General features: G+C 42.7%; 59 protein-coding genes, 2 pseudogenes and 2 riboswitches (1 of these 63 only partly in view). Of the genes and pseudogenes, 41 read left to right on the top strand and 20 right to left on the bottom strand.

The features are described 5' to 3' along the window. Positions 1-176: 176 nt before the first annotated feature. Positions 177-398 carry a hypothetical protein gene (locus M1K46_RS19295; RefSeq protein WP_062236130.1) on the bottom strand — a complete coding sequence of 74 codons (222 nt, stop codon included), beginning with the start codon at positions 396-398 and terminating at the stop codon, positions 177-179. A gap of 237 nt (positions 399-635) precedes the next feature. On the opposite strand from M1K46_RS19295, the gene M1K46_RS19290 reads away from it, so the two are divergent. The 4 genes from M1K46_RS19290 to M1K46_RS19275 all read left to right on the top strand — a co-directional run bounded on the left by M1K46_RS19290 (position 636) and on the right by M1K46_RS19275 (position 2,806). Continuing rightward, positions 636-1,268: an SDR family oxidoreductase gene (locus M1K46_RS19290; protein ID WP_256227298.1), complete on the top strand. Its 633-nt coding sequence runs from the start codon at positions 636-638 to the stop codon at positions 1,266-1,268. A gap of 64 nt (positions 1,269-1,332) precedes the next feature. Beyond that, a complete protein-coding gene (locus M1K46_RS19285) occupies positions 1,333-1,485 on the top strand; it encodes a hypothetical protein (RefSeq protein WP_256227297.1) in 153 nt (50 codons plus the stop codon). A 146-nt stretch (positions 1,486-1,631) separates the two neighbouring features. Further along, positions 1,632-2,249: a sterol desaturase family protein gene (locus M1K46_RS19280; RefSeq protein ID WP_256227308.1), complete on the top strand. Its 618-nt coding sequence runs from the start codon at positions 1,632-1,634 to the stop codon at positions 2,247-2,249. Between the two features lie 86 nt (positions 2,250-2,335). Continuing rightward, entirely contained in the window at positions 2,336-2,806 is a 471-nt protein-coding gene (locus M1K46_RS19275; RefSeq protein ID WP_256227296.1) for a DinB family protein, read from the top strand. Between the two features lie 114 nt (positions 2,807-2,920). On the opposite strand, the gene M1K46_RS19270 is transcribed toward M1K46_RS19275, so the two are convergent. Further along, positions 2,921-3,061 (bottom strand): hypothetical protein, encoded by a 141-nt coding sequence (locus M1K46_RS19270; RefSeq protein ID WP_156418955.1) that lies wholly within the window; start codon positions 3,059-3,061, stop codon positions 2,921-2,923. Positions 3,062-3,210: 149 nt separating this feature from the next. Beyond that, on the bottom strand, positions 3,211-4,425 hold the full coding sequence (locus M1K46_RS19265) for a glycosyltransferase family 2 protein (protein ID WP_256227307.1): 1,215 nt from the start codon (positions 4,423-4,425) through the stop codon (positions 3,211-3,213). A gap of 252 nt (positions 4,426-4,677) precedes the next feature. Next, positions 4,678-4,789: riboswitch (TPP riboswitch) on the top strand. 121 nt (positions 4,790-4,910) lie between these two features. On the opposite strand from M1K46_RS19265, the gene thiC reads away from it, so the two are divergent. The 12 genes and pseudogenes from thiC to M1K46_RS19205 all read left to right on the top strand — a co-directional run bounded on the left by thiC (position 4,911) and on the right by M1K46_RS19205 (position 14,050). Beyond that, entirely contained in the window at positions 4,911-6,680 is a 1,770-nt protein-coding gene (thiC, locus tag M1K46_RS19260; RefSeq protein WP_256227295.1) for a phosphomethylpyrimidine synthase ThiC, read from the top strand. After that, positions 6,677-6,901: a hypothetical protein gene (locus M1K46_RS19255; RefSeq protein WP_256227294.1), complete on the top strand. Its 225-nt coding sequence runs from the start codon at positions 6,677-6,679 to the stop codon at positions 6,899-6,901. The genes thiC and M1K46_RS19255 overlap by 4 nt, the downstream gene beginning before the upstream one ends. Positions 6,902-6,965: 64 nt before the next feature. After that, the gene (locus tag M1K46_RS19250; protein WP_256227293.1) at positions 6,966-7,343 is read left to right on the top strand and encodes a hypothetical protein; all 378 of its coding nucleotides are present in this window, start codon (positions 6,966-6,968) and stop codon (positions 7,341-7,343) included. A gap of 157 nt (positions 7,344-7,500) precedes the next feature. Continuing rightward, positions 7,501-8,256 carry a sugar phosphate isomerase/epimerase family protein gene (locus M1K46_RS19245; protein WP_256227292.1) on the top strand — a complete coding sequence of 252 codons (756 nt, stop codon included), beginning with the start codon at positions 7,501-7,503 and terminating at the stop codon, positions 8,254-8,256. A gap of 361 nt (positions 8,257-8,617) precedes the next feature. After that, on the top strand, positions 8,618-9,406 hold the full coding sequence (locus tag M1K46_RS19240; RefSeq protein WP_091007155.1) for an SDR family oxidoreductase: 789 nt from the start codon (positions 8,618-8,620) through the stop codon (positions 9,404-9,406). Positions 9,407-9,590: 184 nt separating this feature from the next. After that, positions 9,591-9,983, top strand: a pseudogene (locus tag M1K46_RS19235) (class I SAM-dependent methyltransferase); the annotation flags it as partial. 125 nt (positions 9,984-10,108) lie between these two features. Next, positions 10,109-10,552 (top strand): hypothetical protein, encoded by a 444-nt coding sequence (locus M1K46_RS19230; RefSeq protein ID WP_053355321.1) that lies wholly within the window; start codon positions 10,109-10,111, stop codon positions 10,550-10,552. 88 nt (positions 10,553-10,640) lie between these two features. Further along, positions 10,641-11,102, top strand: a complete 462-nt coding sequence (locus M1K46_RS19225; protein ID WP_256227291.1) for a GNAT family N-acetyltransferase — start codon at positions 10,641-10,643, stop codon at positions 11,100-11,102. Positions 11,103-11,153: 51 nt separating this feature from the next. Next, complete coding sequence (locus tag M1K46_RS19220; RefSeq protein ID WP_375162222.1) at positions 11,154-11,819, top strand: GntR family transcriptional regulator; 666 nt, start codon at positions 11,154-11,156, stop codon at positions 11,817-11,819. 17 nt (positions 11,820-11,836) lie between these two features. After that, positions 11,837-12,808, top strand: coding sequence for a DMT family transporter (locus M1K46_RS19215; protein WP_256227290.1), 972 nt, complete (start codon positions 11,837-11,839; stop codon positions 12,806-12,808). 78 nt (positions 12,809-12,886) lie between these two features. Continuing rightward, a complete protein-coding gene (locus tag M1K46_RS19210; RefSeq protein WP_256227289.1) occupies positions 12,887-13,306 on the top strand; it encodes a hypothetical protein in 420 nt (139 codons plus the stop codon). A 126-nt stretch (positions 13,307-13,432) separates the two neighbouring features. Next, on the top strand, positions 13,433-14,050 hold the full coding sequence (locus M1K46_RS19205; protein WP_256227288.1) for a hypothetical protein: 618 nt from the start codon (positions 13,433-13,435) through the stop codon (positions 14,048-14,050). Positions 14,051-14,084: 34 nt separating this feature from the next. Here M1K46_RS19205 and M1K46_RS25770 read toward each other — a convergent pair whose 3' ends face one another. Then, positions 14,085-14,297, bottom strand: a complete 213-nt coding sequence (locus M1K46_RS25770) for a hypothetical protein (protein WP_309144597.1) — start codon at positions 14,295-14,297, stop codon at positions 14,085-14,087. A gap of 30 nt (positions 14,298-14,327) precedes the next feature. After that, positions 14,328-14,591, bottom strand: a complete 264-nt coding sequence (locus tag M1K46_RS25765) for a hypothetical protein (RefSeq protein WP_309144596.1) — start codon at positions 14,589-14,591, stop codon at positions 14,328-14,330. Positions 14,592-14,770: 179 nt separating this feature from the next. Here M1K46_RS25765 and M1K46_RS19195 point away from each other — a divergent pair, with 179 nt between their 5' ends. Then, positions 14,771-15,370, top strand: a complete 600-nt coding sequence (locus tag M1K46_RS19195; RefSeq protein ID WP_256227287.1) for a nitroreductase family protein — start codon at positions 14,771-14,773, stop codon at positions 15,368-15,370. Between the two features lie 274 nt (positions 15,371-15,644). On the opposite strand, the gene M1K46_RS19190 is transcribed toward M1K46_RS19195, so the two are convergent. From M1K46_RS19190 to M1K46_RS19180, 3 genes are all read right to left on the bottom strand, one after another. After that, positions 15,645-16,640, bottom strand: a complete 996-nt coding sequence (locus tag M1K46_RS19190; protein ID WP_256227286.1) for an LLM class flavin-dependent oxidoreductase — start codon at positions 16,638-16,640, stop codon at positions 15,645-15,647. Between the two features lie 113 nt (positions 16,641-16,753). Beyond that, complete coding sequence (locus M1K46_RS19185; RefSeq protein WP_256227285.1) at positions 16,754-17,044, bottom strand: putative quinol monooxygenase; 291 nt, start codon at positions 17,042-17,044, stop codon at positions 16,754-16,756. A 122-nt stretch (positions 17,045-17,166) separates the two neighbouring features. Next, positions 17,167-17,589: an organic hydroperoxide resistance protein gene (locus tag M1K46_RS19180; RefSeq protein ID WP_053355311.1), complete on the bottom strand. Its 423-nt coding sequence runs from the start codon at positions 17,587-17,589 to the stop codon at positions 17,167-17,169. Between the two features lie 172 nt (positions 17,590-17,761). Here M1K46_RS19180 and M1K46_RS19175 point away from each other — a divergent pair, with 172 nt between their 5' ends. From M1K46_RS19175 to M1K46_RS19165, 3 genes are all read left to right on the top strand, one after another. Then, entirely contained in the window at positions 17,762-18,199 is a 438-nt protein-coding gene (locus tag M1K46_RS19175) for a MarR family winged helix-turn-helix transcriptional regulator (protein ID WP_062236030.1), read from the top strand. A gap of 573 nt (positions 18,200-18,772) precedes the next feature. Then, on the top strand, positions 18,773-20,218 hold the full coding sequence (locus M1K46_RS19170; protein ID WP_256227284.1) for an FAD-binding oxidoreductase: 1,446 nt from the start codon (positions 18,773-18,775) through the stop codon (positions 20,216-20,218). Then, complete coding sequence (locus M1K46_RS19165; RefSeq protein WP_256227283.1) at positions 20,208-20,780, top strand: MFS transporter; 573 nt, start codon at positions 20,208-20,210, stop codon at positions 20,778-20,780. Before M1K46_RS19170 ends, M1K46_RS19165 begins: the two co-directional genes overlap by 11 nt. 57 nt (positions 20,781-20,837) lie before the next feature. Here the strand turns inward: M1K46_RS19165 and metG are convergent. Then, positions 20,838-22,468: pseudogene (gene metG / locus M1K46_RS19160) on the bottom strand (methionine--tRNA ligase). Between the two features lie 579 nt (positions 22,469-23,047). Here metG and M1K46_RS19155 point away from each other — a divergent pair. Further along, a complete protein-coding gene (locus M1K46_RS19155) occupies positions 23,048-24,511 on the top strand; it encodes a M36 family metallopeptidase (protein ID WP_256227305.1) in 1,464 nt (487 codons plus the stop codon). A gap of 241 nt (positions 24,512-24,752) precedes the next feature. Here the strand turns inward: M1K46_RS19155 and M1K46_RS19150 are convergent, their stop codons facing one another. The 3 genes from M1K46_RS19150 to M1K46_RS19140 all read right to left on the bottom strand — a co-directional run bounded on the left by M1K46_RS19150 (position 24,753) and on the right by M1K46_RS19140 (position 26,239). Next, the gene (locus M1K46_RS19150) at positions 24,753-24,941 is read right to left on the bottom strand and encodes a hypothetical protein (RefSeq protein WP_256227282.1); all 189 of its coding nucleotides are present in this window, start codon (positions 24,939-24,941) and stop codon (positions 24,753-24,755) included. Between the two features lie 81 nt (positions 24,942-25,022). After that, on the bottom strand, positions 25,023-25,148 hold the full coding sequence (locus M1K46_RS19145) for a hypothetical protein (RefSeq protein ID WP_255357573.1): 126 nt from the start codon (positions 25,146-25,148) through the stop codon (positions 25,023-25,025). Next, positions 25,145-26,239, bottom strand: a complete 1,095-nt coding sequence (locus tag M1K46_RS19140) for a tetratricopeptide repeat protein (RefSeq protein ID WP_053355305.1) — start codon at positions 26,237-26,239, stop codon at positions 25,145-25,147. Before M1K46_RS19140 ends, M1K46_RS19145 begins: the two co-directional genes overlap by 4 nt. A 210-nt stretch (positions 26,240-26,449) precedes the next feature. Between M1K46_RS19140 and M1K46_RS19135 the strand changes: the two genes are divergently transcribed. The 4 genes from M1K46_RS19135 to M1K46_RS19120 all read left to right on the top strand — a co-directional run bounded on the left by M1K46_RS19135 (position 26,450) and on the right by M1K46_RS19120 (position 31,519). Beyond that, positions 26,450-27,109 carry a hypothetical protein gene (locus M1K46_RS19135; protein ID WP_256227281.1) on the top strand — a complete coding sequence of 220 codons (660 nt, stop codon included), beginning with the start codon at positions 26,450-26,452 and terminating at the stop codon, positions 27,107-27,109. A gap of 217 nt (positions 27,110-27,326) precedes the next feature. Next, on the top strand, positions 27,327-28,763 hold the full coding sequence (locus M1K46_RS19130; RefSeq protein WP_256227280.1) for an NAD(P)H-hydrate dehydratase: 1,437 nt from the start codon (positions 27,327-27,329) through the stop codon (positions 28,761-28,763). 341 nt (positions 28,764-29,104) lie between these two features. Next, complete coding sequence (locus M1K46_RS19125) at positions 29,105-30,718, top strand: APC family permease (RefSeq protein WP_256227279.1); 1,614 nt, start codon at positions 29,105-29,107, stop codon at positions 30,716-30,718. Between the two features lie 177 nt (positions 30,719-30,895). Next, positions 30,896-31,519 carry a nitroreductase family protein gene (locus M1K46_RS19120; RefSeq protein WP_062236003.1) on the top strand — a complete coding sequence of 208 codons (624 nt, stop codon included), beginning with the start codon at positions 30,896-30,898 and terminating at the stop codon, positions 31,517-31,519. Positions 31,520-31,566: 47 nt separating this feature from the next. On the opposite strand, the gene M1K46_RS19115 is transcribed toward M1K46_RS19120, so the two are convergent. Together M1K46_RS19115 and M1K46_RS19110 are read right to left on the bottom strand one after the other, a co-directional pair. After that, complete coding sequence (locus M1K46_RS19115; RefSeq protein WP_248251855.1) at positions 31,567-31,878, bottom strand: winged helix-turn-helix transcriptional regulator; 312 nt, start codon at positions 31,876-31,878, stop codon at positions 31,567-31,569. A gap of 120 nt (positions 31,879-31,998) precedes the next feature. Continuing rightward, positions 31,999-32,940: a M15 family metallopeptidase gene (locus M1K46_RS19110; protein WP_256227278.1), complete on the bottom strand. Its 942-nt coding sequence runs from the start codon at positions 32,938-32,940 to the stop codon at positions 31,999-32,001. Positions 32,941-33,168: 228 nt separating this feature from the next. Here M1K46_RS19110 and M1K46_RS19105 point away from each other — a divergent pair, with 228 nt between their 5' ends. From M1K46_RS19105 to M1K46_RS25880, 3 genes are all read left to right on the top strand, one after another. Next, the gene (locus tag M1K46_RS19105) at positions 33,169-33,318 is read left to right on the top strand and encodes a hypothetical protein (RefSeq protein WP_156316246.1); all 150 of its coding nucleotides are present in this window, start codon (positions 33,169-33,171) and stop codon (positions 33,316-33,318) included. Positions 33,319-33,659: 341 nt separating this feature from the next. Then, positions 33,660-34,868 carry a threonine synthase gene (locus tag M1K46_RS19100; RefSeq protein ID WP_256227277.1) on the top strand — a complete coding sequence of 403 codons (1,209 nt, stop codon included), beginning with the start codon at positions 33,660-33,662 and terminating at the stop codon, positions 34,866-34,868. Between the two features lie 72 nt (positions 34,869-34,940). Further along, positions 34,941-35,046: riboswitch (SAM riboswitch) on the top strand. A gap of 412 nt (positions 35,047-35,458) precedes the next feature. Further along, positions 35,459-35,728: a Fur-regulated basic protein FbpA gene (locus M1K46_RS25880; protein ID WP_375162221.1), complete on the top strand. Its 270-nt coding sequence runs from the start codon at positions 35,459-35,461 to the stop codon at positions 35,726-35,728. Here the strand turns inward: M1K46_RS25880 and M1K46_RS19090 are convergent. Further along, positions 35,640-37,673, bottom strand: a complete 2,034-nt coding sequence (locus M1K46_RS19090; RefSeq protein ID WP_256227276.1) for a YhgE/Pip domain-containing protein — start codon at positions 37,671-37,673, stop codon at positions 35,640-35,642. The two genes, M1K46_RS25880 and M1K46_RS19090, sit on opposite strands and share 89 nt — an antisense overlap. A 170-nt stretch (positions 37,674-37,843) precedes the next feature. Here M1K46_RS19090 and M1K46_RS19085 point away from each other — a divergent pair, with 170 nt between their 5' ends. Further along, positions 37,844-38,044, top strand: coding sequence for a hypothetical protein (locus M1K46_RS19085; RefSeq protein ID WP_091007106.1), 201 nt, complete (start codon positions 37,844-37,846; stop codon positions 38,042-38,044). Between the two features lie 86 nt (positions 38,045-38,130). Here M1K46_RS19085 and M1K46_RS19080 read toward each other — a convergent pair whose 3' ends face one another. Then, the gene (locus M1K46_RS19080; protein ID WP_256227275.1) at positions 38,131-38,550 is read right to left on the bottom strand and encodes a universal stress protein; all 420 of its coding nucleotides are present in this window, start codon (positions 38,548-38,550) and stop codon (positions 38,131-38,133) included. Positions 38,551-38,570: 20 nt separating this feature from the next. After that, positions 38,571-39,761 carry an MFS transporter gene (locus M1K46_RS19075; RefSeq protein WP_091007103.1) on the bottom strand — a complete coding sequence of 397 codons (1,191 nt, stop codon included), beginning with the start codon at positions 39,759-39,761 and terminating at the stop codon, positions 38,571-38,573. Positions 39,762-39,954: 193 nt separating this feature from the next. Here M1K46_RS19075 and M1K46_RS19070 point away from each other — a divergent pair, with 193 nt between their 5' ends. Beyond that, entirely contained in the window at positions 39,955-40,386 is a 432-nt protein-coding gene (locus M1K46_RS19070; protein WP_256227274.1) for a MerR family transcriptional regulator, read from the top strand. Positions 40,387-40,443: 57 nt separating this feature from the next. Here M1K46_RS19070 and M1K46_RS19065 read toward each other — a convergent pair whose 3' ends face one another. Together M1K46_RS19065 and M1K46_RS19060 are read right to left on the bottom strand one after the other, a co-directional pair. After that, on the bottom strand, positions 40,444-41,079 hold the full coding sequence (locus M1K46_RS19065; protein ID WP_062235982.1) for a flavodoxin family protein: 636 nt from the start codon (positions 41,077-41,079) through the stop codon (positions 40,444-40,446). Between the two features lie 126 nt (positions 41,080-41,205). Continuing rightward, positions 41,206-42,849 carry a M4 family metallopeptidase gene (locus M1K46_RS19060; protein ID WP_256227273.1) on the bottom strand — a complete coding sequence of 548 codons (1,644 nt, stop codon included), beginning with the start codon at positions 42,847-42,849 and terminating at the stop codon, positions 41,206-41,208. Between the two features lie 347 nt (positions 42,850-43,196). Here M1K46_RS19060 and M1K46_RS19055 point away from each other — a divergent pair, with 347 nt between their 5' ends. From M1K46_RS19055 to M1K46_RS19035, 5 genes are all read left to right on the top strand, one after another. Continuing rightward, the gene (locus M1K46_RS19055) at positions 43,197-43,430 is read left to right on the top strand and encodes a hypothetical protein (RefSeq protein WP_053355290.1); all 234 of its coding nucleotides are present in this window, start codon (positions 43,197-43,199) and stop codon (positions 43,428-43,430) included. A 123-nt stretch (positions 43,431-43,553) separates the two neighbouring features. Continuing rightward, entirely contained in the window at positions 43,554-44,036 is a 483-nt protein-coding gene (locus tag M1K46_RS19050; protein ID WP_256227272.1) for a hypothetical protein, read from the top strand. Between the two features lie 46 nt (positions 44,037-44,082). Beyond that, a complete protein-coding gene (locus tag M1K46_RS19045) occupies positions 44,083-44,937 on the top strand; it encodes an STAS domain-containing protein (RefSeq protein WP_256227271.1) in 855 nt (284 codons plus the stop codon). A 119-nt stretch (positions 44,938-45,056) separates the two neighbouring features. After that, the gene (locus tag M1K46_RS19040; protein WP_256227270.1) at positions 45,057-46,031 is read left to right on the top strand and encodes a ring-cleaving dioxygenase; all 975 of its coding nucleotides are present in this window, start codon (positions 45,057-45,059) and stop codon (positions 46,029-46,031) included. 80 nt (positions 46,032-46,111) lie between these two features. Beyond that, on the top strand, positions 46,112-46,747 hold the full coding sequence (locus M1K46_RS19035) for an FMN-dependent NADH-azoreductase (RefSeq protein ID WP_256227269.1): 636 nt from the start codon (positions 46,112-46,114) through the stop codon (positions 46,745-46,747). 225 nt (positions 46,748-46,972) lie between these two features. Here the strand turns inward: M1K46_RS19035 and M1K46_RS19030 are convergent, their stop codons facing one another. Further along, a complete protein-coding gene (locus M1K46_RS19030) occupies positions 46,973-47,794 on the bottom strand; it encodes an MBL fold metallo-hydrolase (RefSeq protein WP_256227268.1) in 822 nt (273 codons plus the stop codon). Positions 47,795-47,885: 91 nt separating this feature from the next. Here M1K46_RS19030 and M1K46_RS19025 point away from each other — a divergent pair, with 91 nt between their 5' ends. The 6 genes from M1K46_RS19025 to M1K46_RS19000 form a co-directional block, all read left to right on the top strand. Continuing rightward, a complete protein-coding gene (locus M1K46_RS19025; protein WP_375162220.1) occupies positions 47,886-48,500 on the top strand; it encodes a class I SAM-dependent methyltransferase in 615 nt (204 codons plus the stop codon). Between the two features lie 69 nt (positions 48,501-48,569). Continuing rightward, positions 48,570-49,922 carry an amino acid permease gene (locus tag M1K46_RS19020; RefSeq protein ID WP_256227266.1) on the top strand — a complete coding sequence of 451 codons (1,353 nt, stop codon included), beginning with the start codon at positions 48,570-48,572 and terminating at the stop codon, positions 49,920-49,922. Between the two features lie 178 nt (positions 49,923-50,100). Further along, a complete protein-coding gene (locus M1K46_RS19015; protein ID WP_256227265.1) occupies positions 50,101-50,646 on the top strand; it encodes an RNA polymerase sigma factor in 546 nt (181 codons plus the stop codon). Continuing rightward, positions 50,639-51,142, top strand: coding sequence for an anti-sigma factor family protein (locus M1K46_RS19010; RefSeq protein ID WP_256227264.1), 504 nt, complete (start codon positions 50,639-50,641; stop codon positions 51,140-51,142). The genes M1K46_RS19015 and M1K46_RS19010 overlap by 8 nt, the downstream gene beginning before the upstream one ends. Positions 51,143-51,152: 10 nt before the next feature. Further along, positions 51,153-51,986, top strand: a complete 834-nt coding sequence (locus M1K46_RS19005; RefSeq protein WP_053355279.1) for a hypothetical protein — start codon at positions 51,153-51,155, stop codon at positions 51,984-51,986. A 136-nt stretch (positions 51,987-52,122) separates the two neighbouring features. Then, positions 52,123-52,533: the 5' portion of an MGDG synthase family glycosyltransferase gene (locus M1K46_RS19000; protein ID WP_256227263.1), read on the top strand. It continues 726 nt past the right edge of the window; 411 of the gene's 1,137 nt are visible here — the first part of the coding sequence; the start codon lies at positions 52,123-52,125; its stop codon lies off the right edge, out of view.

The raw sequence follows: 52,533 nt of genomic DNA, 5'->3' as shown, positions 1-52,533 counted from the left end.
GCGGGACTAGCGTGACAGGTGAGACTCCCGCCGGTGCTTGCACCAAGAGGCTCACCGCACGCCCCGCGGAAAGCGAGCAGCCTGGAACGGAAATCAACAGCTTACAGACTTCTTGGACAGCCCCTTTTTGCTTGGATGCCAAGCTTAAACAAAAAAACACACCCTGTTCGGGTGTGTTAATTGGTAGCTACGACCTTATAGCCAATTTCCTCAAGCTCGTGAATATTGTCGATATTTGTAACGCAGACGGAATCGTCATCGACTCTGCATACGACTGCTTCATTTTCATGGCAGTTCTGCAAAGCCCCTACTACAGATTCAAACTCTTTACCTAAAATCTCTTTCTGTCCAACTGACCAGGAACGCTGCCGGCAAACGTGATTGACTAACGAAACCATGACGGGACCACCTCCGTATGGATATATATGTTTATACCACAATTCTAGCATTTTACTCTTATAGAGGCAAAAAGAAATTTATTTGTAATAATTTATCTTTTTATATCGAAAATTCTGCAAAAACAGGAGAGGGAATGGAGCATTAAAATCCCCGTTTGAAAATGAGAAAAATACAGACTAAGTTAGGTTTGAAGAGGGTAAGTATCGTTAATAGTAAGCGGGAAGGGAGCTGTAAAAATGAAAGTATTAGTCGCAGGAGCAAACGGAACTACAGGAAGATTAATTCTGCAGGAACTAAAAAAAGCAGGACATGAAGCCAAGGCGATGATCAGGAAGAAGGAACAGGCCCATGATCTGGAAAGTTTAGGAGCCGAAATCGTGCTCGCTGATCTCGAAGGAGATGTCTCTGAAGCAGTAAAAGGCTGTGATGCGGTTATTTTTGCGGCTGGTTCCGGTTCGAAAACGGGTCCGGATAAAACGGAAGCAGTTGATCGGGATGGTGCGATCAACATAATGGAAGAAGCTGAAAAACAAAAGGTGAGAAGGTTTATTATGCTGAGCAGTATGGGAGCAGGAACTCCTGAGAAAGGACCGGAAGAGCTGCAGCATTATTTAGAGATGAAAGGGGAAGCGGATGACCGGCTTGAATCCAGCAGGCTCCATTATACGATCGTCAGGCCAGGTGCGCTCACCGATGAACAAGGAACAGGTAAAATTAATATTGGTCGGAACTTGGGGAGTGGGAGTATTGCCCGCGCCGATGTGGCCAAAGTGATAGTAGCATCCCTGGATCTTGAAAATGCAAATCATAAAATCTTTGAAATTCTTGAGGGTGATCAGCAAGTAGCTGATGCTTTAAAATCACTGTAAAATGCATTTATGAATGTGCGAAAGCCGGCCGGCATGGCTGGCTTTTTTAGTTGTAAAATAAAATATGGATGAGCTGAAGGACAATGCCCAGGAATATGCTGCTTTTGACTGGAACCTTCAGCAGAAGCTTGCGGGCTTATCACACAATCCGATCTATCACCTGATCATTAATAGTTTTAAAGAGGTTTATCTGCGTCTGGCAAAATCCTTTTTTTGAAAATCCGCTCCATCGTTCCGCTTCAAGAAAATTTTATAATGAACTATTGAATACATTTTTAAAAAGAGATGCAGCTGCCGCAGGGAGCCTTACGAAGCAAATGATGGAGGACAGTTTGCGATTGTGGAAAACAGGAGGGTGAAATGATGAAGAGTAAGGGATTGTATCAGGACTTTTTCCTGCATTTAGACATTTTGGTCATGTCATTGATTATGTTAGGAATGGCTGTCTTTGTAGTGGCGTCCGGTATTAGTTGGCTGGCGGTTCTCTGCTTTCTTCTGGGGCTTGTTGCCTTTATGTTCAGTGAATATTTCACTCATCGCTTTTTATTTCATTTAAAAGCACCTAAAAATCCTCTGTTTCTTAAATTTTTAAAGCGGTTACATTATGATCATCATAAGTTTCCAGATGACCTGAAACTCCTTTTTCTGCCAATCTGGTACAGCATTCCCAGTCTGTTTGTGCTTTCGGCCCTATTTTATTTTATAACGGGCTCCATTTTAATCAGCTTGCCATTTGCGGTCGGACTCGTCTGTATGCTCCTCGTTTATGAATGGAAGCACTATGTCGCGCACCGGCCGATCAAACCTAACTCCAGATTCGGCAAGTGGCTGAAAAAGACACATACGCTTCATCATTATAAAAATGAAAACTACTGGTATGGAGTGTCCACTCCATTTGTGGATGCACTATTTGGTACGTTGAAGGATGAGAAAAGGGTAGAAATGAGTCAAACAGCAAGGGATCATGAAAAAAGAGCGTAATTGAGCCAGACCTTTTACTCTGCTTTTTTAGTGGATTTTTTGTTACAGTAGAAAAGAAGATAAAGATATTTGAGGAGATGATCATTATGAATCAGTACCTTTACAAGCAGTTTGAAATGACAAGAGGATTTTTTCTGAAAAATGCCAGCGCAGTTCCCGCTGAAATGGCTGATGTTCAGCCGGAAGGATTCAACAATACCATCCACTGGCACATCGGACATGTCTTAACCGTAACTGAGCAGTTTCTTTTCGGTTTTCCGAAAAAGTCAGCTCATCTGCCCGGAAACTATGTAGAATGGTTTGGCAAAGGAACAAAGCCGGCAGACTGGAAGGGAAATGTTCCATCCGTTGAAGAACTGGTCACTCAGCTGCAGGATCAGCTCGTGCGAATTAAAGACATCCCGGAAGAAGCACTGGATGAAAAATTGAAAAAGCCGTTCCTTGGTCTGGAAACATTCCGTGAACTAGCAAACATGGCTGTTTTTCATGAATCCAATCATTTGGGACAGCTGCACGCGATCAAACTTCTTATTGAACGCACGGTCGTTAAAAACTAAGAAAACCCAGAGAGCAAAAAAACGGCTCTCTGGGTTTTTTTATGGGTGGAATTTCAAACACAGAAACAAGTGAAAAGTAAAGAACAAAACAGTGTTCATCATGAACAAATGAAATTATGAATGAATCACTGAATGCAGAAAATCGATATCATTTTTTATCTGTTCTTTCAGAAATCGGTCTCTGCAACGTAAATATTCATCCGTAAGCATGGCGATTTCCTTCATGAACAGCATTACCTCTGTTTTTTTTAGCATAAGTTAACCCTGCCCTGCACGTTTAGAATATGGAACAATTCTTCCTGATACTTTATTCCTCTTTATCAGTCAAAATAAACTAATATGTGCTAATTTTTTTGCCTCGTTCACAAATCTTTCAAGAAAACCACATTTGGGATAAAGCGTATTTATGCGGCAGGGCGGGAGTCTGCCTGGTATTCACGGCCTGTTCTAGATACTTTATTCCAGTCCCGATTGAAGAAATAGGCGATGCTTCCATAAGCAACACATACCATTGTCACTATCCTGAAAATAAAGATATCAAAAAGAATAGTTGCTAAAAGGGGGTATGTGTCTTTTTCCTGAAAAGCGTAGCCATGATATTCTCCCATTCCGATGGCCACCATATCGTATACAAGGCCGAAAATAAAGATGTACAAAACATAGATGAGTACATATTCAAGAACGGACGAGTGCAGGGCGAATCCGTCAACGACAAAGATACTGGTCATAAAATAAACCGCGAGTGTACCGGAAATAAAAGCTTCAAAAATATAGAAAAAGGAAACAGAGCTCGTAAACAGATTTTTTCCAAGGAATGATCTGAAATGAATGACACAGTCAATGAATGCTTTTTGCCAGCGGACCCGCTGTTTGAACAGATCCCATAGGTTTTCAGGAAGCTCGGTATAGCATACGGCATCAGGTATGAAAGTAACCTTTTTGTTCTTATCACCAGAAATGTGGCGCTGAATCTTTAGAGTGATATCGATGTCTTCTCCAATCGTCGTCCGATAGCCGCCGACGTTGAGCAGCACCTGCTTTCTAAAAATGCCGAAAGCACCAGAGCTGATGGAGAGCGCCCCGAATCTAGCATGGGAAACTTTAGTGATGTAAAAGGCACGGAGGAAATCAAGGGCCTGGACGCGGATCAGCAGGTTCGTCCCATGTAATGTCAGCCCTGAGAATGGATTCTTCGTTTTTGTCTGAAGCACATGAACCATGCCGCCAGCAGCGACCACATTTTGCTCTTCGAAAGTTTCATTGATGGCCGGCAGGGAATGGTCTGTCATGATGGTGTCTGCATCAAGAGTTACAACAAGTTCATTGCTAGAATACTCAATGCCTGCATTGAGCGCATCGGCCTTTCCGCCGTTCACTTTATCAAGCACATAAATATTCGGATAGAGCTCGGACTTGTAAAATTCGATCACTTTCTTATGTTTTAGCTGGTTGAGCGGGAGTTTTGAGCTTTCTTTTAGTTGTAATAGCTCATTAAGCTTTCCAAGTGTAGCGTCAGTTGAACCGTCATTAATATAAATGATATCTAACGAAGAATAGGTTAATGTTTTCATGTTTTCAACGGATGTTGCAATGATTTTCTCCTCATTGTAACAAGGAATGAGTATACTGACACTTTTTTCAAAAATCGGTTTTGGCCGATACCGTTTTTTTCTTTTTTGAAATAAGGGAAGGCAGTTAAAGGAATGAATGATTGGAAAAGCGATAGAAAGACAGAAGAAAAAAAGTACTGCATAATTGAAAGCCTATACATATTTTGGCGGCTAAACGACTTCGGTGAATATATACCTGTGCCAAAAGACGGATTGTGCATGAAGAGCAGAGAAGCTATGCTTACGTTGAAAAAAGAATACGTTTTCTGCTAGGGGAGCCCGTCAGCCGGGCTGAGAGAAGAGAGAATAAGCTCTTTGACCCTTTGAACCTGATCTGGGTTATACCAGCGTAGGGAAGTAGGAGTCGAAGTCATATATACATATCGTATATTTTTCTTTGTCTATCCTATCGGGTTCTTCTTACTAGAACCCGATTTTTTTTATGCTGTGTGTAACTTTGGACTCAATTTTTGAAAAAACGAGGAGGAAGTTGCATGAACGTACAGAACGAAAGCAAGGTCTCATTAAAATCACAATTTCCAAACAGCACCAAAGTGTATAAGACCGGATCCCGTCCCGACATCCGGGTGCCAATGAGAAGGATCAGTCTGGCGGATACACAGACAGCAGGAAGAGATGAGAAGAACCCGCCCGTCGTCCTTTATGATACGAGCGGACCTTATACAGATTTGAATTATGCTGCAGATGTTGAAAAAGGACTGCCTTTGCTGAGGGAAAATTGGGTGAGAGACAGGAACGATACAGAGCAATACGATGGGCGCGGAATTAAACCGGAGGACAACGGCTACAGACAGCAGTCTCATGCGGGTCATGTGTTTCCGGTTCGCCCATTTAAGCCGATGCGGGCAAAAGGTGGCGGAAATGTTACTCAGATGCATTATGCGAAAAAAGGGATCATCACGCCTGAAATGGAATTCATTGCGATCCGGGAGGGGCTTGAGGCCGATTTTGTTCGAAGCGAAGTGGCGAGCGGGAGGGCCATCATCCCTGCCAACATCAATCACCTGGAACTGGAACCGATGATTATCGGAAAGAACTTTCATGTGAAGATCAACGCGAACATCGGAAACTCTGCTGTGACTTCGTCTATTGAGGAAGAGGTTGAAAAAATGACATGGGCTACCTACTGGGGAGCGGATACGATCATGGATCTGTCTACAGGAAAAGACATCCATACGACCAGAGAGTGGATCATCAGAAACTCTCCGGTCCCTGTGGGCACCGTTCCGATCTATCAGGCGCTTGAGAAAGTGAACGGGATAGCGGAGGATTTATCCTGGGAAGTCTACCGTGATACACTCATCGAACAAGCCGAGCAGGGAGTCGATTATTTTACGATTCATGCCGGTGTGTTGCTGCGGTACGTGCCATTAACGATCAATCGGGTCACGGGCATCGTTTCACGGGGCGGATCTATCATGGCGCAATGGTGTCTCGCTTACCATCAGGAAAACTTTTTATATACTCATTTCGAGGACATCTGCGAAATCTGTAAAGCGTATGACATCTCCGTCTCATTGGGTGATGGATTACGGCCTGGCTCGATTGCGGACGCCAATGACGAGGCACAGTTTGCAGAACTGGAAACGTTGGGAGAGCTCACAAAGATCGCCTGGAAACATGATGTGCAGGTCATGATCGAAGGACCGGGGCATGTGCCGATGCATCAGATCAAGGAGAACGTAGATAAGCAAATGGAGATCTGCCATGAGGCGCCCTTCTATACACTAGGGCCTCTGACGACAGACATTGCGCCTGGGTACGACCACATCACTTCTGCAATTGGGGCTGCTATGATCGGATGGTTCGGAACGGCTATGCTTTGCTATGTGACGCCGAAGGAACATTTGGGGCTGCCGAACAAGGATGATGTCAGGGAGGGAGTGATCGCTTATAAGATCGCTGCCCATGCAGCAGATTTGGCAAAAGGCCATCCAGGAGCATTGAAGAGGGATAATGCTCTCTCAAAAGCTAGATTTGAATTCAGATGGGAAGATCAGTTTAATCTATCATTGGATCCTGAGAAGGCAAGGGGTTACCACGATGAAACCCTCCCTGCACAAGGTGCAAAAACCGCTCATTTTTGTTCCATGTGCGGACCGAAATTCTGCTCTATGAGAATTTCACATGATCTAAGAAATATATCTGCACAAGAACTTTCGGGTCAGGAAAAAGATGTAAAGGAAGGAATGCGGGAAAAAGCCAAGGAATTTCATGACAAAGGCTCGAATATCTATTCATGAGCACCATTTCTATCCTTCGTGAAAGAATTGCTCTGCTGGAAATGCAGCTGCAGGAGATTCAGAGAAAATGCCGCCACGTATTTCTCGAAACCTCAGACTCCGATGTACGCATCTGTGTGAGATGCAGCTATACAGAAAAAATCCTGTACAGGTTCCCTGAAGAAAGAGCAGTGGTGCCTGACACCATTTATGCGCATAAACGGTGCCTGGCACCCAAATAAAGCATAGAAAACACCGCTCTTTGGCAATGATAATGAAAAATGAAGATTCAGGGAGGGATTTATATTGGGTACAAATTGGCTGCAGACTACATTAAACTGGACTGAGCAAAGAGTGGGGCAAGCTTCTGATGGATTCAGGGCGATCCTCGGAAAGATCAAGAACGAGCCGGCGATGACGGTTACTGACCTGGCGACCTTCATCATGCTTCATCCTGAGACCCATAAAGAGAGAAGCGATTTTCTCGGACTTACGTATTGCACTTATTCATTGCATCTGGGGAACGTTGATCTTCTTCTGGAAACAAAAGAAGGAAATGAGCATAAGGTTATAGAATGCAGAGTAGATGAAAATAATCAGGTGATCTCCCATTACCGTTCCTATGATGCAAAGGCCAAAGAACGCTTGGCCATTCCGTTGGACATCAAACAATATCATAATTAGAGTGAGATTCCCGTCTGCCAAAAGGCAGACGGTTTTTTTACTGTGTAGCGTGTTATATTTTAAGAATATTTCAAAAAATATTGTATGAAGCAATAATATTTATTAAGATAATCTCGAATCGTTTCGTGAAAGACTTTTAATAAAGGAGGAATTAGAAATGCATAAAAGAGGGTTGCAGCTTTACACGATAAGAGAGCTTTGTGAAAAAGATTTCATTGGCACACTAAAAGAAGTTTCATCGTGGGGGTATAATGGTGCACAGTTTGCCGGTTATTATGACACTTCAGCAAAGGTTTTAAAGCAGGCACTGGATGAGTATGATTTAAAACCGGCAGGCAGCCACATCGGCCTCGATCAGCTTGAGGGAGATGCACTCAAACGCCAGATTGAATACAATCAGTTACTCGGAAACGACTTATTAATCCTGGCATATCTAACGGAAGAAAATCGAAAGAATATAGAAGATTATAAACGAGCAGCTGAGATTTTAAATAATGCAGGGTATTTATTGAATCGCGAAGGGTTGAAATTAGGGTATCACAATCATGATTTTGAGTTTGTTGATCATGGGGGTGCTTCGGGTTACGATATTTTATTGAATGAGACCGATCCCTCACTCGTTTCCTTTGAATTGGATTGCTATTGGGCAGCCTATTCAGGCTATGACCCAGCTGAGTTTATGGAAAGGCTTGGCGAACGTCTTGTTACTTTGCACATGAAGGACATGGCTGTAAAAGGGACCGAAAAACAAAGCACGATTTTAGGAAACGGAGAGTTGGATTTACAGTCTATTGTCAAAAAGGGCAATGATCTGAATGTATCATGGTACATTGTGGAACAGGAGCATTTTGAAAAAGACCTTGTCACTACTGCAAAAGAAAATGCCAGGGTTCTTGAAGAATTACTAAGTTAGAAAACTTTTTTGATAAAAAGCAGGCTCCAACGAGTTGCTCAGCCTTAGCAGCTGGAAAGGATTCTGTTTTTTATTATTATCGGGCAAAACCGAAATAAGTGGGTATTTAATATGAAAAGGCTCTTTTCTAAAAAATTGTTGCTTTGGGAACATTTTTGTAAAGAACCTTCATTGCTAAGTTGATTGGAGTGCAAGGTGCGAGACTCCTGCGGGAGCAGCGGGACAGGTGAGACCCAAAGGTGCTTGCGCCGTGGGGCTCACCGCACGCCCCGCGGAAAGCGAGCATCCTGGAACGGAAATCAGCCACTCTCAAGAGCAACAAAGGTTACGAAAACAGCCTATGAAAAAGAGGAGGTAGATGATGAGTATCTATAAGAAAGAAGAAGGAAAAGTGGCCATTGTTACAGGCGGCGGTTCAGGAATTGGACGAGCAGCAGCCCTGGCCTTTGCGAAGGAAGGCATAAGGGTTTGTGTGATGGATGTAAAAGAAGAACGAGCAGAAGAAGTGGCAGAGGAAATTAAGGATTCAGGAGGGGAGGCGATGGCTGCGGAAATCGATGTTTCCAACTCTCACGAGGTGCAGCGAGGAATAGAGCAAGCGGTACAGAAGTGGGGGAGGCTGGATGTTCTATTTGCCAACGCAGGGATTAACGGGACTCTTGCTCCTATAGAAAATTTGTCGATTGAAGAATGGAACACCACCATATCCACCAACTTAAACGGCACCTTTTTAGCCGTTAAGCATGCTATTCCCTATATGAAAAAAGCGGGAGGAAGCATTGTGATCACGAGTTCCATTAATGGAAACCGTAAGTTTCACGGATTCGGGATGGCGGCATACAGTTCATCGAAAGCAGCACAGGTTGCTTTTATGAAAATGGCTGCTCTCGAGCTTGCCCGGTATAAGATAAGAGTGAATGCGATTTGTCCTGGTGCCATTAATACCAACATCGGAGAAAATACAGATGCAACCGAAGCGGTAAAGGAGATTACGATTCCGGTTAATTATCCAGAAGGAAACCAGCCCCTTGAACATAAGCCTGGGGAACCTGAACAAGTCGCCGATCTCGTTTTGTTTCTGGCGTCTGAACGCTCCAGCCATATTACAGGAACAGAAATCTACATTGACGGCGCTGAAACACTTCTATAAAAGAAAATGAAAGAGTACAAAAAGAGAAGAACTGTCACTAGCTCTTTTTTTTTTTTTTTTTTTAACCGCCCGCCCCTTGAGTTGGTTTAAGGTATCTGTAAGGGGAAATTCAGAAAGATGATACACGGGTATTAAATAGGGGGTGAAATAGCGTCTATGCCGCTTTTTGGGACTTTAGACAGCGTTAGAAATTCATTTTATTCATCAGAATATCTTTGATCTGGATATAGAGGACGGATCCTATGAGATCATCTATGATTCAGGCTGTTTTCATCACCTTGCCCCGCATCGCAGGCTGACCTATGTGGAACTTGTAAACCGAGCTTTAAAACCAGGCGGCCATTTTGCGGTGACTTGTTTTGTGATGGGCGGCAGTTTGGGAGGCTCGGAAATTTCAGACTGGGAGGTGTACCGGGCGCGATCGGTGATGGGCGGATTGGGCTATACAGAGGAAAAGCTGAAAACTATTTTCAGGAGCTTTACGGCAGTAGAGGTTAGAAGGATGAAAGTGATGGGTGCAGGAAGTTCAACATTCGGTGTTCCGGATTTATGGACAGCTTTGTTTAAAAAGGAATAAAAAGTAGTACATTTTTACTAATTAACGTTATTTTGCAAAAATTTTTAAAAAACAGGTTTAAAATCTAAATCTTTTTTTGTATGATAAGATGATAACTATTAAGTCATTTTTTTGGGGGAAAGATGATGAATTCACTGAAACGGAGAATCCGGGGGCATAAAGGTATGGAGTTCGCTTTGATCTATCTTATCCTTTTGTTCGGTGTTGGTGCTTATCAAACAATTGAAGTCTTTATGAATATCAATCTTTATTCAGAACACGTTCTGTTCGGGCTGACTTCTCACTCGTTCATAGCTTCTATTTTGTTATTCTGGTCATTGATCAGTATTTTCTGGGTATTAAGCTTGCGAGTATTGGACTGGGCCCACCGTACATCCCTGTTTACTTTAAAAAATGCAATATTTGGCTCTGTCGTTTTATTTCTTGGCGTTCCGATCGGAGTCTCTATACAGATATACAGCGTTATGTCTTTGAATACGATTCTCAGCTCAATTACAGAAGCTTTATTAATTACAACGATTATCTCTTTTGCGATCGGGATTTCAGGAAAGTTCCGAAAAACAGCATAAGTGCAATAACGGCTCTGCCTAATAGGCGGAGCCATTTTTTATAATGGTGCCTGGCACCCTTATAGTAAACTAGCGGGAGGGAGACTTCATGATTGAGTTAAAACCTGTCGATCGCGGCAACTGGGAAGAAGCGCTGCTGTTAAAAGTGAAAAAAGAGCAGGAGCATTTCGTGCCTTCTGTCGCTGTATCGCTGGCTAAAGTCTATATTAAGCCGGACGGCGATAATGTTGAGTACCTTCCGTTTGCTATCTATGCAGAAGGAATGATGGTAGGATTCATCATGCATGCATTTGAAGAGCAGAATGATAACATGTATTGGATCAATGGTTTTCTCATTGATGAAAAGCATCAGGGGAAGGGATATGGAAAAAGAGCGATGATTGAAATGATTTCTTGGATTGAGGAGAGGTTTCCTCATTCCCGTGAAACACGGCTTACGGTCCATCAAGAGAACCAGAAGGCAGCCGGACTGTATAAGAGGCTAGGCTATCTGCAAACGGGAGATGTATATGATGGAGAAATTGTGTACAAACGGGAAAGAATTCAATAGAACAAAACCAGTGGCTTTTGCACTGGTTTTTTTATTGAGTTGTCAATTGATATGCGATATATTGGTTTTATGAAAAACATTCAACAAATTAGACGATTATCATTAAGAGAAGAAGTGTATCATCATTTGAAGAACGCAATACTCTTATTAGAACTGGAGCCTGAGGAACGATTGCATGACAAAGATCTTGCGGAGCAATTCGGCATCAGCCGGACACCGGTAAGGGAGGCTCTAAAAAAACTTGAAGATGAAGGACTAGTCGAAGCGATGCCGGGTTCCGCGACAAGAGTCGCTCCGTTAAATAACGATGAAGCGAACCATGCATTTACCGTCGTTGCAGCACTTCATGCATTAGCCGCCAGACTTGCCGTTCCACTTCTGGAGGAAAAGGATATTAAAGAATTAAAAATACAAAATCAAAAGCTGAGATCTGCTATGGAAGAAAGGAATGTTATAGCCGCCATTCAAGCGGATGAAGATTTTCATCAGGTGTTTCTAACAGCAGCCGGAAATCCTGAGCTGGTGAAAGCGCTGGAGGTAAGTACCGCTAAGATCCGCCGTTTAGAAATGGCCCAATTCGGCTCCGTAAAAGGGGTGAATTCAATACAGCAGCATGAACAAATCATTGATGCCTGCATAGAAAAAGATAGTGAGAAAACGGCTCTCCTGACGGAAGTAAACTGGCTGAGTCTCGGAGAACTGCTGATTCAAAAATGAAGAGAGAGGTGTACTCCATGCGGCCTGTCATCGTCGGAATTTGCTCTGCTTTCTTTTTTGCCTTTACATTTGTGCTAAACCGTTTAATGGAATTATCAGGAGGAAGCTGGATCTGGAGCGCTTCACTTCGCTATTTTTTCATGGTGCCCTTTCTGCTGATTATTGTAATGTTAAGGGGAAACTTGGGCCAGCTGATGCAGACCATGAAAGAACAGCCGAAAAGCTGGCTGTTATGGAGTTTGGTGGGCTTCGGCCTATTTTATGCTCCCATCTGTTTTGCTGCAGCCTATGAACCTGGATGGCTGATCGCCGGAACGTGGCAGATTACCATTATCTCAGGCTCACTTCTCGTTCCTTTTTTTAAGGAACAGGTTCAAACATCACAAGGGCTTCAATCGGTAAGAGGGAAGATTCCGTTAAAGGGGCTCTCCATGTCGTTGATCATCCTTCTTGGCATTGTCCTGATGCAGATGGAGCAGGCAAGAACACTTTCGTTCAATGATGTGCTGCTAGGAGCACTTCCTGTGTTAGTCGCTTCGTTTGCTTATCCTCTCGGTAATCGAAAAATGATGGTGTTATGCGGAGGTCGGTTGGATGCTTATCAGCGGGTACTTGGCATGACGCTCGCCAGTCTTCCTTTCTGGATCGTTCTCGCTTTTATTGGCTGGCTGGCCGATGGGCCTCCAACGGCAGTCCAAACCTTTCAATCCGCCCTTGTAGCTCTTTCTTCCGGCGTTATCGCCACGGTGCTGTTCTTTTATGCCACGGATCTTGTCAGGGGGAACATGCAGCAGTTAGCGGCTGTCGAGGCGACCCAATCTGCGGAAGTCCTCTTTGCGGCAATGGGTGAAATATGGCTGTTATCCTTGCCGATGCCCTCCGCTTTATCATGGCTTGGCATGGCATTAATCATGGTTGGAATGATTCTTCACAGCTATGTTTCACAGGTAAAAAAACGCTCAAACCTAAAAAGAGCTAACGTTTCATAAAAAGGGATTTATTTCCTTGTCTATTTTATTAATCATTCGGGTATTAACATTGGTAAAAGAGGAAGGGAAGACTTAGCCATGGCTTGGATTGAAGATCACTTGCTGCTTGTCATACTGGTGGTGCTTGCAATCATCGTGTTTGTGTTATTGTTTAAACTTGCTCTGCGTGCCGCCCTCATATTTGGAGTTATTGCTATCATCGCTATTGTCATATTTGGGGTAAGCCCCGACAAAATTATGAACATAGGAAAACAAGGCGTGAATTCTGCATCAACGGCATATAAAAAAACGATCGAGCCTGTGATAAAAAAAGAAATGGTCGATGCCAAACATGTTGAAAAGAAAGACGGAAGCTTTGTTATTCAGAGTAAAAGCGTAAAGATCACAGGCAAGGATGGGGACGAAAACGCGAAAGTCGTCTATAAAGGAAAAACCTATGATGTTGATATGAATGTGGTTAAGCCACTGCGTGAACAAATCGATACGACAAAACAATAAAAACGTGATAAGCAGGCCTGGAATGATAAGAGTGAGATTCCAGGCTTTTTTGTGTTCTCGAAGGATACATTCATATTTCTGGATTTGGTGGCAATAATTTATAAGAGCAGGAAATGAGGTGTATGAATGAAACGAAAGTCGGTCCTTATGATTAGTCTGGCCTACACGCTTTTTATGGCGGTCTTGTTTTTTTATTACTTTCCAAAAGGAGAGGTTCACAGCTATCAGGTAGCATTAGGAGGAGTTCTGTGCGGAGCCATACCGCTTGTCCTTGCCCGGTTTACTAAATTAAAGTTTAACCTGCCCATATTGCTTTCCTATTTAGCTTTTCTTTTTGCATCACAATATTTAGGTTCCATTCTTCATTTTTATGGTCTGGGCTGGTGGGATACGTTTCTGCATTTACTGAGCGGAGCTTTGCTGGCTTTCGTTGCAGTGGCTCTTTATGAAAGGCTCGTTCATCGGGAAGGAGGCACGCATATTTCAGCATGGCTTGTCTTCTGGTTCGTTCTTTCATTTGCCGTTCTTGGCGGAGTCATCTGGGAGATGTATGAGTTCAGTATGGATCAGATCTTTGCTATGACGCTGCAGGGCGGGGGAAACAGCGATACGATGGTGGATCTTATTGCGGATACGTCAGGCGGCCTTATCATTGCCGTCATTTCACTGGTACGGACAAAACAAAAATTCGATGCACCAGACGGCGGGAAAGAACCTGGTCTGCCTCCTGAATCCTTGGCATAATGACAGCCCGAATCAACAAAGATTCGGGCTGTTCTTATTTTCTGTTCCAATGCTGAAGCAAAGGTCCATCCGTACCGAAAACAGGATCGGTTTCAGGGAGAGGAACATTACGTATTTCTTCTAGAGCCGTAGGGCGTTCACCGTCGACTCCGCGCATCAGATTATAATCCATTCCGTTGGGGTAAGCACCAGCCACTTGAAAATCCGCGCTGGATTCCATGTTAATATGCCCGGTTCCAGCTGGCAAAACGATGACATCACCAGCATGAATCTGCAGCTATTGTCCGGATTTTCCACCAATCTTAACTGTCGCAAATCCCGATATGACACCTAATACCTCATGAGTGTTGCTGTGATAATGATGATAGTCGAAAATGCCGTTCCGCCAGCTGTTTAGCCAGTTGTTCTCATTAAAAATCTGTTCGGCTTGATAAGATCGTTCGGCTAAAACCCCTTCGTAGAACAATACCGGCCAATCTGGGTGATTAGGAATGAATCCATCATCTTCAAAATAATAGGTTTTCACCTCAAACGTACTCATTTCGATTTGCCTCCTCAGTACCCTTTTAAAATGAATTCCCGCTATGGCTGAAGATTAACCACAATGAATCGCTTATTTTATTGAAAGTTAACACTTGACGTAATGAAATATATTATTTATACTAACTTACATAAAGTAATAAACAATAAAAATGGTTCGTTTAGTGGAGGGAAATTAACATGGCAAAAGATTTTTTAACTTCAGTTCAAGAGAGACGCTCTTATTATGGAATCAGAAAAGAAGCCGTTGTTTCTCATGAAAGAATTCAGGAAATCATCAATCATGCGGTAAAATACACACCATCTTCTTTTAATTCACAAAGTGCCCGTGTTGTTGTATTGCTTGGCGAAAACCACGATAAACTTTGGAATATCACGAAAGAAACTCTTCGTGCCATCGTTCCGGCAGATCAGTTTTCTCCGACAGAAGAAAAAATGAACGCGTTCGGAAGCGGATACGGAACCGTCCTATTTTTCGAAGACCAAAAAGTAGTGGAAGGGCTTCAAGAAGCATTCGCTGCTTATGCAGACAATTTCCCAATCTGGTCCAACCATTCTTCAGGGATGCTCCAATTTGTTGTTTGGACTGCACTAGAGAATGAAGGATTCGGTGCATCACTCCAGCACTACAACCCAATCATTGATGAAGAAGTCAAAAAAGAATGGAATGTGCCAGAAAACTGGAAGCTTATCGCTCAAATGCCATTCGGCAAGCCTGTGGCAGCACCAGGCGAAAAAGAATTCCAGCCGCTTGAAGACCGTGTGAAAATCTATAAATAAAAATAAAAAGGGGCTGTCCAGAAAGTCGAAAATTGACCTTCAGGCAGCCCCTTTTTGGCTTGAAAAATCTTCAATGAAAAGTTAATTGAAGTGGAAGATGCGAGACTCCTGCGGGACTAGCGTGACAGGTGAGACTCCCGCCGGTGCTTGCACCAAGAGGCTCACCGCACGCCCCGCGGAAAGCGGCAGCCTGGAACGGAAATCAACAGCTTACAGACTTCTTGGACAGCCCCTTTTTGTTGTGTCATTTATTATCCAATCAATAAACATGCAGCTACTTAAATAGATGGGCTAATCTCTCATACGATTTTTTTCTTTCTGCAAAAGAAAATACATTTGTCAAAATCATAAATTCAGCAGTCTGATACTGTTCTGAAAGTAATATAAGCTTGTCTCTTACGATCTCTGGAGAACCGATCACCATACGTTCTCTGTTCTTTTTGATTTGTTCCCGGTCAAACTGTGTGAAGGAGTATGATTTTGATTCTTCAATGTTCGGTATCCGGCTGTCCAGGCCCTTTTCAACACGGAGAAGCCAAAGGTCCTGGCTTAAAGCTAGTTCTTCAGCATGCTCATCCGTTTCCCCGCAGATCACAAAAACCGCAGCGATACCAGCCGGTTTTTCGAAAAAGGCTGATGACTGAAAGGTTTTATGATAGGTCTGAAACGCTTCCTGTCCCCTCTCGGGATTGATAAAATGCCCAAATACATAACCGATACCAAGCTCGGCAGCCTGCCTGGCGCTGTTTTCGCCCATTCCCAGTTCCCAAAGGCCTGGCGGTGAGGGGGCTTGAGGAGAAGTTTTTACCCCATGAAAAGGATGATCAGAAGGGAGGGAGTTCGTCAGGTAATACGATAGATCCTGGAGCTGCCGGGGAAATGCGGTTAAGCTTTTCTTTATGTTGTCTGTTAAAGCAAGTCTCGTTTTCATCGTACCGCCGGGTGACCGGCCCACTCCAAGATCGATTCTGCCCGGCGAAAGAGCTTCCAGCTGCTGAAAGGTTTCTGCAACCTTAAACGGACTGTATTGCGGCAAAAGGACACCGCCAGAACCAAGCCGGATAGATTGGGTGAGTGCGGCGGTATGGGCAATCAGTATTTCAGGAGCCGTGCTTGCCAGCCCCTTTGTGCTGTGATGCTCGGCAAACCAATACCGGTGATAGCCAAGCTTTTCAGCAATCTGGGCGAGCTGTATACTTTGCTGCAATGTCTCTGCAGCAGTCTGCCCTTTTGGAACAGGAACTTGATCTAATATACTTAAGGATATCAAGAGAAAGCATCCTTTCTGTTAAAAATACTGTTACCTTATGTATGCAGCAAAATCACTGCTTTAAAACGCAAATGTGAATAAACAGGAAAAACGAGGTGCCAGGCACCCCGTTTTTAACCGATCTGATTCCATTTTTGGACATTGCGTACATCAATCAGGGGCTCAATGTTTGTTCTGTAAGTCTGATAATGTGCCGATTCAATATGACTGTCGATTGCATTCTGATCTTTCCATAATTCATACAGCATAAAAACTTTTGGATCATCCTGCGATTGATGAAGGTTATAGTGTAAGCATCCTTCCTCGATTCTCGAATGCTTCAATACTTCAAGAAGTACGTTCTGCGCTTCTTCTTCACGTCCAGGTTTTGGTGTAAGCGTGGCTGAAACTGCGATAGGGCTCATCATTTTTTCCTCCCATTTTTGTTTAGTTAGAGTGAACCTACTATAACGGACACACTAAAAAGTCATCCCATTTGCCTAAGCAAAAACCAGTCCCGGATCATGAGACTGGCTTCTTGCATTCATTATACAGCTGTAACGTGAAGAGTCACTTCAATGTTTCCGCGGGTTGCTTTTGAATAAGGACATACTTGGTGAGCCTGTTCGATCAGCTGCTGGGCTTCTTCCTGACTGGCTCCCTTAATGGCAGCATGTAAAGCAACTGCTAAACCAAAGCCTCCATCGGTATCTTTGCCGATGCTTACTTCTGCGGTAACACTGGATTCAACTCGTTTTCTTGCCTGGCGGGCTACAAGCTGAAGAGCACTGTCAAAGCAGGCTGCGTAACCTGCAGCGAATAATTGTTCAGGGTTGGTAGCACCTGCTTCTTCTTTTCCGCCAAGTGCTTTTGGCATGGATAGTGAAAAATCAAGAGTGCTGTCACTGGATTTAACTTTACCTTGTCGTCCGCCGTCTGCGGTTGCTTTTGCTGTGTATAAAGATTCCATGCATGATCTCTCCCTTTTGATTTATATTGTGCACAATTTAATTACTTGATATCAATTTAACATGAAGTGATTTGTTTGTCAAAAATTAAATTGTGAAAAATTTAATTTGACGATAATGTTTGGTTGAAATATAGTGGAAATAGAATTATGAAGTGAGAGGAGGCGAAGAAAAATGAGTAACGACCCATTGAAACTGGAAAACCAGATCTGTTTTATGGTGTATGCGGCTGCCCGTGAAATCACGAAGCAGTACCGTCCATTGCTCGAGGAGCTCGACGTCACCTACCCGCAATACCTGGTCCTGCTCGTACTATGGGAAAAGAAAGAGCTAGCTGTGAAAGATCTTGGTGAGAAGCTGTTCCTCGATTCGGGTACCCTGACACCAATGCTGAAAAGAATGGAAGCTCATAGGCTGATCATGAGGAACCGTTCCAAGCAGGATGAGCGAAGTGTGATGGTCTCCTTGACGGAAAGAGGGGAAGGGCTGCGTGAGAAAGCAGCATGTATTCCCGGAGCACTGCTTGAAAACATAAAGATGGAAGACGATGAACTGAAAAACTTGAAGAGAAGCCTTGGTAAAATACTGAACAACATTCAAGAAAAAGAGTAAAGGGGCTGTCCAAGAGGTCTGGTAGCTGTTGATCTCCGCTCCAGGCTGCTCGCTTTCCGCGGGGCGTGCGGTGAGCCTCTTGGCGCAAGCGCCTGCGGGAGTCTCACCTGTCACGCTAGTCCCGCAGGAGTCTCACCTGTCACGCTAGTCCCGCAGGAGTCTCGCACCTTGCACTCCAATCAACTATTGAAGATTTTTCACGTCAAAGGAGCTGCCTGAAGGTCAATTTTCGACTTTCAGGACAGCCCCTTTTTACTGAAGTTATGTTCTGAGGTTTTGCTGGTGATCATGGACTTGGTTTACATACCTTCCTATGGCTGTCTGTTACAGCTGCAGCCATTCTATACGCGGTCATAGGTTTGAAAGTATGGGATAAAAGAAACAACCAGTGAAAAAGCTTCCAGAAATAAAGATGAAAAGCTCCTAAATAAGATTGGAAAACGGGTGGAGAAATCCACCCGTTTTGTTTTGGCTGTTACCAATCTGTCTAGGTGAAAACAACTATATACACATATGGGTTAATTTGGTAACATAAACGCGGACGAAGGAACAGTGGATAGGAAGGATTATTTTATGAAGAGTAATATTATTTTAGCTGTTTTCTTGCTGATTTTCATAGTCGGCTGGACGGCGTCATTTGCTGCATACAAACATCGGCAGGAATCTAAAACCGTGGAAGATGCGGCACGTTTATTGCCGACAAAAGTAAAGGAAATCAGACGGAGCACATCACAGAAAGAACTTCAGAAATGGATTAAGGATGCGTCGGAATCAGGGGAAAAGATATCCATTGCGGGCATGCAGCACAGCCAGGGAGGGCAAACGTACTTCCCAGACTCTATTATGCTTGATATGAAAACATACAATAGAGTACTGAATTTTCAGCCTGATAAAAAAAGAATTACTGTTCAGAGCGGAGCAACATGGAACGATATCCAGCGTTATATACATAGAAATGGACTCGCCGTTCAAGTGATGCAGTCCCAAAATATTTTCACCGTTGGCGGTTCGATCAGTGTCAATGTACATGGGAGAGATATAAGGTATGGTTCTTTAATTGATACGGTAGAGTCTTTGCGGCTGTTAAAAGCAGATGGGACGATTATTAATGTCAGCAGAAAACAAAATCATGAGCTGTTTGAACTCGTGAATGGGGGTTATGGTTTATTTGGCGTCATACTAGATGTAACACTTAAATTAGCACAGGATGAATGGTATGAAAATGAAGTAATCGCGATGGACTACAGTGAGTACATGGACTATTTTAAAAGAAAGGTCAAGCATGATCCTAACATCCGTATGCATATGGCCCGCCTGTCCATCGCACCCGATCCTTCGTTTTTTAAAGAGATGTACGTTACCAATTACCGGTTGCTGCAGAATCAAAAATCAACAAAAAACGAGCCGCTGAGGAACGATGGAAATGTCGTGCTGCCTAAAGTATTGCTCGGAACGTCACGGTACAGCAGTTGGGGCAAGGAATTATTATGGAAAACTCAGAAAAACTATTTTCTGAAGCAAAATGGAAAAGTGGAGACACGGAATAATGTTATGCGTTCAGACAGTGAATTTATGGAATATGACAGTCAAAACAGGACAGAGATCCTGCAGGAATATTTTGTTCCAGTGGATGAATTCTCTTCTTATGTGGATGACTTAAAGGCAGTTCTTACTAAAGAAGATCTGAATGTGCTGAATATTACGATACGCTATGTTGATCAAGACCAGCAGGCGATGATGACGTATGCGAAAAAGGATATGTTTGCCCTTGTTTGGCTGATCAATCAGGAGAAAAGCAAGAAAGGCACTGCTGATACTAAAAGAGTAGTCCGCAAGCTCATTAAAATTACACTCGATCATGGAGGCAGCTATTATCTGCCTTATTACCCTTTCGCCAGCCAAAGCCAGCTGGAACGTGCCTATCCGCATACGCAGGAATTCTTTGCACTGAAAAGAAAGTATGATCCGTCCGAAATGTTCATGAACTACTTTTATAAGGAGTACGGAGATGACCTATAAACAGCTCATACGTTCACAAAGCGTTATGATGACGGCAAGCAGCATCGCATTTCCTTTTTATCTGCTGCTTCTCCGCAATCTGGGTAACAGCTATTCTCAATTCGGCTGGGCCTATGGTCTGTTTGCTTTATCTTCCGCCTTATTTCATCCGTTCATTGGCAAAGTGAGTGACAGGTTTGGTGACCGTATACTGCTGCTGATCTATGCATGGGGAATGGCGGTGGTCATGCTGCTGGTTCCAGTCCTATCTGAGACCTGGCATGTTTATGTTATTCAGATAGTTATGGGCCTTTTGGGAGCATTTCAGAAAACAACAGAAAAAACAGCCCTATCCCGCCACACGGAAAGAAGCAATGCCGGTAAAAAGGTGGGCCACTATCATTTATGGACGTCTATTTGGGCAGCACTTGCTGTCATCATGACAGGATACATGATTGATTTTCTAACCATCGGCTCATTGTTTTATCTTACCTCTTTGTTGTATTTGATCGGAGGGATAATTCTCTGGAAGCGCCCCGTTATGGATGAATCAGCCAGCCAGTTGGATAAAAAGGTGATGTAAAGTAAAAAGAAGGACGAACCCCAGGTTCGGGTGTTTCGTCCTTTCATTTTGTAAGGATCAAGAAGGATTACCCAAGCGCTTTAGTTCCTCGTTGATCTGTTTAATATCAATCCGCTCAAACAGCGGCTTTACACCTGAAAGCTGAATTCGATCCGGATAAATCACCTTCCACGATGATTCTTTCATTCCAAGTGCCTGCTGGACTTCTTTGCTCGAAAAAGGAAGGAATGGTTCCAGCAGCTGCGCGAGATTAGCGATAATGGCAACACAGGTAGCCATTGTTGTCTCACAGCCAGCAGGGTTCTCATTAATTTGTTTCCAAGGCTGCTGTTCATCAAAATATTTATTCGCCGAACGGATGTAAGCGAAAATTTCTTCAAGTGCTTCTTTAAAACGGGACTCTTCAATCAAACGGCCTGTCTTTTGGTAAAGAGGAGGTAAAAGGGATTCTGCGATACGATCAACTCTACTCTTTGGCAAGAGCCCCCCGTAATATTTTTCAATAAATTTAAGTGTCCGGTTCACAAAATTGCCGTAGGCGCCAAGCAGTTCGCCGTTATGGCTATAGATGAACTCTCTCCATGAAAAATCAGTATCCCGGTTTTCGGGTGCATTGATCGTTAGGAAGTAGCGGATCGAATCCGGATGGTACCTCTCCAGAATGTCTGGAACCCAACCGCCCAATTTTTACTCGTGGATAATTTTTTCTTCTCCAGTGTCAAATATTCATTCGAAACAATGTGACGGGGAAGGGCGGGATTTTGAGTTCCGTGCAGGATGGCAGGCCAGATGATGGTGTGGAACGGAATGTTATCCTTGCCATGGACATAATACGTGATCGTGTCTTCCTTCCAAAAGAGTGAATCCTCATTGCCAGTCTCCTGTGACCATAATTGGCTGGCAGAAAAATAGCCTGACACCGCTTCAATCCAGACATACACCTTTTTGTCTTCATAGCCCTCAATCGGGATACTTACTCCAATAGGCAAGTCACGTGAAACGGCACGGTCGATCAATCCTTCTTGTAGATAGCGCTTAGTCAACTGAATGGCATTCTGCCGCCAGGAGTGTTTCTGCTCTGCTCGTTCAACATCTCTTTCCAGCTTTTCCTGAAACTGACGAAGCGCAAAATAGAAATGCTCAGTGAGCTTGAACACGGGCGGCTGGCCGCATTGCTTACATGTCCGGTCCAGCAGATCAGCAGGATCAAGGATGGTAGAACAATAGTCGCACTGATCTCCTCGCGCCTGTTTTCCGCATACGGGGCAGGTACCCTCAACATAACGGTCAGGCAGAAACTGATCGTAGGTTTCACAATACGCTTGCTCCATTTCTTTTTTATAGATATATCCGTTGTTTAATAAAGTAAGAAAAATCTTCTGAACGACCTCATGATGTTGGGGGTGGTCCGTTCTCGTGTAACAGTCGTACGAGAAACCGAGCCTGGTGAAGCAATCCTGAAATTCGGTATGATAGCGGTCCGCTACTTCCTGCGGTGAAATGTTTTCCTGCCTTGCCCGGATAGTAATCGGTGTCCCGTTGCAGTCACTGCCTGAAACGTATAATACGTTCTCTCTCTTTAGGCGGTAATAGCGGGCTAACAGATCTCCGGGCAGCAGACTTGAAATGTGACCAGTGTGCAGTGAGCCATTCGCATAGGGCCAGGCTCCTCCAATAAAAATCGCCATTAGTCATCCTCCTCAATTTAGAGTTCAGTTATATCAGAATTGGCTAAACTGTTGGATTGCATGCTTAGACATTAAAAAAACCGTCCATATCTAAACATAGATAAGGACGGGGCTGATCTTCCCGTGGTACCACCTTCATTCATGAGAGGCTTGCGCCTGTCACCTCAGCTAGTACGGAGTGGATAAAAAACACTCTTATACTGTGGATTTGATAACAAGTGCCACCACTTGCTGCCGCCTACTTGCGTAAAGAAGCGTTCGGGACAGAGCTCAGAGACCATTTTCAAACCGTCATTTTTTGCTTCTTTTCAGCTGCCGGAGCTCTCTGTGTAAAAATAGTACGATTCTGCTTTTCTCATCATTGCTTTTTTGAATAAGGATTTTGTAACCATTATTATAGCAAATATATTCAAATAATATCCAGTATTACAATAAAATAGATAAATAAGTCTATTGCTTGCATGTCACCTCCGGGAGTAAAATTAAATTGTCTGAAAATTATGATAGCGAGGAGACAGGTGAATGAAAAAGAGGAACATGGCATTGGCGGCCGCGGCCGTGATATTATTGTCAGTCAGTATGCCTTCTTTTCAGCATGGAAACAGCCCTGCTTTAAGAGGAAATGCTGTAAACGCTCAATCATTAAGCGCGAAATCTTCTGCAGATGACTTTTTAAAAAGGAATGCCGCTAAGTACAACCTTTCAAATGATCTCTCAGGCCTGGACTATGTTACGACCATTTCAACAGCTGCCGGCAGCTATGTGCGTTATCAGCAGATGGTAAACGGTTCACCTGTTTTCTCCAAGCAGCTTACTGCGACAGTAGATCTTGATGGACATGTCAGTTTGATAGTCTCAGATTATACACCATATAACTCAGTTGAACGTGCGCCGGACAAGCTTACAAAGGAGCAGGCTGAGACAAAGGCTGCTGCCTATATCAATGACAAAGGAAAAGGTAAGTGGGGCACGACCGAGAACACGTTTGGCTATGTGATTCAAAACGGCAAAGCCATTCCTGTGTATAAAGTCGTGATTCATGCGAATGAACCATTTGGGGCCTGGGAAGCGATCGTCCATGCGGGCAATGGGAGATTAATAGAGAAAAAGGATCTTAACCAAAAAGCAACAGGTTCAGGGCAGGTTTTTCTACCGAATCCGGTGGAGTCCAGTGGAAGTGCGGCAGGGCTGGCAGACAATAATGATGCGGATTCACCAGCATTGAACGCCCAGCTTAAAAATGTTCAATTATTGGGTCTTGATGGAACAGGAAAACTGGCAGGCCAATATGTTGCCATTAACTCAAAAGCAAGGACGAAAAGTTCAACTCTTACATTCAATTACACTCGCTCGGATAATCAATTTGAAGATGTAATGGCTTACTATCATATTGATACCTTGCAGCGCTACATTCAATCGCTAGGTTTTACCAACATCAACAACCGTTCGATTACAGCGAATGTGAATACGTATAAACAGGATAACTCTTTTTACAGCCCGACGAAGAAGGATCTTACCTTTGGTTCTGGCGGGGTGGATGATGCTGAGGATGCAGGAGTCATCGCTCACGAATATGGACATTCTATTCAGGACAATCAGGTTCCAGGTTTTGGGGACTCCCTTGAAGGAGGATCTATGGGGGAGGGCTTTGGAGACTATCTTGGTGCAACCTATGAGGATGCAGTTACAGGGGATGGATTTGGACATGCTTGTGTTGCGGAATGGGATTCAACCTCCTATTCTTCGTCAAACCCTCCTTGTCTGAGAAGACTGGATGAAAATAAAGTATACCCAAGGGATGTTGCCGGGGAAGTCCATGCGGATGGAGAGATTTGGTCTCAGCCCCTATATGAGCTGGCAGGAGCTATTGGAAGGGACGCTGCTACAAAAATTATTTTGCAGTCTCATTGGTCACTGACACCCAATGCAACATTTAATGACGGGGCACGGGCGATCAAGCAGGCAGATCAGCAGCTCAATGGCGGCCGCAATGCAAAAACAATTGATGCAGTCTTTAAAGCGAGAGGACTATCAACCAATTAATACATGAAAAAAGGGGCTGTCCAAGAAGTCTGTAAGCTGTTGATTTCCGTTCCAGGCTGCTCGCTTTCCGCGGGGCGTGCGGTGAGCCTCTTGGTGCAAGCACCGGCGGGAGTCTCACCTGTCACGCTAGTCCCGCAGGAGTCTCGCATCTTCCAGTTCAATTAACTTTTCATTGAAGATTTTTCAAGCTAAAAAGGGGCTGCCTGAAGGTCAATTTTCGACTTTCTGGACAGCCCCTTTATTATTTATTTTTATTCTGATCCAATTTCACGATCTTATATGCATCATGCTTGATGACTTGCCTTTCGTGCTGTGGATCTACCTCCTGAAATTCTTTGAAATCTGCCACTACAGTATCTGGAAAGCTTGCAATGACCCTGGCTTTCATGTTATTTACTTCGATTACGTCGTAAGGAAGTGCTGGTTTCATAGAAATCTCCTTTATAATGATTTGAACCCATAAAAAAAGAGCCAATCGGGCTCTTTTTTATGACAAGCTCAAATTCTGATCTTACACGTGTGTAGGTGTGTCACGGATTACTCCGTGCTCGCTTTGAAGGCTGCCATTAGCAGCAGCTGCACCCATCAAGGCTGTTAAAACCAAAAAAGTTCCCAGTAAAATTTTTGCTTTTTTCATCGTAAATACCCCATTTCTTCAATTTTGGTTTTAGCGCGGTACGCCTGATAAAAATAAGTACTGGCTTTCTCAAACTTTTTTTCATGATGAAGAATCGTAGCAATGGCTTCGGTATAATCTTGTACAAAGCCCCATAACTGCTGTTCTTCAAAGTATTTCAAATGCTCAGTAACAACTTGCTCGATTTCCTCAGAGGGAAGATTAGAGTACTGGGCATTTAAAATTTGCAGGTGGTGAATATACTCTTCATTCTGAATGGTGCTGCAAACGTCCATGCCTTGCTGGAGATAAAAAAAACCATTCTCTTTATCTTCCATTTTGAAGTATTCCCGTGCGAGCAGGAAGGATAGTTTATGGGGGATAAACTCCTTGCTGTACAGTTCGCTAAGGTGGCGAATGGCAATATCGGACAAATTTTGTTCAGAATAAAGGAATCCAAGGTTATAGCGTATAAAGTTGAGAAGCTCTTCATCTTTAAACTTCTCAGCGATATCCAGTGAATCCAAAAAGTGCTCTTCTGCCTGCTCGTACTGTTTTAGACTAAGACAGCAGAGACCTAGAATGTTTTCGCAGTCTGCACTTCTGAGATCGTTTTTTGAAACTTCTTCATACGTGGTTTTAGCCAGTTTTGCATAGCTGAGTGAAAGCAGAAACTTTCTGCTGTGATAATAGGCAGTGGCCGCTTTATAAAAAAATTCGGCAACTTCGATCTTATCTTCAATACTGCCCATAAATCTTTCCGCTTCATAATAGCAGGCCACAGCTTCTATGTACTGGTTCATACTGTAGGCATAGACGCCTTTGAAAAAGTGATAGTAGAAAGCCATTTCAGGGGATAACTGTCTTTGAAGCAGTTCAAGCTGCTGCAATAGAACTGCAGTGTCATCAAAGTTTTTTTGGATGAGTGTATACCGGATCTCCAGCAGCGAATGCCATAACAGTTCTTGCTGATCCAGTCCGGCAGGATCGATTTGTTCCTGCACCTCAATATTTAATTCTTCGACCACTGCCAGATTTCGATCCCTCATACTCACGTTCCATCGACTGAGCAATTCAATGACTTCAGACGCCTTTTCTGTTTGTAATATCATGATAACTCCCCTTAAGAAGGTTATATGAAAATAGTAGCATATAATGGAAAAAGGAAAGTTGGGAAAGTAGTATTGAAAATATAGCGATTATTAAGCAGGAATCTATCTCATTTTCCCAAGTTATTCTAAAATTCGGATTTTTCATCTTTATTCATTTTGGGTTTATAATAGTAGCCATTGTGGTAATTAGCAATGAGGAAGGTGAAGATTATGTACAAGCTCATCTCGCTTGCTATACCAATTGTACTGCTGAGCGTATGGCTTGGCTTTGCGCATGGTGACAAAGCGAAAACGGAAGAAAATATGCCAAAAACTAAAATAAATTCAGGATCGCACCCTTTAAATACATTATCTAATGTGGTTGTTTCAACCGACAGTCTTTCGAATCAGGAAAAGGATATCATGCTGGAGCAGGTCATATCTACAGACAAGCTCTTTCCCGATCAGCGACCTGCCAGTATATCGGCTCACAGCGGCAAAACCTACGCGAATGCGAAAGAAAAGCCGGTGAAAGAAAGTATAGTAAAACCGGTGAAGCAAAAACCAGCAAAGGAAAAAAAGGTAAATAAACCCAAAGATAACAAAGGCTTGAAAAAAGGAAAAGTGAAAAAAGACAAGCCGGTAAAGCCGGAAAAACCGGCAAAAGAGGAAGAAAACCCCGTTAAAATTCCGAAGCCTTCTGAAAAGCCTGCTGATCAGACAAAGCCAAAACCTGAACCAAAGCCTGAAAAACCAATGCCGCCTGAGGAAGAAGATACAAATAAGGACGATGGGACAGATGGCGGTCAAAGTGATGCTCAGCCATCACAGCAGGATAACAGTGCTCAAATACAGAGCATAACCCCTCAAAATGAGAGTACAACAGAATGAAACGAAGGCCTTTTCTGATGAGAAGGTCTTTTTTGTTGTGATCTTGAGAGAAAAGTCTTGCTTGTTTGAGCAGCGTAACTCAAAATAATTGAACCTTTTAGAAAAGTCAGATAACTCTATGGCCTGATTTCAGATAAACACAGTTGTTCATCAACTCACAGAAAAGGGTAGGATACTATGGAAGCAATATTTTTAGGCGTTGAGGAGGCTCTATTCTATGTATATCTTTACAGGAGATGAAATTAAAAAAATCGATCAAACAGCACAAAATAGCGGCATGGATGTGTATACCTTGATGGAGAATGCCGGAAAAGCTCTGTATGAAGCCGTTTCGGATCTGGTAACCAGAGAAAGCCGTATCCTTGTCATGGCGGGTAAAGGCAATAACGGTGGAGACGGCATCGTGCTCTCAAGATACCTTCAGCAGAACGGATTCCATTGTGAGCTCGCCCTTCCAGATGGAAAACCTGGCACGGAAACAGCGTTCAAACATTTTACTTATTATACGGCTTGCGGCCTGAAGGTCTCCGAACGGGAAGGGAAATATGATGTGATCATTGACGCCCTGCTCGGTGTCGGAACTTCTCCTCCCTTAAGAGGGAAGATTGCCCAAGAGGTCAGATGGGCAAATTCGCAGCAAGCACTGAAAATAGCGGTGGATCTCCCTACAGGTGTTTCTGCAGATCATGGAAAAACAGATGAAGCCTTTCAAGCAGAATTTACTTTTTGCCTGCATGGCTTTAAACCCTCTGCGTTTTTAGAAGGAAGTACAGATTTCTTTGGTGTCACCAGAGTGTTATCAATCGGTTTGCCTCAGCAATCCAATTGGCAAGTTTGGACAGAAGAAAATGTTCGGTCAACGTTTCATAAGAGGTTTGCCGGTGCTCATAAAGGAACGTTTGGAACAGGCCTTCTTCTTGCAGGATCTGATGAGATGCCAGGAAGTGCGCTGCTGGCTGGAAAAGGCGCATTAAAAAGCGGCATTGGAAAACTGACTATAGGAACGAGCCGTTTTGTCTCAGGGATTCTGGCGGGGCAGCTGCCAGAAGCGATGTACAAGCATGACGGACTAGAGGCTGTGGGAGAGGGCGATGTACCAAAAGGGATAAAGGCCTGCGCGATCGGACCAGGGCTGGCAGATGCTGAAAAAACCGACATGGCATTACAGCACTTAATGAACACGGATCTGCATCTGGTCATCGATGCAGGAGCACTAAAAAAACGAACGTACCCGAAGCGAAAAGGTTTAGTGATCCTAACCCCGCATCCGGGTGAATTCAGCAGAATGACAGGCGTACCAGCCAGTGACATACAAAAAAACAGATTTCAGTATGCTCTTGCCTATGCACAGGAACAGAACGCAATCGTTATTTTGAAAGGAAGATATACGGTGCTGGCCTTTCCTGACGGCAGCCTCATTGTCAATCCGACAGGCAACGCCGGACTGGCTAAAGGGGGAACAGGTGACACGCTTACCGGAATGCTTCTGGCTTTCGTTTCCTCAGAAAAAGACGTAAAGCCGGCTGTAGCCAATGCAGTTTATTTTCATGGAGCAAGTGCTGATTTATGGGAACAGACAAATGCTGAACGAGGATTGCTCGCCAGTGATGTAAGTGAACACCTTCCGCTGGTCATGAAATCATTTGAGCATTAAATCCGTAATTAGACAAAGTTTCCAACTTAACATAGATAAAAGTTTATTACAAATAAAAAAGTCAGACGTTCAACTTATGAAGAAAAGGCACGAAAGTAACTAATGGGCAGCGATTTAAGGGATGGTTTTTAATTTTGGCAATGCTATTGGGGTGAACTATCTTCTGATAGCTAAAAGCTTGCAGCAGATAGGTGGATTAGCAAGCATATAGATTAAAAATATGTTTCATAAACCGCAAATACGGATAATTTTATGTATTATTTGTCAAAATACGTCGAAAAATAATTAGAATGAGGAGTGCAAAGTACTAAGGAATTTTGAAATTTTGAAGGAGGAAGTTCATGTCAGATCAAGGACCATTTAAAAAAACGATATCATTATTAGATCTTATACTCATCGGACTAGGAGCCATCTTTGGATCAGCTTGGCTGTTTGCAGTAAGTAATGTTGCTTCCAAAGCAGGACCACTCGGGAGTATTTCCTGGATTATCGGAGGAGTCATCGTTCTGCTGATCGGGCTTGTCTATGCTGAACTGGGTGCAGCCCTTCCGCGTACAGGGGGGATTTTAAGGTATCCGGTGTATTCGCATGGACCGCTGGTAGGATATCTCATATCCTTTATTACTATCGTTGCTTACACAAGTTTGATTTCAATAGAAGTAACAGCTGTCAGACAGTATATCGCTTACTGGTTTCCAGGGCTTACGAAAGCAGGGTCTGACTCACCGACGATCACAGGCTGGCTCGTACAGTTCGGTTTGCTTTGTGTGTTTTTCCTGTTGAACTACTGGAGTGTTAAAACATTTACAAAATCGAACATTATCATTTCGATCTTTAAATATTTTGTCCCGCTCACCATTATCACCGTGTTAGCCTTCCATTTTAAATCCGGAAACTTTTCGGTTGAAGGATTCGCTCCATTTGGTTTCCAAGGTGTCCAGGCCGCAATATCCACAGGCGGTGTTATGTTTGCCTATCTAGGGCTCCATCCGATTGTATCTGTTGCAGGTGAAGTAAAGAATCCTCAGCGGAACATTCCAATCGCTCTCATTGTGTGTATCGTTCTCGCCGCAGTGATTTATACTCTTCTGCAAGTTCTGTTTATCGGTGCCATTCCTACAGATGTGCTTGGTGGAGGCTGGCAAAAGATACAGCAAGAATTCGCCCTGCCGTTTAAAGATATAGCAGTCGCGCTGGGACTAGGATGGCTTGCGACCATCGTTGTGCTTGATGCCGTCATTTCACCCGGAGGAAATGGAAATATCTTTATGAACACAACATCCCGTTTAGTGTACGCATGGAGCCGTACAGGAACACTGTTTAATGTATTCTCAAGAGTACATGAAAAAACAGGAATCCCTCGGCCGTCATTATGGCTGTCCTTCGTGCTGTCCGTGTTCTGGACACTGCCGTTTCCATCTTGGAACGCGCTCGTAAATGTGTGTTCAGTTGCCTTGATCCTTTCCTATGCGATCGCTCCGATTTCTTCGGCGGCCTTCCGCTTAAACGCGAAGGATCTTCATAAGCCATTTACTCTTAAAGGGATGAGTATTATTGCTCCTCTCTCCTTTATTTTCGCGACCTATATCGTCTATTGGTCCGGATGGAAGACGATTTCATGGTTGATCGGTTCACAGCTTCTGATGTTCGTCATCTACCTGCTCTTTTCGAAGTATGTACCGAAGAAGGATGTCAGTCTTGCACAGCAATTGAAATCATCATGGTGGCTAGTTGCCTACTATGTGATGATGCTTATCATTTCGTATATCGGTTCCTTTGGAGGCGGAATAGGTGTGTTGAGTAATCCATTTGATCTCATAATCATTGCTATCGGCTCTCTGTTGATTTATTTCTGGGCCAAACATTCCGGGCTGCCAAAAGCCATTATTGATAATGATGATGAGGATCTTAAAGAACAAGAAGAAAGCATAAAGGAAAATCCTGTTTCAACGTAATAAACAAATCAACTATAAATAAAGAGTCTCTCCCAAACCGGGGGAGGCTCTTTATCATATAGGGTATGGAAGTTGACACCCTTGAGAAAAAGAAGTATATTACTTATTGTTTCTTTATTTTGTGCAAAATTTAATTTCAGGCAATAAAATATATGGAATTTAAATGGAGGTTATCTTATGTCAACCAGAGATTTCACGGATGTTATCAATGAACGTCACTCAGTAAGAAAATATGATCCTTCTGCAGAACTGTCAGCAGAAGAAATTACAGAACTCCTTGAGGACGCAGCTAAAGCACCATCTTCTTGGAACCTTCAGCACTGGAAGTTTCTTGTGTTCCATGATCAGCAAGCAAAAGAGCAGCTTCTTCCGATTGCTTATAATCAGGAACAAGTAGTGCAAGCATCAGCAGTTGTTGCCATTCTTGGTGATTTAGAAGCTGACCAAAATGCTGACAGAGTTTATCAGGATGCCGTTGATGGCGGATTTATGACAGAGGAAATTAAAACAGCACTTGTTAGCCAGATTAAAGATGCTTATGCAACACGTCCGGAAATGGCTCGTGATGAGGCCATCCGCAATGCCTCACTCGCATCCATGCAGCTTATGCTTACAGCAAAAGCAAAAGGACTTGATACGTGTGCAATGGGTGGATTCAATGCCGATGAACTCGTAAAAGCGTTTGGCATTCCGGAAAGGTATCTTCCCGTTATGCTGATATCTGTAGGAAAGGCAGCTAAAACAGCTCATCAGACTGCCCGATTCCCGATCCAAGAAGCGATTGTATGGAACAAATTTTAATTTATGTAAAGTAAAAAAGCAGCTCTCACATGTGAGAGCTGCTTTTTTTAGGCTTCAAGCCAGTTTTGAGACCAATTTTCCACTTCTCTCATGATCGGCTGGAACGCCAATCCTTTTTCAGTAAGGGAATACTCTATGCGTACAGGGGTCTCTGGAATAACCACCCGTTTTACTAAACCATGCTGTTCAAGGTCCTTTAATCTCTCAGAAAGAATCCTGCCGCTCACTCCGATGGCTGATTCAATGGCACAAAAACGGTGAGGGCCGGATAGAAGCAGATAAATAATCATGCCCGTCCATCGCTGGCTCAAGAGATTCATTGTTTTTTCGAACCTGGGACAAAGTTTGGACGTGTTCATTATGTACCTTCACCTCGCTAATTTTAGTATAACACAAGATGATTTTTATTAATATAATTACTTTTAGTAAGTATTGATAAACAAAAAAAGTACCAGCCAGGCGGCTAGGTACTTTTAAATTTATTTTCCATTAGAGACGGGCACGGCATTAAAGTATTCTTCCAGTGTTTCTCCTTTGCCCATGATCTTTTGTGCAACAGATTTTCCTACAAAACGGATGTGCCAAGGCTCGTACTTATACCCGGTAATGGAGTCCTTTCCTTCGGGATAGCGAATAATAAAGCCGAACTCTGAAACATGTTTAGCAAGCCATTTTGATTCTTGTGTGCCGCCAAAACAATCTTGGGCAGGACACTTTCCGCCGTCTCCAGCAACATCAATCGCCAATCCTGTTTCATGTTCACTTGTTCCAGGAAGTGCGCTGTATGTTCTTGCTTTTTCATAGCCATCGCGTTTGGCATAATTATTGAACAGCGTTGTTTGTGTAGCATGCGAACGGTATGCTGAAACTCCGGTCAAGTGGATTCCTTCTTTTTCCGCGGCAGCAAACATGGTTTCAAGCGCATCAGCAGCAGCCTTGCGCATCATGCGTTTCTCGGTCTTTTCACTGAAAATAAACGGTACATCAGGATAAACAAGGTCTGCCGGCTTGTAGTTTTCAGGCAGTTTAGAACGTTTGTTTACTAGAACGGGAATACTTTCTGGATGGGCTACAACAGAGACACTGTCGTCCTTTTGAGCTGGCGGTTTTGGCTTTTTATTCTGATCCTGCGAAGGCTCGCCCGGTTCATTTTTTTTCTTATCCTGATCTTTTTTCGGTTCAGGATCCTGGCTTACATTGCCGTTATTGTTCTTGTTTTCGCCGTTCTTTTTGTTTTCATCAGAAGGTGTGTTTTTATTATCATTTTTTTTCGTCGGTTCATTCTTTTTATGTGCCTCATGTTCATGTTTTTCCGTTTTATGAGACGTATTATCTTTTTGGGTTTGATCATCATTGGAACAGCCGGCAAAAAGAGCCAGACTTAATGCAAATGCAACTCCTGAAACTAACCTTTTCTTCATATGTAAAACTTCCTTTCAAAATTGCGTTGTTGATTCCGACTTCTAATTATAACTGAAGTTTCCCTGTGAAACAAAGGATGAAACTGAATATTATATGAACATATCATAGTACAATGAACCAATCCGTTAAACATTCATAAAATAAAATATTAAAAAAATTAGATAAATAGGTTTCAGGCTTGTAAGTGCCGGGTATAGATTTAGAAAACTGGTAAGGAGGGATGGACAATGGATATGAATCAAGTTGCGCAGCCTATTTCGAAGCCCATGACCCAGTCCGTTCTGAAGCAGCCGCTATTGCTGGCAGCAGGAACATCTAAAAAACCAGACGAAGATCGAAAACCAGAGTATGAATTAACGTTTTTGAATCCAAACTGATTTTTCTAGGAGATTGTACTGATGTTGAACTAAAAAGCCTGGACTCATATGAATAGAGTTCAGGCTATTTATTTTGTCTTGAGATAAGATATGATGGATATATATTACATAAAAGGGAGTGATGTGATGGTTCTGAAATTGAAGGGAGTTATTAAAACGGGTGAACACATCAACGGGAAGTTATACCTTAGTTGACTTATCAGAATACCTGCATTAAAATTTTACACAATAGAATAAATTGCTGATCAGAAAACTGAAGGCACCGCTATGCATGTTATTCCTTATGCACAGCGGTGCCTTTTTGCTGTCCTTTTCTGGTGAGGGAATATTGGAGGTATGTTATGTCTTTCAGCTATGTCAGCCATCTTGAATGTCCAAAGTGCGGCAACATCTATGCTCATCACGAACCTAATCAATTGTGCCAGTGCGGTTCCCCCCTTCTCGTAAACTATGATTTAGAGGAACTGAAAAATGAGAATGAAATTATTAATAAGGAGAGGAATGATCTTTGGAGGTACCATAAGCTTCTTCCTGTTATAGACCCAGATCATGTGGTATCACTGGGAGAGGGGATGACTCCTTTATTATCCATGCCTGCTCTCGGTGAGAAGCTTGGAATTGCAAATCTGCTCATGAAAGATGAGGGCATGGTACCTACCGGGTCTTTTAAGGCCAGGGGAGCGGCAGTCGGCGTTTCAAAAGCCAGAGAGCTCGGTATTACCCGGCTTGCCATGCCGACCAATGGCAACGCAGGAGCCGCCTGGTCACTCTATTGTGCAAGGGCCGGCATAAAGCCGTACATCGTTATGCCAGTGGATGCCCCAGTCATTACGAGAAAAGAAGTGGCGATTTCAGGTGCAGAGCTCTTTCTTGTGAACGGCCTGATCAGTGATGCCGGAAAAATTGTCGCGTCCCTTGTGAAGGAAGGAGGTTTCTATGATGCTTCCACATTAAAAGAACCTTACCGGATTGAAGGCAAGAAAACGATGGGGTATGAAATTTTAGAACAATGCGGAAGCGAGCCACCTGATGTTATTTTATATCCAACAGGCGGAGGAGTGGGGCTGATTGGCATATATAAAGCATTGAAAGAATTCAGGGAACTGGGCTTATTTAAAGGAAGCAGACTGCCGCGTTTAGTCGCTGTCCAGGCTGAAGGATGTGCACCGATCGTAAAAGCATGGGAAGAACACAAGAGTGAATCGGAGTTCTGGGAAAATTCTGAGACAGCCGCTTTTGGTATCAATGTTCCAAAAGCGATCGGAGATTTTCTTGTCCTTGAAGCACTTTATGAAACGGATGGATGCGCCGTTGCCGTTTCAGAAGATGAAATTAGCTTTACTCAGCGCCAAACTGCAGAGCTTGAAGGAAGTTTTATTTGTCCGGAAGGAGCGGCTGTGTTTGCCGCCTCAAAACGATTGAGGGAAAATGGCTGGATCAAAGCAGATGAAAAGGTGATATGCCTAAATACTGGGCAGGGGATTAAATACCCTGATTCGGTTTCTGTAGATCCTCCCGTTTTAGAGCCTGGAGAAATCATTCGAAAATAAAATGAGTTATTGTCTTGACAATAAGATGGAAATCCCTATAATTGAATCCAATAGAATACATTTATCTTATATTTCTTATTTAGAGAGGTGGAGGGATCTGGCCCTTTGAAGCCTCGGCAGCGGACTCAATTATGAGCACTGTGCCAATTCCACAAGCAAAACGCTTGAATGATAAGAAGAGTATAACTTACGATGGCGATTCAACCTCTTCTTGTGCGTATTTTTGCTTCCGCAAGAAGAGGTTTTTATTTATGCAAAAAAACCAACTAATTCACTGTGAAATATAAGGATTGCTGATTGGTCAACCAAAGGCGCTTCATCATGAAAATGACGGCGGTTATTTTTTTGTTAAAAGCTTTATTAGTAAACGTAGTTGTTTTTTTGTGGGGTGTGATTGAACCGCCCTCTGCTTTTCGGGCGTTTCATTTGTTTCACAAATCAGCAGGCTCTTATCATCGCCAGCTATCACACACACCTTACTGTATAAAAAGGACTTGAGGGTCTCTTTCAAGCATCAGTATGCGATGCACAATAGGAAAGAAAATCAACAATGTGCTTTAAAAAAGCCTTGTAAAAAAGGAGGGATTGTTTTGGAAAATCAACTAAGAAGAGCTGTGGAAAGCAAACGAAATCAGCTGATCAATAAACTCATCAATATGGGCATTTATAAAAAAGATGAGCTTCATTTATTTCAGCTGACACTCTCTGATCTTGAAGAGGAGTATGCAAAGGCAGTAGGCGGCAAGAACAGCCGCAGGCTAAATAAACCACTCATTGAAGTATTCTTGCTTTTTTCGCGCCTGCTCCCCTTCTATTCTGTATTCGCTGCAACGGTTTTCTTAAAAACAGGGCAGCAATAAGAAAAACAGCGGGGAAAAGCAGCAGATGATACAAGTCAGACAGTACAACTTCTCTAATCATTCCCCCGGTTGCTTCTCGCAGTAAACTGACTCCATACGTAAACGGCATATACGGATTAAGCTTTTGAAAGAAGGAAGAGGTCATTGTCACAGGAAATGTTCCGCCTGAACTTGAAAACTGCAGAACGAGAAAAATAACCGACAGGCCTTTACCCACATTTCCAAAGATGGAAACGAGCGTATACGTTAGTATGACAAAGACGATGCTCAGGAACATGGCAAATAAAACAAACCATGTTTTGTCCACAATGTAGGAATGGATAATGAACAGGTCACCAAGAGATACGACAAGCCCCTGCAGCATGCCGATCGTTGCAAAAGTCATCAGCCTCCCAAAATAAAAAGAAAGCGGTGAAACCTCTCCTTTACTTGGAACTTCACCTACTTTAAGAGAAGAGATGAGCAGCATTCCTCCCACCCAAAGCGCAAGTAAGGTGTAGAAGGGAGTCATGGCTGAGCCGTAATTAGGAATCGGAAAAATTTTATTCTCCTTCAACGTGATAGGAGAGGCCAGAAAATCACTTTCCTTTTGAGCATCGTTCTTTAACGCTTTAATGATATCTCTCAAATTATTGCTGCGTTCAAAATCCCTGATTTTATCTGCCGTACGTGTGATTGATTTCTCCATGGCGGGCAAGTCTTTTTCTGCAAATATAGCGGCCCTGTGGATTGCTTGTTCTATTTGGGGAAGCTGGGTATCCATCAATATCCCTGCTTTTTGAATATCTTGTTTGACACCCGGCCAATCGTTCCTCATAAAATCTGCTGCCTGTTGGATTTTCTGTTCTTGTGCGGGCCAGTCCTGTTGAGCAAATAAAGAAAGCTTCTGCAGAGGTTCAGTGTATGAGTCTGCACGGCCAGAAAGGATTTCTTTGTTCTGCTGGACGGTGTTTTTAAGCTGATGCAATTCTTCTTTGATCGCTTCTAATTCATCAGGCTGGTATGAGATATCCGGGTTAGTTTTTTGTGCTGCGTTTCCTTTTGAGATCGCTTTATCTGCGGCTGTCTCTAGGTCAGTCAGTGAGCGTTCAAGATTCCCTGCCGTGTCATCTGCAGTTTGAAGTTTTAACAGATTATCCTGAAGAGGAGCCAACTGGTCGAACACCACTTTGATCTTAGGCAGACTTTCTTCCGTTTTAAGGATAACAGCCCCCAGCTTATCGATGTCGTGCACGTTTTTTTGAAACTCTTGGATCATACCCGCTCTTTTTTTTAACTCATTCATTTTTTTATCAAGCGAGATGATACGGTCTCCCATCTGATTGATTTGAGAAAACTCTTTTTCCAGAGAAAATATCTTCTGTTCAAAGCTGAGTATCGTTGGCATTTCTTTTTCTAACGTCATGCCAGCTTCGTTAAATTTTTTAAAGATGGCGTTTCCTACACTCTTCGTGAAATTGTCGCTAACCTGGTTGATAACAGTGGAAACTCCTGACTGGGTGATCTTAGGTGATACAGCATTGATTTTTTCGTTTACTGTATATACGATTTCAGGTTTTTCAGGATTTTCACTCGCGATGCTTGAAATCTTTTGTGAAAAATCACGTGGAATGAAGAGACTGGCATAATACTTCCCTTTCACCACTCCATCATGAGCGGTGTCTTTATCCACAAAGGTCCATCCTAGCTTATGATTGTTCTTTAAATTTCTTACGACTTGACGTCCGATATTAATGTGCTCATCCTGCAACAGGGCTCCTGTATCTTCATTCGTGATGGCAATCTTTATGCCTGATGTGTTTTCATAGGGATCCCACATGGCCTTAATATTCACCCAGGCATAAACAGATGGCAGTACAATTAACCCAAAGATCAGCAGAGCTGCAGAGGGAATTGTCAAAATGTCTTTCCAATCCAAGAAATAAACGCGGAACATATTTTTCATCGTCACAAATCCTTTTCAAAGCAATTTAATGAAGATAGCAGTTCTGCATAGTCTTTGTTTCAAACGGAAGTTTATGTAAAGCCCCTTATCAGGTGTTGAAAAGAATTGGACACAGCCGGCCAGGTTATGGTGTACTAATAAAGGAATCTTATTTAATGGAGGAATTCAGATTGAACGAACAAATGGCCAATGAAATTCTTTCTGATCTGCGCAGCGGGAATCTTAGTGAATACGTCGTTATTAAAGAAGAGTTTTTTGTCTTTCGTGAGGTTCTTGTAAAGCAAGAGGATAAGAAAGCATTCCGCGGATTCATCGTCCCGGGCGGTGGGGGGAACGTAAAGTATTTGTATCAGCCTGGCTGGACAGCTTAAACGGAAATATAAAATGAGCTGGATCTGGAGCATTCTGGATCCAACAAAAAAATCGGTACCCTATCTGAAGGGAACCGATTTTTTTATTATTTAACGATAATCACCGGGCATTCTGCTGCATGAGCTACCTGATGGCTGACACTTCCCAATAAGGCTTCTTTTATAAACCCCTTACCTGTGCTCCCCATGACAATGACATCGTACTCGTGTTTTTTTGCATACGAAGTGATGATCTGAGAAGGCTCCCCGTTATAGGCATGCGTTTCATAGGGAATTCCTGATTCAGAGAGATACTGAATGGCAGGCTGCAATAGTTCTTTGTCCTCTTCTTCCATTATCTCATCCAGATCAAAGTTAAGAAGCGGTTCCTGCAAAGGAAGGTTTTTATTTACATGCAGAATTGTAACCATTTCAGTATTCATCTTATGAGCCAGTTCCACTCCGTGCTGAAGAGCGCGGGCAGAAGGAGCTGAACCATCAAAGGCAATCAGAATTTTATTGTACATTGTAGAGACCTTCCTTTCCTTTAATGAGAAATTGAATCCACATGAGCAAGATGTTTACGGCCAAACGCAACAACCAGCATGGCGAATAGAACAAAAATCGCGCCCGTTACAAATGGTACATGTGGTGAATAGGTTTCAGCCAGTTTATTGGCAAGCCATGGTCCGATAGCACCACCGATGAAACGTACAAAACTGTAGGCAGCCGAGGCGGTTGCCCGCTCAACCGGTGCTACCTGCATAACAGCTGTTGTGATCAATGTATTGTTTGTCCCAAGGAAAAGACCGGCAACGATAACGGCTACGATGACCACTGTGCTTGATTCTGTCCAGATTCCCATAGCCAGCAGTGTCAATGCGAATAAGATCAGCATCGCACACATGGATTTTACTGTACCGAATCTTGCCTGAATTTTTGGTGCAACGAATACAGAAGTTATGGCTAAGCATAAGCCCCATCCGAGGAACACATAGCCGAGGCCATGTTCGTCTAAATTCATAACAAATGGTGAATAGGCCATTAGAGTAAAGAATCCAATGTTATAAAGAAATGCGGTTAGACCCAGTCTAAGAAGTCCTGGATATTTCAATGCTTTAATCGGGTCGAGTACAGAACTTTTAACTTTTGGTTTAGGTACATGCGGCATTTTTAACAATAAGGCAAAGAATGCGATCACCATCAGTACGCTGACGCCGTAAAAAGGTCCGCGCCAAGAAATCGATCCCAGCTCCCCACCAAGTAATGGCCCAACGGAAATCCCCAATCCGATGGCTGCTTCATATAAAATAATGGCTTTTGCAGTACCTCCGATGGATAAACCAACAATGGCGGATAAAGCAGTTGCGATGAATAACGAGTTTCCTAACCCCCAACCGCCGCGAAAACCAACGATTTGGGAAATTTCATTAGAGGAGCCGGCTAAGGCAGAAAAAACGATAATCAATAATATTCCTGACAATAACGTCCACTTGATACCAACCCGGCTGGAAACCACGCCTGTAATCAGCATAGCGATACCGGTAATCAAATTGTAGCTGGAAAATAATAATGAGACCTGGCTCGGAGTAGCGTTAAGCTGATGAGCGATGGCAGGCAAAATAGGATCCACGAGACCCAATCCCATAAAAGAAATAATGGTGGCAAAGAAGATAACCCATATGACCAGAGGCTGTTTGCTTGGCTGTTCCTGGATACTCAATGCTTCTTGTTTCATACCTAAAAACCCCTTTTTCTATTTTAATATAAGTTAAAATAAATCACGTAATAGCATTGTTTACTCAAGAATTATAAAATATATTAACCTTAACGTCAACGTAAACATTTCCTTTTTAATATGCTTTTGTGGTATTTTTTATATAGAGCGATTTTTCGTAGATTTGAACTTTAATGGCAAAGGAGCAAGAAAAATGAATGGGTTAAAAATAGATGATGTGGCTAAGCAGAGCGGGTTAACAAAACGGACGATCCGTTATTATGAACAGATCGGCCTGCTAGCTTCACCTCCGAGGAGTGAGGGGGGAATAAGACTATATTCAGAAGAGCATGTGGAGTTCTTAAAGAAGATCACAAATGCAAAAGAAGTGATGGGCTTTTCGCTTTCGGAGCTACAGGAATTCATTACACTCAGTGACACCTTAGAACTTCAAAAACATGATTACAGACAGTTTAAAGGGACGAGCCAGCAAAAAGAAAAGCTTGAGAAAGTATTAATGACAGTAGAAGAGCAATTAAAACTATTAGAACAAAAAAAGAAAAATATTCTCAAGGTGGAGGGAGACTTGGTCTCTCTTCGTGACAGGGCAAAAGCTGCGCTGATTCGGTTTGAAAAGGAAAAATAAAAAAGCAGGCGGGAAAGGGTGTAAATAACACCCGTCCAGCCTGCTTTTTTTTATACGTTAATTGGTTTGTTCAATGACGTTTCCTTCTGCAGGAATAGGGTGCTCCTTGAGCAATTTCGCAAAATGAATCAAGTTATGCGCCATGATCTTGGAATGCTGCATCGTAAATTCGTTTTCATAGCCTTTGGACTCGATATAAGAAGGACCAGGGCCAGCTTCTCCGACCCAATACGTATCTACATTCGGAGGGACTGTAAATCCGATATGAGATAAAGCGTAGAGCACTGAACGGCTGACATGCTTGGCGCCGTCTTCGTTTCCTGTTACAACGACACCGCCGACTTTGTTATAGAAGAGATATTGCCCTTTATCGTTCGTTTGGCTGCTTGCCCCATACAGCCTTTCAATTAATACTGTTGTAAGACTGCTCTGCTGTCCTAGCCAGATCGGAGAACCAATAATTAAAATATCGGCTTCCTTTACTTTTTCGAAAATAATCGGCCATTCATCATTATCGCTGATGGCATCTCCTGTTACTCCGTATTCAATGTTATAGTCTGCAAGGGTAACGAATTCTGTTTCAATTTCTTTTTCATCAAAAATTTTAACCGATTCATCAATGAGTGCTCTTGTATTTGATGTTTGGTTGCTCTTGTTTAAGGTACAGTTAATAACGAGTGCTTTTATGGACATTATTGATTCTACTCTCCTTCTGTTCGATTCTTTTTGATACAATGTACCCTTCTATTCAAACTGAAAACATAAAAAAGCCCGCCGGCTTCCCAGGATCTAGGAAACAGGCGGGCTCTTATTGTTTTATTAGTTCACTCCAACATTCGTCCACGCTGTTTTTACTGCTGTGTATTCAGCGCTTGTGCTGCCATACAGATCAGCAGTAGCGCTTAATAGTGCAGCACGTGCTCCGCTGAAGTTAGTAGTCGGCGTCATATAGCGAGTCAGTGCTCTGTAGTAAATTTTCTCTGCTTTAGCTTTTCCGATCGCAGTGATCGTGTTATAAGCAGCTTTGTTAGGGATACCGCTGTTTGTATGCACTCCGCCATTATCACTTGAAGTGTTGACATATCCGCTCATATTGTCAGGCTGACCATAGAGCTTTGGATTTGAGAGGCTGCGGAGGCCATCTCCAGCTGTTCCAGGAGTATATACATCTTCACCCATCAGCCAGTCGTTTGGATCAAGGAAATATCCGAACACGTCTGACATGGATTCATTTAATGCTCCTGATTGATAGGAATAATTGAGTCCTGCCGTTCGTTCTGTTACCGCATGCGTTAATTCATGGGCAACAACATCAAGTGCACCGGACAATGGACGGAACTGAACGCCATCGCCATCACCGTATACCATCTGTGATCCATTCCAGAATGCGTTGTTGTATTTATAGCTGTAATGAACGGTAGAACTAATGGATGCACCTGCATTATCAAAGCTGTTGCGTCCATGAGTATTTAAATAATAATCATAAACTTTGCCGGCATAGTAGTTCGCATCAACATCTGCACCTTGTGAAGATGAAGTCCAAGCGTTGTTGGAATCTACAGAATACGCTCCTGGAAGGCTTGACCTATTTTGAGCCGTGTAGGTTTCGATGACACCATTCATCGGTTTCGTGGTGTCAAATAAGTAATAATAGCCAGCAGATAGATAGGTGTTTAACGTTTTGCTGTCACCGAGGACACCGTATCCAGAACCGGTGGTCGGTCCATCGTTATTTACAGCGTTAAAGCTCTTAAGGACATCTCCATTGGCTGCATCAACGTAGACTTGCCAGTTTGCAGGATAAGGATCGATGAATTGAAGGGCAACACGGTAGGCAAGTTTGAATTTATCTCCGTCTTTAAACATGACAAGTTTGGACTTTTCGACCGTATCACTTATCTTTGCACCTTTAAAGGCAAGCGGCTTGAGGTTTTCTTTTTTTGGCTGTTCACCTATATGCTTCCAAGCAGCTTTTATGGCGTTCGCCTTTGTCAGCTTTTTAGTAGCTTTAAAATTTTTAGGAAGGTTGGAATGGACGTCTCCATTGATTGCAGTAATTTTTCCTTGCTTGTCCGTATGAACGATGAACGTTGCTCCATCAATTGGAACACCGTTGATCGACTGGTTAAACACATAGTGTGTCATACCTAAATCATCTTTTTCTTGTTTTACTAGAGTGAGATGCTTTGATGCTTCAAACGGAAAGAGTTGTTTATTGCTGTCTAGAAAGGCAAGGATTTCTTTCTTGGAAAGGTATGTACCTTTGGAAAGTTTGCCTGAAATAAAGGATGGAACAGCATTTTCTTTTGAACGAGTAACTTGAACCTGAGAGGTAACGGTTTTGTCATTCTCATGAAGAACCAGCTTTTGAGCTTTTGTTCCAGGCTCATTAGCTGCTGCTGCCTGATAGGCTGAACTGAATAGTAAACCAGCCGATAGTACTGCAATCAAACCTTTTTTCATAAAATACCCTCCTAAAATTCTGTGTAGGGGGCGCCCTTGGATTTATCATAGCACAGGGGCAGTACTTCGGTATTGGGAAAAACAGGGTGGTTTACTGTGAAATTCAGATTAAAGTTTACACCTGTTTTCCCAAGTATAAAGACAGAGAAAAAGGAGTATAATTTTGTGTCTTTTTTGTGTCTATTAATAAAAAGTGATAGTGATGGGTATTGCAAAACAATTACAATTCCCGTTCAGGGTATGAATTAAACCTGAAATATGTTATTCTATATAGAAATAATAAAAAATTATTTGGGCAATATAGCTATTTTGAGCTCCCCCTCATAATGGAAAGGGGATTGATGACCATGAATCAATCAAAAATTCAGGACATGCTGCTCGATCTAAAAACGAAACAATACATCGAATCAGATGTAACCCATACGCTAAGTCAAAATAGTATCCCATTAATCTCAATAAGCTACAGTAAATCCGACCATGTTTTTAAAATACAATATTCCGATAACCCCGAGATTGAGTCATACGCTAATATCGACGCAGCGATGGACGCTATCACCTCAGAGTTAAACAGACATAAATAAACACCGTGATTACGGTGTTTTTTCTTTTGCCTTGACACTCGTATTGTTAAGGGTATATCTACTTTTGTACTAGCAGATATGATATAATCACAGGAAAATTAGTAGAAAAGAAAGAGGCTGACAATGCTTACATTTTCAGAAAAAATAAATATTATTGAAGAAAACTTCCCTCAATTAACAAGGAAAGATATTTCCCTTGGGCGCATAAATTACCATCTCGAGGAGAGCAATCGCGACAAAAAAATTGTTATACAGCATCTGCATCCGAACGGGAACGGTTTTGTTTATGCTGGCCATCTGCCTAGAGGCAAGAAGAATGAAAAAGGCATGGTCAACATCCGGGATTATTCGGCTGACGAGCTGATTAACCTCGTAAAGAAATCAATGGACTATTTATTAGAAGAAAAGAGTAATTCAGAAGAGGAGTCTAATCCTTCAGAACCGGAAAAAGAAAATTGGATTGGAGGAGTAGACCACGAAAAGCTCCTGCTCGTTCATGAAGATGAACTATGGAATATATATGCGGGCTTAAATTTAGAAGCTGCTTTTGAATCCTATAAAGAAGCACATGACTATTTAGTTGAAGAGGGCTTTCAAAAAATATAGCCAGCCATTTTCATGATACTTAATCTTAATTGAGGAGTTTATAGAGATGGACATAAATCAAGAATTGCATCAATTTCTTCTGAATAGAGCCAGAAATTTAACCGAGGAATGGTATGGTTCCCTTGATAAGTCAGGCACGGCTGGAGTATACAGTTCCAATGATCCCGCAGTTATAAAGACGCTGAAAGAACAAAATTATGAATTTCATATTCATTTATGTGAAGTGCTTGTAAAAGACGAAGAAGCCTTTTTTAAAGATTTTGATGAGTGGATTATTAAAATTGCAAAAGACAATGAACATTTAAAAACACCCATTCATTACATCATAAAAGAATTCATGAGGGTACGGCAGCAGTATCTTGATTATATCAACGAGTTCGTATCGATTCATCCAGAAGACATCGAACAGTTGCAGATTGAAGAATGGAATCGGGTGATGATCAAGGTTTTTGACAATGTCATGCTTCAATTCATTGAGGAGACCCATAAATATTCCACCAATCGGCTGAAAGCACAGCAAGAATTACTGAATGAATTGAGTTCACCTGTCATCTCATTAAATAACGATACCGCTTTACTGCCGCTTGTTGGCGATATTGACACGGCCCGTGCGAAGTTTATTCTGGAGAATACACTAAATCAATGTGTCCAAAAGGGAATTGGCCATCTCTTTATTGATTTATCGGGTGTTGTGATGATTGATACTATGGTAGCTCATGAGATCTTCCAGCTTATTGATGCACTTGATCTCGTCGGTGTGAAGACTACCCTTTCAGGTATTCGTCCAGAAATCGCTGCAACTGCAGTTCAGCTCGGCCTATCCTTTGACAGGGTTTCTATCTCTTCTACACTGGCTCAGGCGATGGACTTCAATAACGAGCAAAAAGGAAATAGCAACTGATATTTGCCAGGCAGCATTACTCATTGTAATGCTGCCTTTTTTATTTGAGTTTGAGGGATAAAAGGGTATGATACTAAATAAAAGGAAGAGTAACGAAAAATGTATTAATAGGAGGCATTATGGAACTAAAAGGAATACACCACGTCTCAGCCATCACGGCATTAGCGGGGAAAAACTATGAGTTTTATACGAAAGTCCTTGGAATGCGGCTGATCAAGAAAACCGTCAATCAGGATGACACCTCTGTTTATCATCTGTTCTATGGCGATGAAAAAGGGAATGCAGGAACTGAATTAACGTTTTTCGAAATCCCCAGAGCAGGAAGGAATCATGATGGCGCTAATAGCATTTCAGAAATATCCCTTCGCGTAAAGAACAATGAAGCGCTGCAATACTGGAAAACACGGTTCGAAGAGAAGAAGGTCGAACATGAGGAATTGTCGGAACGGTTCCGCCGGCTGTCATTAGCTTTTAAAGATGGAGAAGGACAGCGCCTGCGTCTTGTTTCAGACGAAACGAATAGTGGCGTAGCGGGCGGTGTGCCATGGGAAAAAAGCGCTGTTCCAAAGGACTTCGGAATTATCGGTCTTGGGCCGGTCATGCTGACGGTTCGTACAAGAGAATTAACCGAGGAAGTCATCACTGAAATTTTAGGATTCAGAAAAAAAGGAGCTTATGCTTCTCAAGTACCTGGTCAGCCGGACATTCTCGTGTACGAAACGGGAGAGGGCGGTACGGGTGCAGAACTTCATATTGAAGAGCGAAAGGACTTGCCTCCTGAACGGCTGGGAAGAGGAGGAGTTCATCATGTGGCGTTCCGTGTGAATGATGAAGAGGAACTCAGACAATGGATCAATAAAATACAGGGCGCCCGAATTCCAAATTCAGATTTTGTAGACCGGTACTATTTTAAGTCGTTATATTTCAGAGAGCTTAATGGGATTTTATTTGAATTAGCGACGGATGGTCCAGGCTTTGCTACGGATGAGGACCTTGAACATCTTGGTGAATCATTGGCATTGCCTCCTTTCCTCGAACCGAAGCGCCAAGAGATTGAAGCCAAACTGAAACCGCTGGATACCAAATTGTCCTAAACTTCATGTAGTGGGTATGGGATTCCCTCCTTTGCATCATATTAACTAAGAAAATCAAACTGCAAAGGAAGGGATAACCTATGGCAACTATACTTTATATCACTGCCCACCCTCATGATGAAACACAATCCTACAGCATGACTGCAGGAAAGGCATTTATTGAATCCTATAGAGATGCAAATCCAAGTGATGAAGTCATCCACTTGGATCTATACAAAGAAAATATTCCTCAGATTGATGCTGATGTATTCAGCGGGTGGGGAAAGCTAAGAACCGGTTCAACGTTTGATCAGCTGTCTGAGAATGAGCAATCCAAGGTTCGGCGGCTATCCGAACTGACCGAGCAATTTGTTGGCGCGGACAAATATGTTTTTGTGACGCCGCTTTGGAATTTTTTGTTTCCACCGGTTATGAAGGCTTATATTGACTCCATTTGTACAGCAGGAAAGACATTTAATTATACAGAGCAAGGTCCGGTCGGTTTGCTCACAGACAAGAAAGCACTGCATATCCAGGCGCGCGGAGGGATTTATTCGGAAGGCCCAGCCGAGGAATTGGAGATGGGGCACCGTTATATTGGGGTAATCATGAATTTCTTTGGTGTTCCTTCTTTTGAAGGTTTATTTGTCGAAGGGCACAATCAATTTCCTGACCGGGCGGAAGAAATTAAACAAAATGCCATTGCGAGAGCAAAGGAAATAGCCCTGAATTTCTAAATGAATAAAAAACGAAAAGGAAAGCCTTTTACGCAAGTAAATAGCGTTCCTTTTTCTTTTAGGCTTTGTTAAAGCATATTGTTTATTTTCTTTCGTAATGGGCCTCGCATACTGATGCTTAAAAGAGACCCTCAAGTCTTTTTCTCCATTAATAAGGGGTGAACTGGCAAGGCGATTCAATCACCCCCACCAAAAATCAACAACATGGACTAACAGAGCTTTCTTTTAAGTAGTAAAGAGCTCTCCTTGAATAGCTTTAATATATCGTTCTGCGGATCTTTGAACAGCTTTTGATGCATTTTCTTGTACGACTCTGTGAAAAGCATTATACAAGCGATTAAATTGTAAATCCTTAACATTATCGGCTATACGGCTAACAACGGAAGCAGGCAGAGGGATAAGGTTAGGATAGCTGTACATAAAACTGACCCAGCTGCGGTCAGCCACCACCTGTATGACGTCTCCTGTTAAAAGGACACCCTTTCTTTGGCTGCCATCAGCCCAGTGAAGGACTGCTCCTCCCTTAAAGTGGCCGCCCAGATGGTGCAGCGTCAATCCCTTGCTAAGTTCAAGCTTCTCACCTGACCAAAAATGAATATGGCTGCTTGTGCGGGTGACCCATTCTTTATCGCCTTCATGTATGTAGATCGGTACGTTGAACGTTTCTGCCCACTCTACCTGGCTTGAATAATAATGGGGATGGGAAAGGGCAATCGCATCGATACCTCCAAGCTGTTCAACCGCTTCAATCGTAGCTTTGTCAAGGTAGGTAATGCAATCCCATAAAAGATTGAAACCTTCGCTTTGAACAAGGTAAGCCGTCTGTGAGATGGCAAAGTCTGGCTGGGTATGTATAGTGTACAGGTTTGGCTCATATTCCTTGATGATGTTGCAAAAATCGTCAGCTCTCATTTCTTTAAGTGTTGTCCATTTTTGGCCAGCCGGATTAACATACTGCCTCTCTTCATTGCAAATGATGCAATCTGATGGAGGCTGCTCAGATTGCTGGTACTGAACACCGCATGTGCTGCAAATAAATAATTCCACATCATCAACTCCTAATCTTAATAAATCTTAATAAATTCTGCACACGATTCTTAAGGTTTGAATCTTATGATAGAACTATAAATTCAAACCAATGGAGTGTGTTACAGTGTCCTTATCTTTTGTTTCTCAATACATCGTTAAGCCAAGAACGGTCGGAGCCATTCTCCCGAGTTCCACATATCTTGCTGCAAAAATGGTAGGAGAAATCGATTTTAACTCTGCCTCCTACATTATTGAACTGGGACCAGGGACGGGAGTCTTCACTGACAAATTGCTTGATAAACGAAATGAGAAAACTACAATCTTGATTATAGAGTATAATAGAGAATTTTATAAGCGATTAGCATATAAATACAAAGATGAGAAAAATTTCTATGTTGTTAATGGTTCTGCGGAAAACCTGCATCTTTATATGAAAATGTACAACATTCCTTATGCAGACGCCATTGTTTCAGGTCTGCCGTTTGCCAGTCTGCCAAAGGAAATGTCAGATTCAATTTTAATAAGTTCAAAAGCCGCGCTTCATCAAGACGGTAAATTTATTACGTTTCAATATACAAAATGGAAAAGGAAAATGATTGAAGAGTTCTTCTCTTCCATTAACGTAAAGAAAGAGCTAAGGAACATGCCGCCGGCCTATGTTTTCAGCTGCAGCAAACAGCTGAAGAACGATAAACATGTTCAGCATGAAGCAAGAGAGGGTTAATCCCTCTCTTTTTTTTGTACATATTCATCCTGAATCTACAAACAATAAAAAGAAATCAGGGGTGATGTGATGAGCAAAACGAGCTGCAGTTCTTCAACTGGCCAAGACAGCAAGAGTGGAGACTTAAAATGGTGGCAGCTTTCTTTAATGGGAGTGGGCTGTACGATCGGAACCGGTTATTTTTTAGGTTCTTCTATAGGAATTATGATGACGGGGCCTTCTATCGTCATCTCTTTTATTCTTGCTGCAATCGGTACATCTATCGTATTTAATGTTCTCGCCCAAATGACGGCTGAGGATCCTCAGAAAGGTTCTTTTTGTGCGTATTCGAAAAAAGCTTTTGGGCGCTGGGCCGGTTTCAGCTGCGGGTGGAACTATTGGATATCCAATATTCTTGTGATGGGAAGCCAGCTGACGGCATTATCAATTCTATCCCGCTTTTGGTTTCACAGTGTTCCTTTATGGGTGTTTGCCGCAGGTTACGCAATATTGGCTATCGCCGTTGTTTTGACGGGGACAAAAGGATTTGACAAAGTAGAGGATATTCTGGCCATTGTAAAGGTTGCCGCCATTTTGATGTTCATCGTCATTGCGGCAGCAACGATGATCGGCTGGATTGACGGCGATGTGAAAAAGCCGGGTCTTCCGGACAGTACACAAGTATTCTTTCACGATGGATTCAGGGGATTCTGGTCCTCACTCATCTATGCGTTCTATGCGTTTGGAGGGATTGAGGTCATTGGTTTGATGGCCATGCAGCTGAAAAAAAAGGAGGATGGGCCTAAGGCGGGAAAGGCGATGATGTTTCTGCTTACCGGCATCTATGTACTTTCCATGGGGCTTGCGGTAACCATGGTGTTTCAGCATGCATTTGACGATAAGGAAAGTCCATTCGTGACAGCTCTGAGTGATTATCATCTGCCGTTTTTTCCCCATGTGTTTAATGGAGCCATCATCATAGCGGGATTTTCTACCATGACTGCCTCACTTTTTGGGGTAACCAACCTTTTATGTACGATGTCTGAAGATGGTGATGCCCCAGGTCTGTTCAGTAAAAAAGTAAAAAAGCTCAAAGATCTGCCATTGGCTTCACTGGGGATTGGAGCTGCCGGACTGCTCGCCTCCATTATTACAGCTTTACTGCTGCCGGGAAAGATTTATGAATACATTACGACCGCTGCTGGCATATTGCTCCTTTATAATTGGCTTTTTATCATTTTCTCATCGTTAAAGGTGCTGAAGCAAAAGTTTTGGGGAAAGATGTTCTCATTTTTAGGCATCGTTTTGCTTCTAGCCAGTATCAGTGGAACGCTGGCTGAGAAAACCATTAGGCCAGGTTTTTATGTCAGCCTGCTGCTTGCAGTGGTCATTGGAATTGCGGCTCTTTTCATGCGTAAGGTCTGGAAGAAGGCAGAAACGTAATGCAATTAAAGGCTGTTTCTAAGATCACTTAGAGAGAGCTTTTTTATTTATGAAAATTATAGGTAAAATAAACGTATTAAAAATTTTAAGAGTAAAATGAACTTATTCTTATTTTTGACGTCATTTTATTAGAAGACAATTCGTTGAGGCAGTTTGTCTAGAAGCGGGTGAATAAAGTGTGGACCACGAACTCCAGCAATTAATCGTAAACGCCAAAAAAGGAGATCAGGATTCCTTTTCAAAAATCGTTCGAAAATATAAAGGGAAAGTGTACCGGCATGCCTTTGCGATGGTCCATGATCAAATGGAAGCGGAAGATATTACTCAGGAAGCTTTCGTAAAAGCTTATTTTTCACTTCATCATTTGAAGCAGGATTATGCCTTCGCCTCTTGGTTAACACGAATCGTTACAAACTTATGTTATGACCGGATAAAGAAAGCTGAAAAGTCGCCTGTGCTGCATGTGGATCCGGAAAAAACAGAACGGCTGCCAAGCACCCATTCTGAAGTTGAAAACGCACAAGTGAAAATGAATCTTCAGTTTGCGATGCAAAAGCTTTCGGCTGAGCATCGTACCGTGATCGTATTACGGGATGTACAAGGATTCTCTTACCAGGAGATTGCAGATATTTTAGAAATACCGGCAGGAACCGTTAAATCCAGAATCAATATGGCTCGAACAGAATTAAGGAGAGAACTCATGAGGGGTGATCGGGATGCATGATGAAGTAAAAGAGCTTCTTTCTGCATATGTGGATGAAGAATTAAACAGGGATGAACGTACAAAGATTGAGGAACATAGCAAGACCTGCAATGAATGCTGGAAAGAGCTGCAAGAACTGAATGAGTTAAAAGAACTGCTGTCTTCTGTTTATCATGGCGCAGAGCCGGATGAATGGCGGATTGAACAGGCGGTGCTTAATCAAATTCAAGCTGAAAGTTCACCTGACCGGCTTCTTTCATGGAAATGGATCATTGCTACAGGTTTCAGTGCTTTGGTAATCATCAGTATCGTATGGATCATGATACCTGTAATCTATAAAAGCATACACGTTGGAATGACCTTAACTTCTATTTCGTTTAGTCTGCTGCATTCAGCATTTGCCGTTGCAGGCGGACTTCCTAACCTGCTCGAAGTAATTCTTGTTCTTACATTGATTATTTTATTTGCTTCCGGATGGTCCGTACGGCGATTATTAGGCACAAAAACAACAGGGTAGGAGGGCGGCCATGAAAAGATTCCATATTTTTATCTCGTTGATCATCATGTTATTTGCCAGTATGCCGCTGCTTAGCCCTACGGCTTATGCTGCAGAGAAGAACATTATGAAATCAAAAGAAGTCGTTATTCCGTTCAACCAAAGTGTAGAAAATGTGATTGTGTTTGGGCACGATGCGGTCATAAAAGGAAAGGTCAAAACGGCAGTAATCGTTTTTAATGGAGATGTGAACATTAAGCGGCAAGCCAAAATTAAAGAGTTGGTTCTTGTTGTTGGAGGGCATGTCAAACAGGAGCCCGGTTCCAATGTTACAGAGAATATAGTATCGATCAACTTGGACAGTCCATCACAGAACAGCCTGTTTCTTGGGGGAATGGTATTGGTCGGCGGCTGGCTGATGCGGCTCATTGGAAGCATTGTTCTTGTTCTGTTAACCATTTTGGCAGGCCTGTCGTTAAATAAAAGATTCAGCAGCTTTGCAGAGATCACCAAAGGAAAAGCGGCTCGTTTCATTTTGTCAGGAGCTATCACAAGTCTGGCGATCCTGATTTTAAGCCTGTTACTGGGCATTACCGTTATCGGCATCCCGATCTCCATCATTCTTCTGTTGTTCCCTTTGATTTCTTTCATAGCTGGAATGGCGGTTTTAAGTAAAGAAACGGCAAAGAGGATCGCCGGATTAGAGAACAAACCAGCTTGGATCGTCTATTTGACAGGATCTTTTTTAATCGTATCTATTTTTAATTTCCCGGTCATCGGAGGCATCGTCTTTTTTATCCTCTATTGTCTATCACTTGGAATGTCCATTCAATGGCTGTACAGCAGATTGCGGCGGGGGAAATAAATATAAGCATTGAAGTCCTTAACTACTTGTTAAGGACTTTTTTTATTTCTAAATGAACTTTTTGCGATATTTCTCGTCTTTTTACTAGTGTAGGGACTTTTAAGCAAAATCCATTTATAAAAATAGGTGATGAAGAATGAAGAAAATATTGTTTTTACCGTTTTTGCAAATGCCGTCAGGGCATCATCAGGCTGCCGAGGCGTTAATTGATATGTTGAAGATCAGAAAAAAGGATATCGTGTTAAAGAAAGTGGACTTGTTAAGCTATATGAATGTTTCGCTAGAAAAGATGGTGACGGGAACGTATCTCAAGTGGATCAAACTCATGCCGGGAACCTACGATCTCGTTTATAAAAATTTTACCTATTCAACGATGAGAAAGGTCCATTCGTTCAAGGGTTATGAAATTTTGTTTCTGAAAAAAATGGAAAAGCTTCTGGAGGATGAACAGCCAGACGTTATTGTATGTACACACAGCATCCCGTCTTACCTTTTGAGTGCATTGAAGCGGAAAGGAAAGTGCCAGGTTCCGGTCATGAATGTATAT

Origin of the sequence: Fictibacillus sp. WQ 8-8 (assembly GCF_024494405.1) — a bacterium.
In the GTDB taxonomy this organism is placed as follows: domain Bacteria; phylum Bacillota; class Bacilli; order Bacillales; family Fictibacillaceae; genus Fictibacillus_C; species Fictibacillus_C marinisediminis.
The sequence above is the reverse complement of the archived record's forward strand: the minus strand, read 5'-3'. Positions and strand labels throughout refer to the sequence as shown.

Bases quoted from the DNA above. Each gene is read 5' to 3' on its own strand.
- M1K46_RS19010 (WP_256227264.1), top strand. From the start codon at position 50,639: ATGCATGATGAAGTAAAAGAGCTTCTTTCTGCATATGTGGATGAAGAA.
- M1K46_RS19065 (WP_062235982.1), bottom strand. From the start codon at position 41,079: ATGTCCATAAAAGCACTCGTTATTAACTGTACCTTAAACAAGAGCAAC.
- M1K46_RS19080 (WP_256227275.1), bottom strand. From the start codon at position 38,550: ATGTACAATAAAATTCTGATTGCCTTTGATGGTTCAGCTCCTTCTGCC.
- M1K46_RS19070 (WP_256227274.1), top strand. From the start codon at position 39,955: ATGAATGGGTTAAAAATAGATGATGTGGCTAAGCAGAGCGGGTTAACA.
- M1K46_RS19135 (WP_256227281.1), top strand. From the start codon at position 26,450: ATGTACAAGCTCATCTCGCTTGCTATACCAATTGTACTGCTGAGCGTA.
- M1K46_RS19195 (WP_256227287.1), top strand. From the start codon at position 14,771: ATGGCAAAAGATTTTTTAACTTCAGTTCAAGAGAGACGCTCTTATTAT.
- M1K46_RS19130 (WP_256227280.1), top strand. From the start codon at position 27,327: ATGTATATCTTTACAGGAGATGAAATTAAAAAAATCGATCAAACAGCA.
- M1K46_RS19295 (WP_062236130.1), bottom strand. From the start codon at position 398: ATGGTTTCGTTAGTCAATCACGTTTGCCGGCAGCGTTCCTGGTCAGTT.
- M1K46_RS19285 (WP_256227297.1), top strand. From the start codon at position 1,333: ATGGATGAGCTGAAGGACAATGCCCAGGAATATGCTGCTTTTGACTGG.
- M1K46_RS19245 (WP_256227292.1), top strand. From the start codon at position 7,501: ATGCATAAAAGAGGGTTGCAGCTTTACACGATAAGAGAGCTTTGTGAA.
- M1K46_RS19035 (WP_256227269.1), top strand. From the start codon at position 46,112: ATGGCAACTATACTTTATATCACTGCCCACCCTCATGATGAAACACAA.
- M1K46_RS19140 (WP_053355305.1), bottom strand. From the start codon at position 26,239: ATGATATTACAAACAGAAAAGGCGTCTGAAGTCATTGAATTGCTCAGT.
- M1K46_RS19090 (WP_256227276.1), bottom strand. From the start codon at position 37,673: ATGAAAAATATGTTCCGCGTTTATTTCTTGGATTGGAAAGACATTTTG.
- M1K46_RS19180 (WP_053355311.1), bottom strand. From the start codon at position 17,589: ATGGAATCTTTATACACAGCAAAAGCAACCGCAGACGGCGGACGACAA.
- M1K46_RS19120 (WP_062236003.1), top strand. From the start codon at position 30,896: ATGTCAACCAGAGATTTCACGGATGTTATCAATGAACGTCACTCAGTA.
- M1K46_RS19110 (WP_256227278.1), bottom strand. From the start codon at position 32,940: ATGAAGAAAAGGTTAGTTTCAGGAGTTGCATTTGCATTAAGTCTGGCT.
- M1K46_RS19210 (WP_256227289.1), top strand. From the start codon at position 12,887: ATGGCTTGGATTGAAGATCACTTGCTGCTTGTCATACTGGTGGTGCTT.
- thiC (WP_256227295.1), top strand. From the start codon at position 4,911: ATGAACGTACAGAACGAAAGCAAGGTCTCATTAAAATCACAATTTCCA.
- M1K46_RS19150 (WP_256227282.1), bottom strand. From the start codon at position 24,941: ATGAAACCAGCACTTCCTTACGACGTAATCGAAGTAAATAACATGAAA.
- M1K46_RS19155 (WP_256227305.1), top strand. From the start codon at position 23,048: ATGCCTTCTTTTCAGCATGGAAACAGCCCTGCTTTAAGAGGAAATGCT.
- M1K46_RS19045 (WP_256227271.1), top strand. From the start codon at position 44,083: ATGGACATAAATCAAGAATTGCATCAATTTCTTCTGAATAGAGCCAGA.
- M1K46_RS19145 (WP_255357573.1), bottom strand. From the start codon at position 25,148: ATGAAAAAAGCAAAAATTTTACTGGGAACTTTTTTGGTTTTAACAGCC.
- M1K46_RS19165 (WP_256227283.1), top strand. From the start codon at position 20,208: ATGACCTATAAACAGCTCATACGTTCACAAAGCGTTATGATGACGGCA.
- M1K46_RS19125 (WP_256227279.1), top strand. From the start codon at position 29,105: ATGTCAGATCAAGGACCATTTAAAAAAACGATATCATTATTAGATCTT.
- M1K46_RS19060 (WP_256227273.1), bottom strand. From the start codon at position 42,849: ATGAAAAAAGGTTTGATTGCAGTACTATCGGCTGGTTTACTATTCAGT.
- M1K46_RS19230 (WP_053355321.1), top strand. From the start codon at position 10,109: ATGAATTCACTGAAACGGAGAATCCGGGGGCATAAAGGTATGGAGTTC.
- M1K46_RS19025 (WP_375162220.1), top strand. From the start codon at position 47,886: ATGGAGTGTGTTACAGTGTCCTTATCTTTTGTTTCTCAATACATCGTT.
- M1K46_RS19040 (WP_256227270.1), top strand. From the start codon at position 45,057: ATGGAACTAAAAGGAATACACCACGTCTCAGCCATCACGGCATTAGCG.
- M1K46_RS19050 (WP_256227272.1), top strand. From the start codon at position 43,554: ATGCTTACATTTTCAGAAAAAATAAATATTATTGAAGAAAACTTCCCT.
- M1K46_RS19005 (WP_053355279.1), top strand. From the start codon at position 51,153: ATGAAAAGATTCCATATTTTTATCTCGTTGATCATCATGTTATTTGCC.
- M1K46_RS19225 (WP_256227291.1), top strand. From the start codon at position 10,641: ATGATTGAGTTAAAACCTGTCGATCGCGGCAACTGGGAAGAAGCGCTG.
- M1K46_RS19280 (WP_256227308.1), top strand. From the start codon at position 1,632: ATGAAGAGTAAGGGATTGTATCAGGACTTTTTCCTGCATTTAGACATT.
- M1K46_RS19055 (WP_053355290.1), top strand. From the start codon at position 43,197: ATGAATCAATCAAAAATTCAGGACATGCTGCTCGATCTAAAAACGAAA.
- M1K46_RS19175 (WP_062236030.1), top strand. From the start codon at position 17,762: ATGAGTAACGACCCATTGAAACTGGAAAACCAGATCTGTTTTATGGTG.
- M1K46_RS19255 (WP_256227294.1), top strand. From the start codon at position 6,677: ATGAGCACCATTTCTATCCTTCGTGAAAGAATTGCTCTGCTGGAAATG.
- M1K46_RS19115 (WP_248251855.1), bottom strand. From the start codon at position 31,878: ATGAACACGTCCAAACTTTGTCCCAGGTTCGAAAAAACAATGAATCTC.
- M1K46_RS19270 (WP_156418955.1), bottom strand. From the start codon at position 3,061: ATGCTAAAAAAAACAGAGGTAATGCTGTTCATGAAGGAAATCGCCATG.
- M1K46_RS19240 (WP_091007155.1), top strand. From the start codon at position 8,618: ATGAGTATCTATAAGAAAGAAGAAGGAAAAGTGGCCATTGTTACAGGC.
- M1K46_RS19290 (WP_256227298.1), top strand. From the start codon at position 636: ATGAAAGTATTAGTCGCAGGAGCAAACGGAACTACAGGAAGATTAATT.
- M1K46_RS19205 (WP_256227288.1), top strand. From the start codon at position 13,433: ATGAAACGAAAGTCGGTCCTTATGATTAGTCTGGCCTACACGCTTTTT.
- M1K46_RS19185 (WP_256227285.1), bottom strand. From the start codon at position 17,044: ATGAGCCCTATCGCAGTTTCAGCCACGCTTACACCAAAACCTGGACGT.
- M1K46_RS19075 (WP_091007103.1), bottom strand. From the start codon at position 39,761: ATGAAACAAGAAGCATTGAGTATCCAGGAACAGCCAAGCAAACAGCCT.
- M1K46_RS19100 (WP_256227277.1), top strand. From the start codon at position 33,660: ATGTCTTTCAGCTATGTCAGCCATCTTGAATGTCCAAAGTGCGGCAAC.
- M1K46_RS19275 (WP_256227296.1), top strand. From the start codon at position 2,336: ATGAATCAGTACCTTTACAAGCAGTTTGAAATGACAAGAGGATTTTTT.
- M1K46_RS19170 (WP_256227284.1), top strand. From the start codon at position 18,773: ATGAAGAGTAATATTATTTTAGCTGTTTTCTTGCTGATTTTCATAGTC.
- M1K46_RS19020 (WP_256227266.1), top strand. From the start codon at position 48,570: ATGAGCAAAACGAGCTGCAGTTCTTCAACTGGCCAAGACAGCAAGAGT.
- M1K46_RS19105 (WP_156316246.1), top strand. From the start codon at position 33,169: ATGGATATGAATCAAGTTGCGCAGCCTATTTCGAAGCCCATGACCCAG.
- M1K46_RS25765 (WP_309144596.1), bottom strand. From the start codon at position 14,591: ATGAGTACGTTTGAGGTGAAAACCTATTATTTTGAAGATGATGGATTC.
- M1K46_RS19215 (WP_256227290.1), top strand. From the start codon at position 11,837: ATGCGGCCTGTCATCGTCGGAATTTGCTCTGCTTTCTTTTTTGCCTTT.
- M1K46_RS19220 (WP_375162222.1), top strand. From the start codon at position 11,154: ATGCGATATATTGGTTTTATGAAAAACATTCAACAAATTAGACGATTA.